Raw genomic sequence first — 56,874 nt, 5'->3', positions numbered from 1 at the left:
GCGGTGGCCCCGGATCGCTCGTGGTGCGGCCGACCACGACACCCGAGGCGATGGCGGCGGCGACCACGAAGGCCGCGGCCGCGCCTACCAGCGCGGTCTGCCGATGCCGCCTCCCGGCGGACTCGTTGCGGATCTGCCGCAGCGTGCGCTGCAACAGCAGGTCACCGCCCTCGGGCGGCCCGTCAAGCAGCATCGCCTCGGGCACGGCCTCGAGTGCCATCGTCCACTCCTGCAGGGATTCCGCCTCGGCTCGGCACTCGGCACACTCGGCCAGATGCTCCTCGAACTGCCGCAGCTGGTCCGCGTCCAGTGACTTCGTCAGGTAACCGGCGAGGTCCTCGTGATTAGTCTTCATGAGGCAGACCGTTCCGTTCCGGCTGCGCTCAGCGACCGGAGCTCGCGTAATGCCCGTAGGGCGTAGAAGGAGCGCGACTTGACCGTCCCGGGCGGGATGCCCAGCGTCTTGGCCGCTTCCGCGACCGTGCTGCCGAGCAGGTAGACCTGCTCGAGGACCTCACGGTGCTCGGCGGAGAGCCGGCTGAGCGCGTCCACCACCACCATGGAGTTGACCACCTGCTCGGCGTGGTCGCCCTCCACCGCGGCCTCGATCGGGCTCTCCCGGACCTCGGTCGCCCTGGCCCTGCGGGCCCGGACCTGGTCGGTGACGATGTTGCGGACCACCGTGAGCAGCCAGCCGCGCACCGAACCCTTGCCGTTCACCAGGCTGTCGGGATGTCGCCAGGCACGCACGAGCGCCTCCTGGACCACGTCCTCGGCGGCTGCCCGATCCCGGGTCAGCTGCGTCGCGTATGCGAGCATCGCCGCCCCGTGTTCGGAGAACAAGGACCTGACCAGTGCTTCATCGGCCACCTCCCGGCGACGTTGGAGTCTTAACCCCGGCATCTCTTCCCCCAGGTGACGGCGGATTTCATGCCGAGGCTGGCCGGACGGAGCGCGTGCCCGGCCACCCTCGACCCCCGTTTCGTCGGTCTGACTCCACCAACACGTGGCTGGGTCGCGAACGGTTCAGACAAATTTACGGGTGAACCGGATCGCGATGGTCCACGTGTGGGTGGCGTACCTGCTCATCTTCAGGGGGAATCATGAAGCGCAGCCGAATCGCCTTCGCCGCAGTGGCGCTGACCAGCGCTCTCGGCCTCAGCGCCTGTTCGGGCACCACCGTGGCGACCGCGGTCGGATACGTGGCCGCCGAGGATGACCCGTCCGCCGAGCCCACGGCCGACCCGACCGCACCGCCGGCGCCGGCGATCGACACCGAGAAGCTCGCGGGCGTGGAGACGCCCGACGCTCCGGCGCGGCCGATCCCCGAGCCGACGGTCGCGAAGACCCAGAAGTGGGTGAAGATCTTCAGCGGCGAATCGGCCAAGAAGATCACGCCGCCCAGGAGCATCCGCAAGGGCAGCAAGACCGTCGAACTGGAGACGGCCGAGAACAACGTGATCGGCACCTACGTCACCGACGGCGCGGGCCGCACGCTCTACCGCTTCGACGAGGACTCCGCCAAGCCGCCGAAGGCGACCTGCAACGGCGACTGCGCCAAGGCCTGGCCACCGCTCCTGATCAAGTCGCCCGGCAAGATCTACCCCAAGGGCATCAACCCCAAGATCATCGGGTACGTCGAGCGCGCCGACGGCCACTGCCAGGTCACGATCAACGGCTGGCCCGTCTACTACTTCGCGAAGGACCAGAAGGCCGGCGACATCCTGGGCCAGGGCGTCGGGGGCACCTGGTTCGCGATCAACCCGAAGGGCGGCAAGACCGGCGCCCTGCCCGAGTCCGCCGGCGGCACCGGCGGCAACGACGCCCCGACCGGCGACGGTTACTGACCGAGCCCTTCGCCATGCCTTTCTGACCCACTCCGTAAACACGCAGGTCACCCGCGCTTCCGGCGGCTGACCTGCGTGTTACGACGCTGCCGGGCAGGTGACATCGTGACCGCGCGACCCAGACCCCCACTCGGCCCAGGTGCCGGCGACGGCGCAACGCCACCCGGTCGTCACGGGCATGACGATGGCGGAGTCCCGGCACCTCGGCCAGTCGAGGCGGGAAGCGTGTCCGAGGCTCAGGAAACCATCGCCCGAGTCGCGCGGGCGGGACGTCGGAGCGCGGCCGCCGGCCCGGCCGGCGACAGCAGGTCGGCCACGCAGGCAGGTCCGCCGCATCCCGATGACGCCGAACTGCGCGTGATCATGGATCGGTACGACCGGCTCGGTGACGAGCCTCCCAGGTTCAACATTGCCGCCAACGACGCTGCGCACCGCGGCCATGGTGCGCATACCGAGGAGCGGCACGGTCCGGGTGTCGTGATGCCGCGGACTCCGAGCGTTCGAACGGTCGAAGGACGAATCTACGGGGATCCTCCGTGGGACCGTCCGGAGAACCGGTCGTACCGGTGGAGCGACCCGTCGACCATGAGCCGCACGATCAACGAGTACGTTCGGCAGAACTGGGAAACCATCCGCCATGACCTGGCATTCGACGGACGGCACCGCGGTGGTTTCGACGCCGGGCATCGGGTCGGTGAGGGCTACGTCAACAGCGGCATGTTCGGTGCCGGGCCGCGCGTCTCGCAGTACGCCGCAACCAGTCTGGTGAAGATCCGCATCCAGCTTGTGCCGGGGTCGGATCCGCCGGTGCCGTTCGTCGTGACGGCCTTCCCAGCGGGACTACTGTAGGGGTGTGGTGGGAATGTCCGATCTTCCTGAGGCTCTGCGAGCACGCATGGACGAACTGGATGCGCGGCCTGCGTTGGAGACCGTTCGCGACTTCCTCGGCGCCAACGTCGCCGACGCGGAGAACTTCGACGAGATCCGCGCGGACCAGCTGCAACTGGCGCAGGTCAGCACCCGGGCGATCCGACGGGACTTGGCTGCCCTCGAAGCACTACTGGCAGACCCGCCTTCTTCGCCGGGGTCATTGGCCCGGCTGGTCGGGTGGGAGGGCAACTGGGTGCTCGACGACCCATCGGACGCCGCGGCGGCCCAGTTCCTCCGCGACCTGGCTACCGTCCTGCGGAATGTCCTCGACGAGGCGAGTCGGACCGGCCACCCCTGATCACCGGCTCTCGGGTCTGGCGGCGCTGTCCGCGGAGGTCGCCCCGGCCCCGTACGCCCTCATGAACCTCGCTGCGATCGGTCAGTGCAGACCAGCCCGGCGTTCAGACAGTGCACAATCTCGCGCATCAGGGCACTCGGCATCAGATTGACGAAAAACGCGTGATCGGTGAGCGGACTGTGCCGCTGCCCCTCGAACGAGTCGATCCGGTACCGGGTGCCCCTCGCGATGGCGTACGCGACCACGATCCGCAGCCGGGGCACCGCGAAGGTCGAGATCGGACAGCCGCCGCCCGGCGCCGGGAAGACCAGGTGCTGGCGGTGGTCGCTGCTGTCGGCCCGGCGGCCGTCCCAGCAGCTCGGCAGGTCGAAGATCCGCAGCACCCGTTCTGCGCCCGGGCAGATCACGTACCGCGTCGTCCGCCGGTCCGGGCTGCCGGAACAGCTCCAGACCGCCGCCGCCCGGGCACCGCCGTTGGTGAGCGCGTACGCGTCGCCGACGGTGCCCCGCAGCAGCCACGGCATCTCGACCACCGGGCTGCGCGCATTGCCGTAGTAGGTGAGAGAGATCGAGACGGGCACCTGCACCGCGCCGCCGTGCGGGCCGTCATCGGCGCCGACGACGCGCAGCACCGGCCAGTAATAGCTGGACTCGTCGCCGTTACCGCAGGTGGTGCCCCCTCCGGCCAGCGACCTCACTGTCGACGGGATGTCGACGGACAGGTTTCCGATGTAGTCGTGCAGGTGATGACCCGCCCCGGGCCGGCCGGGCGTCACGACGACGTTGGCGGAGTTGCGATGCCCGATCTCGTTGCGCCCGCAGTCCCAGGTGTATGAACCGGCGCCCACGTCGAAGGGCTGGGCCGCGACGTCCGCGATGTCGACGTAGTCGGGGCCCAGCGGCTGGTGGCGCACGATCCCGGCACCGACGGCGACGCCGGCGAGCAGGACCTCCAACGCGAGGGCCAGCGTGGCGGCCCTGCGCCGACCCGACCCGACGAACGCCATAAGTCACCATACGCATGCAGAGCATCGCCCTGCGTGTTGCGAACTGGACAGAATGCCGGGTCGAGGATCCAATGTGGGGATTCTCTGATATCAAAAAAGCCAGGCCAATCGGTCTCGCACATTTACTTGCGTAGTGAACGGCTGATACTTGGGTCATGGCGGACTGGATCTCGGCGGACGGCCGGCTACCGGTGCCGGTCACCGCGTACGGCCCGCTGCACCTGCTGGCCCTGCGGGCGCACCGGATGGTGGACACCGGCCAGGCTCAGCAGGCGATCGCGGCTGCCGACGCGTACCTGGTCATCGCCGGGATCGTCGGCGACTCCAGGACCGCGCGGTTTCTCACCCAGACGAAGATGTACGCGCTGCTCGCGATGGGCCGGATCGGCGAGGCCACGATCCTCGGCGAGGACCTGCTGCGCGCCGCGGGAACCCTGCTGAACGAGGCCAAGACCCTCTGCGACCTGGCCCAGTTGCACCTGCTGCGCGGGCACTACATCGACTGCATGCGCAATCTCGCCCGGGCCGGTGTCCTGCTGAGCTCGGGCCCCGCCCGCGGCGACCGGCACCGCTCAGCCATGTGCTCCTACGCCGAGGCGGCAACCGTCGCGGAGATGTACGAGACCGCCGCCGCGGCCTACGACCAGTTGTGCGCCGACGACGCGCCGAACCGCCCGACGTCCTCGTTCGACCTGGTCCACGCGGTGACGCTGCTCTACTGGGGACTTCGCCTGGCGCACGTCGGCCGGACCGAGGAGGCCCGCAGCCGGTTGCGCCGCAGCGCGGAGATCACCGGGCGCCGGCTGGACCATCGGCCGGACGTCAACGTCATGGCGGCGCACGCGCTGGCGCTGGCCAAGCTGGGTGACACCGCGATGGCGGAGAAGCTCGCCCGAGAGGCGGTCATGCCGCTGCGCACCGGCGAGACCTACCAGTACGCCCGGATGGCGCACCTGGCGCTGGGCATCAGCCTGCGCGCGCAGGGGCAGTTGCACGAGTCGCGCCGCGAGTTCATCGCCGCCCGCGATCTGAGCGAGTACGGCTGCCGCCCGGACGAGCGGCCGATCATCCGCTTCGAACTCGCGCTGACGGCGCTCCAACTCGACGACGGACAGCCCAGCCGGGATCTGTTCGAGACGGTCGAGGGGCAGGTGCGCGAGCTGTGGCGGCTGCGGCTGCAGCGGCTGGCGATGCTGCGCCAGGCCGGCCAGCGCGAGGAGATCGAGGCGGCGCACGCCCGGGCCGAGCGCGAGGTCATGCTGGATCCGCTGACCGGCCTGGGCAACCGGCGCAAGTTCGACCTGCTGATCGCCGAGGTGGACCGGCGGGTTGACCGCGGGTCGCTGACCCTGCTCCTCATCGACCTGGACCACTTCAAGGCGGTCAACGACGCGTACTCGCACAGCGCCGGCGACCACGCCCTCCGCGAGGTGGCGACGATTCTGCGGGCGCACTGCCGCGCGGGCGACGAGGCGGTCCGCTACGCGGGCGACGAATTCGTGGTCTTCCTGCGGGGCAACCTCAGCGCGGGGCGAGAGGTGGCCGAGCGCATCCGGACCGCGGTGGCGGCGGCGCAGGTCCTGCCCGAGGCGCGGCTGACGGTGAGCGTCGGCGTGGCCACCTGGTCACCGGGCCTCACCGGCGACGCCCTGTTCCGGACGGCCGACGGCCGCCTGTACGCGGCCAAGTGGAGCGGCCGCAACACCACCGCGGCCTGACCCTTCAACGCCGAAGCCCGGCCCCCCTGGTGGGGAGCCGGGCTTCGGATCAGGCGGTGTTGCTAATTCAGCTGACGTCGCTGAAGGTGTAGGCGGACGTCGGCAGGACGCCGTACGAGATCGTCGGGAGGACGGCCTTCACCGCGACGCCGCCGGCGGCGACCGCCGGGATGGTGCAGGTCCAGTCGGTGTCGGTCTTGAGGGCAACCGGGGCGCAAGCCGTCGCGGCGGTCGCGCCGAAGTTGAAGGCGGTGGCGGTCGAGAGGCCCTTGCCGCTGATGGCGATCGTGCCGCCGCCGGCGGTCGAGCCGCTGGTCTTGCTCAGCTTGGTGATGACCGCCGCGTACTTGGCGTGGGTCGTGTCGGCGGCGCCGGCCACACCGTCGTGGTAGAGCACCACGGACGCGGCAGTCGCGGACGGGTCGCCGGCCGGAGCCGCCACCTTGACGCTGGTGTCGCTGACCCAGGTCACCGGGGAGGACGTGCCGTTGACCGTCGCCGTGACCTTGTTGGCCTTGAAGAGGTCGGCGGACGTACCCGCGCCGGTGGTGGTAACCGTGATGGTGCTCTTGCCGAACGGGTTCAGCAGCGCCGTAGCAGCCACCGAGTCCATCGGCGCCAGGAAGGTGAAGTCGTCGGCGACGGTGTTCACGCTGGCACCGGTCGGGTTGGTGACCTCGACCTGGACCTTGGAGCCGGTACCGGCCGCCACCTTGGCGACGATCATGGTCGGCGTGGCGATCAGGAACGGGGTGGCGGCGGTGCCGCCGACCTTCACCCCGGTGGCGGTGTCGAAGTTCGTGCCGGTGATCGTCACGACCGTGCCGCCGGCGGTGCTGCCCTTGGCAACGTTGAGCTTGGTGACCGTCGGCAGCAGCGACGCCCCCGCGGCGGAAGCCGCACCGGACATACCGAAGATGCTGGCACCCGCGGCGACAGCGGCGGCGGCGATAACGGCCTTGTGAGCGCGAACCTTCATGTAAATCTCCTCCGTGAGTTCGGGGCTTGCTTGGGGCTGGGCCCCGGTCCTGTGTCTGATTCGCTCGGACAAAGGGTTAATCGCCAAACTTGACCCTGACTTGAGAAAAGCCGCCCGACAAACACGAAAACCTGATGCCTCGGGTGCGTGTCGCGAAGCCTCGTTGCCTGGTAACGCCGAGGGCCCGGCCCCTGGTGGGGGCCGGGCCGACTGGTCAGGCGGTGGTGCTGATTCAGCTGACGTCGCTGAGGATGTAGGTCGCCGTCGGCAGGACGCCGTACGAGATCGTCGGGAGGACGGCCTTGACCGAGACGCCGCCGGCGGCGACCGCCGGGATGGTGCAGGTCCAGTCGGTGTCGGTCTTGAGGGCAACCGGGGCGCAAGCCGTCGCGGCGGTCGCGCCGAAGTTGAAGGCGGTGGCGGTCGAGAGGCCCTTGCCGCTGATGGCGATCGTGCCGCCGCCGGCGGTCGAGCCGCTGGTCTTGCTCAGCTTGGTGATGACCGCCGCGTACTTGGCGTGGGTCGTGTCGGCGGCGCCGGCCACACCGTCGTGGTAGAGCACCACGGACGCGGCAGTCGCGGACGGGTCGCCGGCCGGAGCCGCCACCTTGACGCTGGTGTCGCTGACCCAGGTCACCGGGGAGGACGTGCCGTTGACCGTCGCCGTGACCTTGTTGGCCTTGAAGAGGTCGGCGGACGTACCCGCGCCGGTGGTGGTAACCGTGATGGTGCTCTTGCCGAACGGGTTCAGCAGCGCCGCAGCAGCCACCGAGTCCATCGGCGCCAGGAAGGTGAAGTCGTCGGCGACGGTGTCCACGCTGGAACCGGTCGGGTTGGTGACCGTGAACTGGAGCTTGGAGCCGGTACCGGCCGCCACCTTGGCGACGATCTCGGTCGGCGAGGAGATGAGGAACGAGGTGACGGCGGTGCCGCCGGTGCCGCCGACCTTCACCGCGGTGACGGTGTCGAAGTTCGTGCCGGTGATCGACACCACCGTGCCGCCGGCGGTGCTGCCCTTGGCAACGCTGAGCTTGGTGACCGTCGGCAACAGCGACGTCGCCGCGGAAGCGGCGGCGGTGATGCCGAAGATGCCGGCACCAGCGGCGACAGCGGCGGCGGCGATAACGGCCTTGTGAGCGCGAACCTTCATGTAGTTCTCCTCCGTGAGTTCGGGGCCTTGATGCCTGGGGCGGGGCCCCGGTCCTGGTGTCTGATTCGCTCGGACAAGGGGTTTATCGCCAAACCTGACCCCAGCTTGAGCAAAGTCATCCAACGAAATTGAGAAAAGCCGAGGGCCTCCGCCGTTACCCGGTCGGGGTGAACGGCGAAGGCCCTCGCTGTCGGTACGCACGCACCGGTCAACCCGGATAGACCACGCCGGAACGACCGCTGTACGGGTGCCGGGTGGCGTCCCGCTCGTAGCCGGTGTTGGGCGCGTCCAGCCACACGATGTACGGCGCGCCCTTCTTGAGGCCGCTGATCGTGGCGGTGACCGTGCAGCCGGTGCCGGGCGGGACGCTCTGCCAGGTGTAATTCGGCTGATAGCCGGCGATCAGCGGTTGTTTGACCGCGGTGATCCGGTAGTCGGAGGCGTACTGCCGCAGCCAGGTCACGGTCAGTCTGCCGGGTCCGGGCACCACCTTGAGCGGAATCAGCGCCTGGTTCTCCCGGGCCATGGTGTAGTCCTTGGCGCACTGCGGGTCGATCGGCAGGAACGACACGGGCGGCAGCGCGGGCGACCGCGATCCGGAGAAGGACGGCTTAGGGCTCGGGGTGGCGCTGCCGGAGGCCACGACCAGCCAGGTGTCGCCCGGCGCCGGGGTCGCGGACGCGCTCGGCGTCCCGGTCGCCGACATCCCGAGCAGGCCGCACCCGCCGAGCGCAACCGGCATGGCCAGCAACGGGAGCAGAGCCTTCATGAACCGCATGCACCAACCTTCGGCCCCGATCAGGGTGGGCTTAGCGGAGGCGCGAAACTCCACCCGGCGGCCAGCAGGTCGTCGCAGGCGGCGACGGCGGCGCGCAGCCGGGCCGGGTAGGGGCCGGTAAGCACCTGCCATGGTGCCTCCTGGGCGGCCAGAACCTCCCGGAAGCGGCCGGTCATCCAGGCCCGGATGGCCTCGCCGTCCCGCAGCCCGTCGTCGACGAACGGCACGCCTTCATGATCGGTGAGCAGGTAGAGGGCGGGCGGGCGCACCCGGTCCCGGACCGCGGCCGAGCCGCTGCCGAGGTAGCGCTCCTCCCAGATCGTCGTGGCCAGGGCGTCGGTGTCACCGAACAGGATCGGCGAGCCCGCGCGGGCGGCCCGGTCCTCCGCGTCGCCCTGCTCGTCGGCCACCGACACGAAGTCGCCGGCGTCCCAGACCACGTCGCCGACCTCGGCGTCCGGCCGGGAGAGCCGCAGCGCTTCGAGCTTGCGAACCGTCAGCTCCCGCCCGAACTCCGGCACCCATCGGGTCGGCGCCCACGCGCCTCCCCGCGTCCGGTAGTGCCGGGCCAGGGCCCGCGCCATCGTCGTCGTCCCGGTGGACTCGGCGCCGACCACGATCACCCGGCGGGTCAGCCAGCCGCGCACGCCGGGACCGAGCTGATCCCAGTGCCCGGCGGGATCGGCCCGCACCGCCGTACCGGAGACCGGGATCTTGATCCGCTCCGGGTCGACCGTGACCGCCTCGGCCGCGAACCTGCGGGCCAGTTCCGGCCCGTAGGCCTCCGAGGAGAAGACGGCGTCGACCCGGTCGGTGCCGGCCGCGGCCCGGAAGACGGCCATGTGCAGCTCCCAGGCCGCCGGGTCCGCGTAGTCGACCGGATGGTCGTCGTGCACGCCGACGAAGCGGACGTTCGCCGGGTGCGCCTCCCGCAGCCAGGCGACGCGCAGGTCGAGCGGCACCGACTCGCCGGAGGAGGGCGCGACCACCACGGTGACCCGCTCGCAGGCCGCGGCCGCCGCGTCGATCAGCGCGTGGTGCCCGGCGTGCGGCGGATAGAACTTCCCGACGATCAGGCCGTGCTCCCACGTCATGCGACCAGCTCCGCGGTCCGGGGCTGCCGGGCCGAGTGCCAGGCCCGCAGGCCGGCGACGCACAGCAGCAGGAACGCCACGTAGAGGATCGCGGTCAGCCAGAGGTCCTTGTACGCGTACAGCGGGATGTAGATGAGGTCGGCGGCGATCCAGAGCCACCAGCTCTCGACGAGCTTGCGGGTCTGTCCGTAGGTGGCCAGCAGCGACAGCGCGGTGGTGACCGCGTCGGCGAGCGGCACCGTCGAGCCGGTCAGGTGGTCGAGGAAGAGCCACATCCCGGCGGTGAGCAGCACGCCGGCGGCGCCGAGCGCCAGCCACTCGGCGCGTGTCGTGCCGCGCACCGCGAGCGGGGTGCGGTGGGCCCCGCCGTGCAGCCACGCCCACCAGCCGTAGCAGCCGAGGATTACGTAGACGAACTGCAGGCCGGCGTCCGCGTACAGCCCCGCGGACCAGAAGACCAGCATCAGCAGGAGCACGTTGAGGATGCCGACGGGCCAGTTGAGGATGTGCCGGCGCACCAGTAACCACACGTTGACCAGGCCGGTCAGGAAGCCGAGCACCTCGGCCCAGGTGGTGCCCACACCGAAGGCGGTGAACGCGACGCCGGTCAGCCAGTTGATCATGCGGGCCAGCATCGCACGCGGGTCAACGGCCGTCGAAAATCCGCGTAGGCATTGACTGTTAACAATATGTGTACTTTATTAACAGATACCCATGTGCATCCCCGGCACGGAGGTATCCCCATGAAAGCCAAGTGGATCGCGGCCGCCGCGGCCGCCGCCACCGTCCTGCTCCAGCTGTCCGCCGTGTCGCCCGCCCGGGCGGCCACCGTCTGCAACCGGTACTGCGACGGCCGCGACCCCGCGCTCTCCCCCGGCGACCGGGTCGCGACCAGCGCCATCCTGTACGGCCGCACGTTCAAGGCGCACGTCGACGACGCCGACGCGATGATCTGGGCGACCGTCGAGGGCGGGCAGCCCGGCGACGAGGTGTGGCTGGACCGCTCCTTCGACGGCGGCCGCACCTGGCAGGGCGGCAGCAGGCTCGGCGACACGACCGTTCCCGCCGGCGCGACCGGCCGGCGCACCACCATGTTCAACGTCGACGACTGGGGCACTCGCGGCGTCGGCGTGCTGCGCGCCTGCGGCAAGGCCGGCGACCGCCCCGAGCTCACCTGCGCCGGCTGGACCCGGAGCAACTGGAACGCCTGGGACCGGCGCACGGCCGCGGCCACCGCGCTGATGATGCGCTTCGACCAGGGCACCGGACTGTTCGACACCAACGGCTGGTGGACCGGGGCCAACGCGCTCACCGCGCTGATCGACAACAGCCGGATCAGCGGCATGCACAGCTACGACTACGCGATCGCCGCGACGTACGACAAGCAGATCAACTCCAGGCAGGGGCAGTTCCGCAACGAGTACCTCGACGACACCGGCTGGTGGGGGCTGGCCTGGGTGGCCGCGTACGACCGGACCGGCGACAGCCGCTACCTGAACACCGCCCGGGCCGACGCGGATCACATGTTCGGCTACTGGGACACCCGCTGCGGCGGTGGCATCTACTGGCGCACCGACCGGACCGTGAAGAACGCCATCTCCAACAGCCTCTACATCCAGTTGAACGCGGCACTGTCGCTGCGCATCGGCGGCGACAGCGTCTACCGCGGGCGGGCACAGGCCGGCTGGTCCTGGTTCCAGAGCACCGGGATGATCAACAGCTCGAACCTGGTCAACGACGGCGTCAACCTCGGCACCTGCCGCAACAACGGCGACGTCACCTGGACCTACAACCAGGGTGTGCTGATCAACGCGCTGGTCCAGCTCAACCGGCTGACCGGGGACACGAACGCGCTGACCGTCGCCCGCCGGGTCGGTGACGCGGCCACCACGAGCACCTATCTCAACAGCGGCGGCATCCTGCGCGAGCCCAACGAACCCGACCAGTGCTCCGGCGACGGGGTCTCGTTCAAGGGCGCGTTCGTCCGCGGGCTCGGCGTGCTGAACGCCGCGGTCGGCCGCCCGTACGACGCCTACCTGCGGCGTCAGGCGGATTCCGCGTACGCCAAGGACCGGACCGGCTTCGACGCCTACGGCAGCCACTGGGCCGGCCCGTACGCCGGCACGAACCACTCCTGCCAGCACAGCGCGCTCGACCTGATGAACGCGGCTCCGTGACTCAGGGAGCCGCGGTGCCCGCCTTCAGCGCGGCGATGATCGCCGCGCTGAGCTTCTCGAGGTAGTCGTCGTCGATCGGGGTGCGGGCGACCGCCAGCCGCCAGTACAGCGGCCCGATCATCAGGTCGACCGCGAGGTCGGGGTCGGTGCCCGCGGGCAGTTCCCCGCGGGCGACGGCCTGGCCGACTATCTGCCCGCCGACGGCCTGCTGGTGGGTGCGCAGCGCACCCTGCAGCGTCTCGGCGATCTTCGGGTTGCGCGCCGCCTCGGCCATCAGGTCGGGGATGATCTGCGACGCGATGCGGTGCCCCAGCGCCTTGCTGAGGATGAACATCAGCAGTTGCAGATCCCCCGCAAAGCTTCCCGTATCGGGCATTGGCACGCTGCGCTCCGCTACCGCGGAGACGATCTCGAGTACCATTTCGAGCTTGTTGCTCCACCGGCGGTAGATCGCCGTCTTGCCGACACCGGCCCTGCGGGCCACCGCCTCGATGGAGAGTCGTCCGTAACCGACCTCGGCCAACTCGTTCATGACCGCATTCCGGATGGCCGCGGTGATGTCCCCGCGGAGCACCGCCGCTCCGGCAGGTGCACGTTTCGCTGTTGCCACGGTCTCACTATACGCCAGGACGCAACGGTTGCGTTCCGGCGCTCGTTCGGCTAGTTTCGGGTCAGCGTCGATACGACGCCGTTTCATCCCGCACACTTGTACCTGTGTCCCCGGACGAATCAACCAGGTCCCCGGCCCCCAGCGGACCGACCAGATCGGAGCGCTACCCCATGCCCCCTACGGCGGTCGCCGATTCCGACACCGGCATCTCGCTCGCGGAGCTGGCCCGCAGGCACGGCCTGAGCGCCGCCGGTAAGCCGCCCAGCCTGCCGAACTACACGCGGCAGCTCTGGGCCTACCGGCACTTCATCGCGTCCTACGCGAACGCCAAGGTCGCCTCGACGCTGGGTCGCACCAAGCTCGGCGTGTTCTGGCAGGTGCTGACCCCGCTGATCAACGCCACGGTCTACTACGTGATCTTCGGCGTGGTGCTGAACACCAAGCACGGCGTCGACAACTTCGTCCCGTACCTGTGCACCGGCGTCTTCATCTTCGGTTTCACCGCGACCACGGTGCAGGCCGGCATCGGGGCGATCAGCTCCAACATGGGACTGATCCGGGCCCTGCACTTCCCGCGGGCCAGCCTGCCGCTCGCCATCACCATGGTCGAGATTCGCAACATGATCGCCTCGATGACCGTGCTCATGATCATCGTGCTGGGCTTCGGCGAGCCGATCACCTGGGAATGGCTGCTGATCGTCCCGATCTTCCTGCTTCAGTCGATCTTCAACGCCGGCCTCGCCATGGGGGTGGCCCGGCTCGGCTCCAAGGTCGCCGACTTCAAGCAGCTTGTGCCGTTCGTCATGCGGATCTGGATGTACGGCTCCGCCGTGCTCTACCCGGTCACCCGCTTCTCCGATCACCTGACCGGCTGGAAGCTGGCCGTGATCGAGGCCAACCCGATGCTGATCTTCATCGACCTCATGCGGCACGCGCTGATGGAGAACGTGCCGCTGGCGGCCCCGGCCCCGGTGTTGTGGCTCCAGGCGATCGGCTGGGCCGCCGTGGTCGGCTTCGGCGGGTATTTCTACTTCTGGCGCGGAGAGAAGGGGTACGGCCGTGGCTGACTCCAGCAGCGACCGGCGCGAGCCGACGGTCATCGTCGACGACGCGCACGTGGTCTACCGAGTGCACCAGTCGGCCGCGCCCGGCACGGGCAGCCCGCTGGCGAGCTTCAAACGGATCATCACCGGCGACAAGCCGAGCACGCTGCGCGAGGTGCACGCGATCAAGGGCGTCAGCTTCGTGGCCTACAAGGGCGAGGCCGTCGGCCTGATCGGCACCAACGGCTCCGGCAAGTCGACCCTGCTGCGGGCGATCGCCGGGCTGCTCCCGGTCGAGCGGGGCGCGATCTACGCGGCCGGGCAGCCGTCGCTGCTCGGCGTCAACGCGGCCCTGATGAACGACCTGCCGGGCGAGCGCAACGTCGTGCTCGGCTGCCTGGCGATGGGCATGTCTCCGGCGCAGGTGAAGTCCAAGGTGCAGGAGATCGTCGACTTCTCCGGGATCAACGAGCGCGGCGACTTCAGCTCGCTGCCGATGCGCACCTACTCGTCCGGCATGTCGGCGCGGCTGCGGTTCTCGATCGCGGCGGCCAAGAAGCACGACGTGCTGCTGATCGACGAGGCGCTGGCCACCGGCGACGCGAAGTTCCGCCGGCGCAGCGAGCAGCGGGTCCGCGACCTGCGCGCCGAGGCCGGCACGGTCTTCCTGGTCAGCCACAGCGAGCAGTCGATCCGGGACACCTGCGAGCGCAGCATCTGGCTCGAGTCGGGGCTGATCCGGGCGGACGGCCCGACCGAGGACGTGCTGAAGGAGTACGAGGCCTACACCAAGCGGTAGGCCCCGCACCCCCTTCGCGTGGGGCTAGCGCATCGAGAGATGCACGTGGTTCGTGTGATCACTTGAGGGGTCGCCGTTACCCCTCGTGTAGGCCTTCCAGCCGCTGCTGGGCAACCAGATCCGCCGGAACCAGATCACGTAGAGCACGCCCAGCCGGCTGGAATTGCCGATGAAGTAGTTCGCCAGATTATTGCCGTAGGTCTTGCTGCTGCCGGTCGCGACGCCGCCGAAGCCCTTCTTGTCGGCGGCGAAGTCGCAGGCCCGGCCCTTGGGGTGCTCGCCGCTGTTCTGATGGCGGAAGCACGCGACGAAGTGGGTGAAGCCGTCCTTCTTCGCCTCCTTCATCGCGTGCAGGGTGCGCGGCGTGATGCAGCCGGACGTCGTCGGGTCGTTGACGGAGCAGGACTCGTCCGGCAGCGACCCGTCGGAGTTGCGCGGCGCGGCCGCGGCCCGCAGGTCGCTCCCGCCGCCGCTGGAGCCACCGCCGCTGGACTCGGTGCCGCCCGAGGACTCCTCGGCGCCGTTCGACGCGCCGGCCGCGTTGGCCGCATCGAGCGCCCGCTCCGCCTGCGCCTTGCGCTTGGCCATGATGTCGACCTGACGCTGCTGGTCGCGGATCTCGGCGTCGATCGCGGCCTTCGCCCGCTGCTGCCGGTCCCTCGAGTCCTTGAGGTCACGCACCGCGCGGTTCTGCTTGGCGGCGACCGTCTCGAGCATCTCCGCGCGGTCCAGCATGCTGCCGGTGGAGTCGGCGGTGAGCAGGGCGGTCATCGGCCCGAGCCGCCCGACGCGGTAGGACTGCTGGACGATGTCGTCCAGCGCCGCCTGCCGCGGGCCGAGCTCGGTGTCGATCTCCTTGAGCTTGTCGATCAGCTGCTGCTGGCGCGCCTTGGAGCGGGCCAGCGCCTCCTTGGCCTCGACGAAGCCCTTGGACGCCGCTTCGAGCTGCTCGATCAGGGACTTGGAGCCGCCCTCGCCGTCGTCGCCGGAGTCACCCGGCGCGGCGAGCGGCCGAGGTGCGGCGGAGGCCGGGGACGGGGCGACGAGCGCCAGCCCCGAGGTGGCGACGAGCGCCGCGAGCACGGTCGCTAATCGTCGGCGGGCAGGTTTAAGCCTCACGTGCTTTCCTTCCGTCGGCCGCCGACCGGGTTAGCTGACGGGTTCGGGACGGAAGCGATCCCTACCGGTCCGCGCCTGCGGCGTGGACCCGATTCACCCCATTACTCGGTTGGTTCCCCGGCTCGCCTTGCGGCGATTAAGCGGCGGTCTGCGCTGAGACCGTGACGAACACTACCCATCGATGCTAAGAATCGACAGGTGTCGCACTCTGGGCAACAATGCGGCCACTCGGCGTGATTTCGGCGCGGAAAGAATGCAACGACTCACACCTATGACTCGCCGCGGCTCGACTACCTGCGCATTCCATCGAAAGGTAACGGAAAGTCGTTGGTAGGTAACGCTTATATCGGCCTTGCGAAGACTGGCAGACGGCCCGTTGTCGGGTAAGCTGGCCGCCGGTTGCTGCCAAGAAGGCACCGCCCCCAAGGTGCCGGCAGCCCACCGCCTAATCGCCGCAAGGCGAGCCGGGGAACCACGCGTAGTAGTGGGGTGAATCCACTTAACAGTGGTAGGGATCGCTTCCGTCCCGAACCCGTCAGCTAACCCGGTCGGCGGCCACGCGGAAGGATTTTGAATGACGGCAAGACCCCGCCGGTGGCTGGTCCTCGCCCTGGCACCGCTAGTCGCGGTCTCGATGCTGATCGCGCCCGCCGCACCGGCAAGCGCCGACCCCGACGACTCGAAGTCGGCGACCGCCGACGACGGCGAAGAGGATCAGCTTCTCAACGACGTGCTCGACTCCACGGGCCGGCGTTTCGTCGCGGCGAAGTCGGCGGTCGCGAAGTCGACCAAGACGCAGCTCGCCCTCGCCCTCAGGGTCAAGAACGCCGAGTCCCGGCGAGACGCCCTGCTTCCCGAGGTCAGCGCGGTGGCGGCTCAGCAGTACCGCACCGGTGGCATCTCCACCATGGGCTTCCTGCTCAACACCAAGGGCCCGGAGAGCTTCCTCAAGATGGCGGTCTCCCTCGAGGAGATCAACGCCCTCAACGACAACAAGCTGCACGCGCTCTACCAGGCCATCGACGAGGTCAACACGGAGAAGCTGCACCTCGACCAGGAGGTCAAGGCCCAGCAGCAGAACCTCGCCTCGATGAGGAAGCAGAAGGAGTCGGCGGAGAACGCCCTGGCGAAGGTCGGCGGTGACACGGTGACCGGCGGTTTCGTGCTGGCCAATTCGCCGAAGGCCGCACCGGCGCCGCGCGACTCCAACGGCGATTTCGGCCCCGAGTCGTGCAGCGTGAACGACCCGACGACCAGCGGCTGCATCACCCCGCGCACGTTCCATATGTACAAGGAAGTAAAGAAGGCGAACTTCAAGCGGTTCGTCGGCTGCCACCGCAACGGCGGCCCATTCGAGCATCCCAAGGGTCGAGCCTGCGACTGGTCGCTGCAGAACAGCGGCTTCGCGCCCTGGCACAACCAGGACACCCGGGAGTACGGCAACAACCTGATGGCGTTCCTGGTCCGCAACGCCGACCAGCTGGGCATCCTTTACGTCATCTGGAACAGGATGATCTGGTTCCCGGCGACAGGTTGGAAGACCTACCACGGCCCGAGCAACCACACCGACCACGTACACGTGTCGATGCTCTGACCGCCGGCCACGGCCTACGACTGAGGCCCCCGTCCACCTGGACGGGGGCCTCAGTTGTCGGTGGGGCTCAGGAACCCGTGGCCCGGCGGACCGGGGCGCGACCGGCCGGCTGGGTCGGTGACGGTCCCGTCGGCGGCGCCGGCGGGATGGCCAGCACGACCGGCTTCACCTGGGTGATCGTGACCTCCTTGCCGTGGTGCAGGAGGTCGAGCCGGGCCGATCCGCCGCCGTTGCGCAGCGAATAGGTGACGTCGTCCGCCGTCACCTGCACCCGCAGCCGCAGGCCGCGCCAGAGCAGCGAGAACTCCAGCGCGTTGATCCGGCTCGGCAGGCGCGGCGCGAACGACAGCTGTCCGTTCGAGTCCCGCATGCCGCCCAGGCCCGCCACCAGGGCGATCCAGGAGCCGGCCAGCGACGCCACGTGCACGCCGTCGCGGGCGTTCTGGTGCAGGTCGTGCAGGTCCATCAGGGCGGCCTCACCCAGATAGTCGTGTGCCAGCTCGACGTAGCCCACCTCGGCGGCCATGACCGCCTGGATGCACGCCGACAGCGACGAGTCCCGCACGGTACGCGAGTCGTAGTAGGCGAAGTTGCGGGACTTCTCCTCCGGCGTGAAGGCGTCGCCGCGCACGTACATCGCCATGACCAGGTCGGCCTGCTTGACCACCTGCTTGCGGTACAGGTCGAAGTAGGGGTAATTCAGCAGCAGCGGGTACGCCTCCGGCGGCGTGTTCTCGAAGTCCCACTCCTGCAGCCGGGTGAAGCCCTCCGACTGCTGATGCACCCCGAGCTCACGGTCGTACGGGATGTGCACGGAGGCCGCCGCGTCCCGCCACGACGCCGACTCCTCGCCGTCCACGCCCAGCTTGCGGGCGAGGTCGGGGTGCCGCTTCGCCGCGTCCGCCGCGGCGAACAGGTTCTGCTGCGCCATCAGGTTGGTGTAGATGTTGTCGTCGACCACGGCCGTGTACTCGTCGGGGCCGGTGACGCCGTCGATGTGGAAACGGCCGTGCCGGTCGTGGTGGCCCAGCGAGCGCCACAGCCGGGCGGTCTCCACCAGCAGCTCGAGGCCGAACTCGCGCTCGAAGTCGTAGTCGCCGGTGGCCGAGACGTAGCGGCGCACGGCGTCGGCGATGTCGGCGCCGATGTGGAAGCCGGCCGTGCCCGCCGGCCAGTACGCCGAGCACTCCTGACCGCGGATGGTGCGCCACGGGAAGGCGGCGCCCTGCAGGCCGAGGGTCTGCGCGCGCTCCCGGGCCAGATCGAGCGTGGAGTGCCGCCAGCGCAGCACGTCGGCGGCCGCGGACGGCTGGGTGTAGGTCAGGGCCGGCAGCACGAACGTCTCGGCGTCCCAGAACGTGTGCCCGTCGTAGCCCGGGCCCGTGAGGCCCTTGGAGCCGATCGGCCGCTGCTCGGCGCGGGCACCGGCCTGCAGCATGTGGAAGAGGCCGAACCGCACCGCCTGCTGCACCTCGGGGTCGCCCTCGACCTTGACGTCGGAGTGGTCCCAGAAGGCGTCGAGGTAGTCGCGCTGCGCCTCGACGAGGCCCTCCCAGCCGTCCAGCCGGGCGCTGGCCAGGGCGGCGCCGACCTGGTCGCGCACCGCCGGCAGCGAGCGGTTGCTGGACCAGCCGTACGCGGCCAGCTTGACGACCCGCAGCTTCTGCCCCGGCTCGAGCTTGCAGGCCACCGTGGTGCGCAGCCAGTCCGGGTGCCCCTCGGTGGTGACGGCGTGCTTGCCCGGCGCCTCGACGAGGTGCTCCATCGCCGCGGCCATCCGCAGGTCGCTGGCCTTGGTCCGGTGCACGAGGAAGCCGCCGGTGCGCTGCTCCAGCATCTCCTCGGCCTGCAGCGGGTGGTCCAGCACCGCGGCGACCCGGGGGTCCTTGCTGGTCGGCGGGAGCTGCTCGTTGGCCACCAGCTCGGATTGCAGGATCAGCCGGGCGCTGGCGTCCAGCGGCTCGACCTCGTAGAGGAACGCGACGACCGAGCGCTGGGTGAACGACACCAGCCGGACGGTGCGGACCCGGATCGCCTGGCCGGAGGGGGAGACCCACTCCACGATCCGCTCGAGCGTGCCCGCACGCAGATCGAGGGTGCGCTCGTGGGAGCGCAGCTCGCCGTATCGCACGTCGAACGGCTCGTCGTCAACGAGGAGCCGCATGAGCTTCGCGTTGGTGACGTTGATCATCGTCTGGCCCGACTCGGGGAACCCGTAGCCCGCCTCGGCGTACGGCAGCGGCCGCAGCTCGTAGAACGAGTTCAGATAGGTGCCGGGCAGGCCGTGCGGCTCGCCCTCGTCCAAATTCCCGCGGATGCCGATATGGCCGTTGGACAGGGCGAAGACCGACTCGGACTGAGCCAGCAGGTCCAGGTCCAGCCGGGTCTCCCTGATGTGCCAGGGATCGACGGGGTAGGCCCGTTCACGGATCACGGTGGTGCCTCTCGCACTGAAAAGGGGAAAGTATGTGGGGGTTTGCTGTGCGACTTACTGAATGAGCTCTGCGAGGTCCTGCACGACGATGTCCGCGCCGTGGGCGCGCAACGCGTCGGCCTGGCCGACCCGGTCCACGCCGATCACGATGCCGAAGCCGCCGGCCTTGCCGGCGGCCACGCCGGCCAGGGCGTCCTCGAACACGGCGCAGTTGACCGGGTCCACCCCGAGCAGCTTGGCGCCGTAGAGGAAGGTGTCCGGGGCCGGCTTGCCGGGCAGGTTTTCGCTGCGGGCGGTGATGCCGTCCACGCGCACCTCGAGCAGGTCCGCGATGCCGGCCGCGTCCAGCACGTCCGCGCAGTTGGCGCTGGCCGAGACGACGGCACGACGCAGGCCCGCGTCCCGGACGGCGTGCAGGTAGTCGACCGATCCGGTGTAAACCTGCACCGCGCCTTCCTGGATCTTCTGCAGGACGAGTTCGTTCTTGCGGTTGCCGGTGCCGTTGACGGTCTCCTCGTCGGGACCGTCATCGGGCGCGCCTTCGGGCAGGGTGATGCCCCGCGAGGCGAGGAAGGTACGGACGCCGTCGGCGCGCGGCCGACCGTCGACGTACTGGTGGTAGTCGGCGCCTGAGTCGAACGGCGTGAACGGTTGTCCGTGTTGCGATGACCACGTCCGGAGAAACGCGTCGAAGGTCTGTTTCCACGCCGCGTTATGCACCAGGGCGGTCTGCGTCAGCACACCGTCGAGGTCGAAAAGGCAGGCCGTCACATGAGGAGGTAGTCCGAGCACTGGACCAATGTAGTCGCCCCAGATGGCCAACACGCCTCTATGCGCAGGACGACATTTCCACGGCGTTTCATGCCGTGTTCAGCCGCCTGTCGAGGCGCCGTTGACCAGGTCAGACATGGTAATACGGTGGGGCACGACTATTCGCAGTCCGATAGTAGTCCCAATCGGACCGGTGGCCATCGTCACTTCGTCGCACAGTTGGTGCGCCAACCAGATGCCCCGGCCGCCCACCTCGAATGCCTCCGGCGCCTGCGGCGGATGCCGGAACCGCTCGGGAATCCCCGGCCCGGAGTCGGTCACCGTGCACCACAGCGACCCGGCGGTGCCCCACAGCACGATCCGGCCGTGACCGCCGGCGTGCAGGACGGCATTGGTGATCACCTCGTTGATCGCCAGCACGAAGCCGGGCAGGCGATCGCCGAGCACGCCGAGATTGAGCCGCGCGGTGACCTCGTGGCGGACCACGGTGATCTCGTCGCGGCCGAAGGTGCGGTCCAGCAACGTGAATCGGGCGCGGTCCGACCGTGCCGGAATCGATCGATCGGGATCTTTGCGCGCCGGTGCACTGTCCGGCGACTCCCTGCCCGGAGCCGGACCCAGCACTTCGTGGTCGACTGTTTCCTCCACCGCCGAGCAGCCTACGCCGTCAACCGCCTCCGCGGCACTCGGCGGCTCCCCCAAAACGGGTCAGAAGAGATGCGACACGGCGCCGCGGCCGGGCATCAGCGCCAGCCGATGTCGATGCGGTCCCCGCGCTCGTCGAAGAAGTGCAGGGCGTCCATCCGCACGCTGATCGCCAGCGGATGTCCCGGAGACACGGCGGGATACGGCGCCAGCCGCACGGCCAGTTCGGCCGGGCGCCGGTGGTGCCGGCCGGGGTCGCTGAGCACCGAGGCCTTCTCCGGATCCTCGCGCTCGAGCACGGCGGCCTTCTCGCCGCGGCCGGTGAGCCGCTGCAGCGCTCCCCCGATCCGCTTGAGCGCGCCCGTCTCGGTGACGGACTCGGCGGTCACCCCGGCGAGTTCGTCGACGACGATGGCGGTCGCGCCGATGTCCAGGAAGGCCAGCGACTCGTGGCCGTGGTGCTCGAGGTAGCGGATGCGCCCCTGCAGCACGTCGCCCGGCGAGTCGGGGGCGACGGGGGTGAGCGCCTCGGCCCGCATGCCGACCACGATGCGCTCGCCGTGGTAGTGCGAGATCGCCCGCGACCGGATGTCGCTCCAGGGCAGGTAGAGCGCCTGCTCGCCGAGGTTGAGTGCGATGTAGCGATCGAGGTGCACGTAGACCGAGGCCTCGAGCAGGTTCATCCGGGGTGCGCCGAGGAACGCCGCGACGTAGAGGGTGGCCGGACGGCCGTAGACCTCGGTCGGGGTGCCGATGTCCTGCAGCACGCCCTTGCGCATGATCGCCACCCGGTCGGCCATGGTCAGCGCCTCGGCCTGGTCGTGGGTGACGTACATGGTGGTGACGCCGAGCTCGCGGGTGAGCCCGGTGATCTCCGCGCGCAACTCGGCGCGGAGGCCGCTGTCCAGGTTGGAGAGGGGCTCGTCCATCAGGAAGAGTCCCGGGCGGCGCACGATGGCCCGGCCCATCGCGACCCGCTGGCGCTGGCCGCCGGAGAGCTGCCCGGGCTTGCGGGTGAGCACGTCGCCGATGCCGAGCGCGCTGGCCACGTCGCCGATCCGCTCGCCGCGCGGCATGGGCTCGACGCCGGAGAGCTTCAGCGGAAAGCCGATGTTCTCGCCGACGGTCATGTGCGGGTAGAGGGCGAAGTCCTGGAAGACCATGGCGATCTGCCGATCCCTCGGCGCCAGGTCCATGACCGGTTCGCCGTTGAGCAGGATGGCGCCGGCGGTGGGGTCCTCGAGCCCGGCGATCATGCGCAGAATGGTCGACTTACCGCACCCGGACGGCCCGAGCAGAACCAGGAACTCACCGTCTTCGACGTCCAGACTGACCCGGTCGACCGCGACGCTGCCGTGCGGCCAGACCTTGGTGACGTCCTTGAGCGCGACGGTGGACACCGTCAACCTCCTGCGTTTGAGCTGCGACGATGGCTTAGCGTGACTACAGCCATCGATGTCTGCCATCGGGTGAACGTGCCATTTGCCCACAGTCACCGGATGGTTACCCATTCACAGGTGTCACAAGATCAACTAACTGCACTGTCTGTGCAGGTGGCGACGCGAACGGCCCCTCGCAGGAGGTTTTCGGCCCGCTCGCGACGCCCCGAAGATTTACTGAGCCGGTTCTCCCAGCAACACCCGGCGCACCACCCGCTCGGCGGCCCGGCCGTCGTCGAGGTAGCAGAACCGCTCCCGGAACCGGGCCCGGCGATCGTCCGCCTCGGCCGTCGCGTACCCGCCGTCGGCGAAGAGGCCGACCAGTCCCGCGAACGTCGTCGCGACCGCTCCCGGCGGCTGCTCCATCAGGTCGAAGTAGGTGCCGCGCAGCTCCCGGTAGGCCGCCCAGTCCGGCGCGAAGATCACCAGCGGCCGGTCCAGCACGGCGAAGTCGAACATCGCCGACGAGTAGTCGGTGATCATCACGTCGGCGGCCAGATAGAGGTCCTCGACCTCCGGGTACGCCGACACGTCCACGATCCGCCCGCGCCGCGACTGGGTCTCCGCGCCCGGCGCGACGTAGAAGTAGTGCGCGCGGACCAGCAGCACGCTGTCCGGCCCCAGCTCCTCGGCGAACGCCTCCACGTCCAGCACCTGCTGCCCCGGCGGCAGCCACTCGCGGTGCGTCGGCGTGTAGAGGATGACCCTCTCGGACGGCGCGATGCCGAGCTTCTCCCGCACGGCCGCCGCCTCGGCCGGCGCGGCGGTCGCGAGCCGGTCGTTGCGGGGGTAACCGACCTCGAGGGTCTCGTAGCCGCACGGGTACGCCCGATCCCAGGCGACGGTGGTGTGCGCGTTCGCCGAGACGCTGAAGTCCCAGCGGTCCGCGCGGCGCATCTGCGCGTGGAAGTCCTGATCCTTGGCGGCGGCCGGGTGATCGACCTGGTCCAGCCCCATCATCTTCAGCGGCGTGCCGTGGTGGGTCATCAGATGCGTGGAGCCCGCCCGCTTGAGCACCCAGTTCGGCCAGTTCACGTTGTTGATCAGCCAGCGGGCCCGGGCCAGCGCCCGGAAGTACGCCAGCGAACCGGCGATCACGTAGTCGGTGCCCGGCGGCACGGAACCGACGCGTGCCCGGCCGACCACCCAGACGTTGCGCACGTCCGGGGCCAGCTCGGCGGCCTTGCGCGAGATCGCCGCCGGGTTGCAGGTCACCCCCCGGTACCAGTACGCGGCGTACAGCGCGAGCCGGTCGTCCAGCGGCAGCCGAAGCTGAAGCCGGTAGTAGCGGCGGTACGCGGCCTGCCGCACCCGCTTGGCGAGCGCCACCGCCTTGCGCACCGGAACCCGCCGCACCCGCTTCAGGGACCTGGCCGCGTCGATGGCCCAGTTCAGCGCCCGGAACCTGTGGAAGTAACCCCGCTCGATGAGCCGGAGCCGCATGCCGTCCGCCCCCGACGGCAGGACGTAGCCCTCGGCCGGCCGGTACTTGCGGAAATCCTCGCCGATCCGGTCGAAGAAGCCCCGGTACGAGGCCGGCGGTATTCGCTCCGGATTGCGCAGCACGACCACGTAGTGCCACATCATCCGCTGGAAGAGCAGCGGCCGCAGCGCCTCGGGCCGTTCGGCGTACTTCTCCACGAGCTCGAGCGCGTGCGCCCAGTGGGTGAAGATGTCGAAGTGCCGGTCGCCGACCGTACGCGTGATCGCCCCGGTCCTGCGCTGCCGGTAGTGCACGCACGTGCGGCCGAGCGCGGTGATCCGGCCGGCCGCCGCGAGCACCGGGAAGGTGTATGAGACGTCCTCGTACCAGCCCGACTCGAAGCGGAAGCGGAGGTTGATCAGCAGCTCCCGCCGCACGATCTTGTTCCAGGCCACGTGCAGCACCTTGAGGATCCGCGGCCACTGCGTGACCGTGAACGTCCGCGGCGCGGTGGCGAGCCGCGCGCCGGCGTTGGGAACCGTCACCCGGCCGTCCCAGAACACCCGGTCGAAGCCCATGACCAGCACGTCCGCGTCCGTCTCGAGGAGCCGGGCGGCGACCGCGCCGATCGCGCCCTGCGCCAGCCAGTCGTCGCCGTCGACGAACCAGACGTAGTCGCCGACCGCCCGATCGAGCCCGGCGTTGCGCGCCCCGCCCAGCCCCGCGTTCGTTTCCAGCGAGACGACCCGGACCCGCGGGTCACGCGCCGCGTACTCGGCGAGGATGGCTCCGCTGTTGTCCGGTGAGCAGTCGTCGACGGCGACGATCTCGAAGTCCGTGAATGCCTGCTCGAGCATAGAGTCCAGGCACTGGCGCAGGTAACCCTGCACCTTGTACACCGGTAAAACCACGCTGAGCAGGGGCATTACGAACCTCCGGATCTCCAGTCGCGGACCGCCGCGGCCAGGAAGCAGCCGCACACGACGACGGCGAGCAGGAACTCACCGATGGTGGCGACCCCGCACAGTGAACACACCACGAGCAACACGACCCGGCCGTCCCAGCCGAACCAAGCCCTCGCCGCGGATGCGCCGGGCGCACCCTTCTCCATCCGGGCGGTCAGGTCGTAGTGGCGCAGTGCCAGCATGAACAACAGCAGGTAAACAATCGGCGGTGGCACCGAGCAGATCAGCCCGACGGCGACCACCATCAGGTACTCGGCCGCCCGCAGTCCGGCGGGGATCAGCCAGTCGAGCGGTCCGTCGTGCCGGGACCGGGCCGGCAGCCCCGCACCGAGCACCAGCGCCGTGACCACCACCAGCCAGGCCGCGGCGGCCCCGGTGGCCCGGATGAGCTCCACCTCAAGCCCGCCGCTCACCCACCGGCCCACCTCGGTGCCGGCCGGCACCCAGCCCGCCAGCAGGCCCACCACCAGCCCCAGCGCGGCGAGCGCCGCGACGACGGCCGCGACGAGGGGCGCACCGGCCTTCGCCCCGCTCAGGACGGCGCGGACCAGCAGCCCGTCGTCGCGGTGCCGCGACGTGTCGACCGTGTCGAGCACGCCGACGCGCATCGAGATCGAGCGCAGCGAGCGCAGCCCCAGCGTGTACGCGGCGGCGAGCAGCCCCCAGATCACCACGGCCGCCAGGGCGACCCGCCCGTTGGCGAACGCCGCCAGCACGGCGATGAGCGCCCACCGCTCGCCGATCGGGAAGACCACGATCCGCTTCAGCCAGTACGCGGCCGAGCCGGTGTCCGCCTGCACCCGGTTGGACGCCCGGCTGAGCCGCGCGCCCACCCCGCCGCCGGCGGGAGTGTTGCCCGCGGTGCCGACGGCCTGCCGGGCGGCCGCCTCGTCGTGCAGCGCCCCGTACCAGGTGTCGGTCATGTGCCGGACCGTCTGCAGCAGGATCGCGGTGATCGCCAGCGGCCAGGCGTAGGGCAGCCCGGCCCGCTCGGCGCCTGCGGCCAGGCCGGCGTAGGCCGCGTACTCCTTGGCCCGGTCGGCCATCGTGTCGAGCCAGCCGCCGAACGCCCCGAAGCGGCGGGTGTAACGGGCCAGCTGACCGTCCACGCAGTCGAGCACGAAGCCCAGGTAGAGCAGGACGGCGCCGGCGATCATCGCGGGCCGCGAGGCCTGCCAGAAGGCGAGCGCGGCGGCCACCGCGAACAGCACGGACAGCGCGGTGACGCCGCTCGGGCTGAGGCCGAGCCGGGCACACCACTTGGTGACCAGCGGCGACCAGGTGCTGACGGCGTAGGTCGTGAAGAAGTCGTCCTTCTCCTTGACCGCGAGCCGCAGCAGCGCGGAGTCCTCGTCGACGGCGGCGACCGCGGCGCGGGCCGCGGTCAGCCCGGCCGGGGTGTGCACCCGCTCGGCGTGCAGCAGCCGCACCCGGGTGGCGATGGGCACGAGCCCGCCCTCGATCAGCTCCGGCAGCAGCACGTCGACCGCGTTTCCGGGCGCGCCCAGGACGGCCCGGGCACCGGCGGCACCGGCCGGCCCGGGCGCGGCCGGCGCGTGATCGGCCGCGCGCGCGGCGGCCGCGGCCAGGATCGGCAGGTCGCCCGGGGCGATGCTGATCGCGCCCAGGAAACGCGTCGTGCCGTCCACCGCCGCGACCAGGCGCCCGCGCTCCTCGCGCAGGTCGCCGCCGTCCTCGGCGATCACCAGGGCGGTGCTGCGGCCGGCCGGCTCGGTGGCCAGGGTCCAGAGCAGACTCGGGTGTGCCACCAGATCGTCGGCGCACAACAGCAGCGGCTCCGCCGCTCCCGCCGCGATCCTGGCGATCTCGCGCAACTGCCCCGCGACGTCGAGTCCTTCCACCGGCACGACCGCGGTGGCCCCGGCCGCGGCCAGCGCCGCGGTGAGCTCGTCGGCGAGCCGACGGGCCACACCCGGGTCGAGGTCGTTGCCGGCGCTCCCGCACAGCACGGCGAGCGTCACCGAGACATACCTCCCACGTGAGCCGCCCATGGCGACGAGGCGTCTAGGGGCGGAATTGCCCCGATGTTAACAGTGGTTTCACACCGGCTCCGGGTAGCCCTTACGGGAACGCGAAAGCGCTTCTCCACCTCGGGATCGAGGGCGGCGCCGCGCCCGGCTCATACCGTTGGAAATGGCTGGGACGCACGGTCACAGCCGCCACCGAATGGAAGTGAGTGACGTGACCCGCCGATTGTCACGGCCCCGCGACGACCGATGGATCGCCGGCGTCTGTTCCGGCCTGGCGCGCCGGTTCGGCCTGTCCTCCGGGGTAATGCGACTGATCTTCGTCCTGTCCTGCCTGCTGCCCGGCCCGCAGTTCCTGATCTATCTGATCCTCTGGATCATGATGCCCAGCGAGTGACCCGCCGCGCGGCGCCCCGACCTGTCGGACGGGACGCCGCGCCGTGCGGCGAATGGCCCCCTCAGGGGCTGACGAACGTGACGGTCACCGAGGTGTAACCCAGGCTGGCGAACAGGCCCTCCAGCATCTTCTGGGTGTTGTCCCGGGCGCGCTGATCCAGGCCGCTGGCCCGGGCCGCCTCCGTGATGCGCTGCTGCGCCATCTGATAGACCCGCTGCTGCTGATCGGGATCGCTGCGGAACGCGTCGCCGATGCGATTGAGCAGGCCGCGCTCCTCGGCGACGACGTAGCTGCGCTGCATGTCGAGGGCGGCCTGGCCCTGCTGCGGCGGGGGAAGCACGATCTTGACCGACTTGTCGTCGTTGTCGACCTTGATCGCGCCCTCGGTGAGGGTGCCGAAGTCGATGTATTCCTCGACCGTGCCGGAGCCGACGAACAGCGTGCGCTTGTTGAGCAGGAAGTCGGGGATGTTCTCCCGGTCTTCCTGCAGGTCGACGATGACCTGGAAGGTGCCGTCGGCCGCAACGTAGCGGCTCAGGTCGCGCATCGACTGCAGCAGCACCGGCTGACTGCGGTCGGTGGTCTTGTCGGAGAACGGGTTGTTGAAGCCCGGCAGGACGTCGACCGCGCGCAGGCCGAGGCACATCGCCACGATCAGCGCGAAGACGACACCGGTGAACACGAGAACGCGGGCGAATCCGCCCATGCCGCTCCTGGGCTCCGCGGCGGGCGCCGGAGTTGCCGGCTCAGGCACGGGCTGATCGTCGACCTCTGGATACTCCCGGGTGGGTTCGTCGATCTCGCTCGGGTTGGCCATCGGTGCTCACCCCCTCCTTCTGATACCCACGGTACGGAAGGGGTGCGACACTCGCAGCGCAGTCAGCCCCCGAAGGCGTTCAATCCGGTCAATGCCTGACCAATCACCAGCTGATGTATCTCCGAAGTTCCCTCGTAAGTGAGCACACTTTCGAGGTTGTTGGCGTGCCGGAGCACCGGGTACTCGCCGCTGATGCCGTTCGCGCCGAGGATCGTGCGGCACTCCCGGGCGATTTTGATGGCCTCGCGGACGCTGTTGAGCTTGCCGGCGCTGACCTGCTCCGGGCGTAGCCCCACCGAGTCGCACCGGCGCCCCAGGTGCACCGCCAGCAGGTAGCCCTTCTGCAGCTCCAGCGCCATGTCCGCGAGCTTCGCCTGGGTCAGCTGGAAGCCCGCGATCGGGCGGCCGAACTGCTCGCGGCTGGTCGCGTACGAGATGGCGGTCTCCAGGCAGTCGCGGGCCGCGCCGAGCGCGCCCCAGATGATGCCGAAACGGGCCTGGTTGAGGCACGAGAGCGGGGCCTTCAGGCCGCGCGCCTCGGGCAGCCGGGCCGACTCGGGCAGCCGGACGTCGTCGAGGGTGATCTCGCCGGTGGCCGAGGCGCGCAGCGAGAGCTTGAGCCTGACCTCGCGGGCGCTGAAGCCCGCGGTGCTGGTCGGCACGGCGAAGCCGACCATGCCCTCCTCGGCGCGGGCCCAGATCACGGCCACGTCGGCGACCGGGGCGTTGGTGATCCACATCTTGCCGCCGGTGAGGATCCAGTCGTCGCCGTCGCGGCGGGCCCGGGTCGCCATGTTCCCCGGGTCGGAGCCGTGGTCGGGCTCGGTCAGCCCGAAGCAGCCGATCAGCTCGCCCGCGGCCATGCCGGGCAGCCAGCGCTGCTTCTGCTCCTCGCTGCCGAACTTCCAGATGGCGTACATCGCCAGGGAGCCCTGAACGGAGACCAGCGAGCGCACGCCGGAGTCGGCGGCCTCGAGCTCGAGGCAGGCCAGCCCGTAGGCGACCGCGGACGCGCCGGCGCAGCCGTAGCCGGTCAGGTGCATGCCGAGCAGCCCGAGCTTGCCGAACTCGAGGGCCAGCTCGCGGACGGGCACCTCGCCGCGCTCATACCAGTCGGCGATGTAGGGGCGGACCCGGTCGTCGCCGACGCGGCGGGCCAGCGCGCGGACGTCGCGCTCCTCGTCGGTCAGCAGCGCGTCCAGGTCGAGAAGATCAAGGGGAGAGACGACGGCCATGGGATCGACACTAGGCCCTGCCCGTGGCGCGAGCCCAGGACGCCCGGCGGATCAGTTGTCGATGACCAGCACGCGGGCGTGGATCTGGTTGCGCTGCTGCAGCGCGGCGCGCAGCGCGCGGTGCAGGCCGTCCTCCAGGTAGAGGCCGCCGTGCCACTCCACCACGTGCGGGAAGAGGTCGCCGTAGAAGGTCGAGTCCTCGGCGAGCAGCTTGTCGAGCGCGAGCTCGCGCTTGGTGGTGATCAGGTCCGCCAGCCGGATGGGGCGCGGAGGGATCTCGGCCCACCTCTTGAGCGTCGTGTGATGGTCGGGGTACGGCGCTCCGTCCCGTACCGCTTTGAAGATCACTACGGCACGCTCCCCTCGGTCCTCACCTATGTCACGCCCACCGGGCGGGCCGACCTGTCTGCAAGCCTAGCGAGCCGCCAGCCTAGCGACCGGATCTGCGCCCCGACGATGTCACCCGTTGTCAGATGTCACTCGCGGAGGGCCGGTCCGTCGCGGCCCATCGGCCATGATGCACCACCTCGTCCACCGGACGATGCCCGCGCCGCAGTGATGGTGACCTCTTATCCGCGGCGGGGTAGCCGATCGTGAGGGCCCCGACCGGAGTGAATTCCTCCGGAACGCCGAAAGCGTCCCGGAATGCACCCACCCGCTCGGCGGGCACACCGAAGAACAGCGAGGCGAGCTCCTCGTTCACCGCGGTCAGGTGGATGAGCAGGGCGGCGAACCCGGTGTCGATGTCCCAGTACGGCACCGGCCAGCGCTTCTCGTCCCGGTCGGTCCAGCCCTTGTCGGACTGTGCGTACCGGTCCAGGTAGGCCGACTTGTTGGACAGCGCCACGATGATCAGCGGCGCGGTGCGCATCCGGTCCAGCCACGAACCCGCCGCGGGGTCGTCGCCCTCGGCCGTCGCCGACCAGTAGAGATCACGATCGGCCTGCTCCCGCAGCACCAGGAAGCCCCAGCCCTGCGAGAAGCCCGCCGACGGCGCGCGCAGGGCGTGCCTGATCAGCTTGTCGACGATCTCCGGCGGCACCGGCCGATCCGGGTCGTACGTGCGGACCATCCGGCGGCGCCGGAGAACCTCGTCGAACTCCACGTCAGCCGGCCGAGGGCCGCACGCCCCAGCGGGCGCGCCAGGTCTGCCCCGGCTCGAGGACGATCAGGTCCCGGCCCGAGCGGTAGGCGTCCGGCGGGCACGTCATCGGCTCGATCGCCACCGAGCGCCGGAAGCGCTCGCCGTGCAGGGTGTCGCCGGTGAAGATCTGCCACCAGCGGAAGTTCTCGTCGCCCCAGACCGTCACGGACTGCTCGCCCGACGGCGCGGCGATCCGCACCGAGGAGCCGCCGTCGGCCGCGTAGGTCAGGTCGCCGAACGTCGTGTCCAGCACGGCCTCGCCGATGCGGCGCGGCTCCGTGTAGTCGAAGTCGCTGCCGGCGACCTTGACCGCGCCGATCGGCAGCAGCCGGGCGTCGGTGAGCACCCGGCTGCGGCCGGGCACCTGCAGCAGGATGTCCTCGACCGCGACACCCGGCAGCCGCAGGTAAGGATGCACGGAGAAGCCCCACGGCGCGTTGCGGTCGCTGGTGTTGACGACCTCCTGATCGGAGCGCAGCCCGTCGGCGGAGACACTCCACCGCGTGCGCAGCGTCAGCGACCAGGGGTATCCCATCTGGGGCGGGAGATCGAGCTCGACCGTCACGGCGTCGGCGGTCTGCTCGACGAGGCTCCAGCGGGCCCAGTTGGCCAGCCCGTGGATCGCGTTGTGCCGGGCCGGCTCGGTCAGCGGCAACTGGTAGGCCGTGCCCTCGAACGAGTAGTGCCCGTCGCGGATCCGGTTGGGCCACGGCGCCAGGATCTGACCGGCCGAGGCGGGCGAGATCTCGTCCGGCCCGAAGCCGTCGAGAACCTCCCGCTCACCGGCGCAGTAGCCGCGCAGCACGCCGCCGACCTCCGCGATCACGGCCCGGTGCCCATCGGCCTCGATGGTCCACTGCAAACCGGACTTCGCCGCCACGACGTCTCTCACGCCACCGCCTCGCTTCGCCGTTCCGGCGCCGCGAATCCCTCGCTGCGCTCGGTCATGCCCCTGACATTATCGGGTGACCTCGTCGTCAGCGGGAGGACGGTAGCGAAGCAGGGCCGGGAAGGCGAGCGCGAGCCCCACGGCCACGCCGGCGGCCGCGAAGCCGCCGCCCGCCCACGAGGCGGTCGGCCCGGCGACATCGGCCATCGCACCCGCGCGCAGGTCGCCGAGCCGCGGCCCGCCGGCCACCACGACGGTGAAGACGCCCTGCAGCCGGCCGCGCAGCCGGTCGGGCGCGAAGGTCTGCAGAATCGACTGCCGGTAGACCGCGCTGACCAGGTCCGCGGCGCCGCCGACCGCGAGCAGCAGCACCATCAGCCACAGCGAGTGCGCGAAGCCGGCCAGGCCCACCGCGATGCCCCAGCCGACGACGGCGACGACCAGGGCGGCGCCCTGGCGCCTGACCCGGCCGATCCAGCCCGACGTCAGGCCGCCGGCCAGCGAGCCGATCGCGATCGCGGCGAAGAGCCAGCCCACCGCCGAGCCGCCGCCGAAGCGGTCCTCGGCGATCTCCGGGAACAGCGCCCGCGGCATGGCCAGCACCATCGCGACGATGTCCACCGCGAACGACAGCAGCAGGACCGGCTGGGTGACCAGGAACCGCAGCCCGTCGGCGATGCCGCGCAGGCCCGCCGTCGGCCGCTCGGCCACGGCGGCGTCGTGGATGGGCGGGATCGCCGGGAGCCGGTGCACGGCCCAGAACGAGACGGTGAACAGCGCGACGTCCACCGCGTACGCGATGGTGACGCCGGTGTCCGTCGCCCAGGCGCCGAAGATCAGGCCCGCGGCCAGCGGCCCGAGGACACCGCCCGCCGTCGTGGTCGTGTACGCGAGCGTGTTCGCCGCCGGCACCAGGTCGCCGGGCACGATCCGCGGGATGATCGCCTGCCGGGCCGGCGAACTCATCGCGAAGCCCGCCGACTGCACGGCGGTCAGCGCGAGCAGCACACCCGGGCTGTGCAGCCCGAGCAGAGCCTGCGCGAGCAGCCCGATGGTGGACAGCCAGGCCAGCATCGAGCTGGCCATCAGCAGCTTGCGCCGGTCGACCACGTCGGCCGCGGCGCCGCCCCACAGGCCGAAGATCAACAGGGGCACCAGGCTCGCGACGCCGAGCAGGCCGACCCAGGCCGACGAGCCGGTGATCGCGAACATCTCCACCGGCACGGCGACGGCGGTGAACTGGAACCCGAAGAACGCGACGCCGTTGCCGATCCACATCCGCCGGTAGGCGGCGCCGCGCAGCGGCCGGATGTCGATGACCCAGCTCTTGCGCCCGCTGCCGGCCGCGTCCTCGGCGACCTTCGCCGCCGCCTCGACCGGCTCCTGACTCAAGGCGCGAGCCGTTCCACGACGAAGCCCTCTTCCGTACGCCGGTAGCGCAGCCGGTCGTGCAGCCGGCTGGCGCGGCCCTGCCAGAACTCGACCGTCTCCGGAATCACCCGCAGACCACCCCAGTGCGGCGGCGCGGGGACCTCGCCCTCGGCGCCGAAGCGCTCGATCGCCGCGTCCATCCCGGCCTCGACGGCGGCCCGGTCCGGCAGCACCCGGCTCTGCGGGCTGGCCCACGCGCCGAGCTGCGAGCCGCGCGGCCGGGTGGCGAAGTAGGCCTCGGTCTCGGCCCGGTCCACCGGCGCGACGGCGCCGGTGACCAGCACCTGCCGCTGCATGGCGAACCAGGGGAAGACCAGGCTGGCGACGGGGTTCGACAGCGCCTCGACGCCCTTGCGCGAGCGGTAGTTGGTGAAGAACACGAAACCGCGTTCGTCGTAGCCCTTGAGCAGCACCGTCCGCGCGCTCGGCCGGGCCTCGGCGTCGGCGGTCGCGACGATCATCGCGTTGGGCTCGGGCAGGCCCGCGGCCTGCGCCTCGGCGAACCAGCGCGCGAACTGGCCGACCCAGTCCGCGGCGAGATCGGTCTCGAGCAACCCGCTCCGCTCGGTGTAGTCGCGCCGCATGCCGGCGGGCGAGGGCGATTCCGGGTTCACACCATCTCCTCCGCAAAGATTTACTTAACGAACCTAAGTGCCGGACGGCGGCCCGTCAGGTCCGCGAGGATGGATGTCGCAGACAGCACATTTCCCCGGCTCGACCAGCCGGTCACCGAACGGGCAAGATGAAACACCCACGGCTTTCGTCCGGCCGGGTCCTCTGGAGGCGTGACGTGTCCGATTTCAAGCCGGGCCTCGAGGGCGTTATCGCCTTCGAGACCGAGATCGCCGAGCCCGACAAGGCCGGCGGTTCGCTGCGTTACCGAGGCGTCGACATCGAGGATCTGATCGGCCAGGTGTCGTTCGGCAACGTCTGGGCGCTGCTCGTCGACGGCCGGTTCGGGCCCGGTCTGCCGCCGGCCGAGCCGTTCCCGGTGCCGGTGCACTCCGGCGACATCCGCGTCGACGTGCAGTCCGCCGTGGCCATGCTGGCGCCCTACTGGGGGCTGGGCCAGCTGCTCGACATCAACGAGGAGCAGACCCGCGCCGACCTGGCCCGGGTCTCGGTGACCGCGCTGTCGTTCGTGGCGCAGGCCGCCCGCGGGCTGGGCCTGCCCGCCGTGCCGCAGAAGGACATCGACAAGGCGCAGACGATCGTCGAGCGGTTCATGAAGCGCTGGCGCGGCGAGCCCGATCCCCGGCATGTCAAGGCGGTCGACGCCTACTTCATCTCCGCGGCCGAGCACGGGCTGAACGCGTCCACGTTCACCGCCCGCATCGTCGCCTCCACCGGCGCGGACGCCGCGGCCTGCATCTCCTCCGGCATCGGCGCGCTGTCCGGACCGCTGCACGGCGGCGCACCCTCCCGGGTGCTGCACATGATCGAGGCCGTCGAGCGCAGCGGCGACGCGGAGGGCTACGTCAAGGGCGTGCTCGACCGCGGCGAGCGGCTGATGGGCTTCGGCCACCGCGTCTACCGGGCGGAGGACCCGCGCGCCCGCGTGCTCCGGCGCACGGCGAAGGAGCTGGGCGCGCCGCGCTTCGAGGTGGCCGAGGCGCTGGAGCGGGCCGCGCTCGCCGAGCTGCAGGCGCGCAAGCCCGACCGGGTGCTGATGACCAATGTCGAGTTCTGGTCCGCCGTCGTGCTCGACTTCGCCGATGTGCCCTCGCACATGTTCACCTCGATGTTCACCTGCGCCAGGGTGGCGGGCTGGAGCGCGCACATCCTCGAGCAGAAGCGGCTCGCCCGCATCGTGCGCCCGAGCGCCCACTACCTGGGACCCGAGCCGCGTAAGCCCCAAGAGGTGGAGGGCTGGGACGCCGTCCCGCATAATCTGTAACCGCTGATTCCCGCTGGAAGGACCCCCGTGGCTGACTCGATCCGGATTCCCGACGACCTCAAGCCCGTCGACGGGCGGTTCGGCTCCGGCCCGAGCAAGGTCCGCCCGGAGGGCGTCGAGGCGCTGTCCCGGGTGTCCCGGACCCTCCTGGGCACCTCGCACCGGCAGAAGACGGTGCGCGATCAGGTGGCCCGGCTGCGCGGCGGGATCGCCGAGTTCTTCTCCGCGCCGGACGGCTACGAGGTGATCATCTCGAACGGTGGCACCAGCGCGTTCTGGGAGACGGCGACGTTCGGGCTGATCCGCGACAAGGCCCAGTTCGCGGAGTTCGGCGAGTTCGGCGCCAAGTTCGTCAAGGCGGTGCGTGACGCGCCGTTCCTCGCCGAGCCGACCGTGCACAAGGCGCCCGGCGGCAGCGCGGCCTACCTGAGCGCCGAGGCCGGCGTCGACGCTTACGCGAGCGTGCACAACGAGACCTCGACCGGCGTCGCCGTGCCGGTGCGCCGGGTCGCGGGCGCCGACCCGGGCGCGCTGCTGCTGACCGACGCGACCTCCGGCGGCGGCAGCCTCGAGGTCGACCTGACCGAGACCGACGTCTACTACCTCGCGCCGCAGAAGGCGTTCGGCTCGGACGGCGGCCTGTGGATCGCGCTGATGTCGCCGGCCGCCATCGAGCGCGCCCACGAGATCAAGGCCTCGGGCCGCTACATCCCGCAGTTCCTGGATCTCGTCACGGCGATCGAGCAGTCCCGCCTGGAGCAGACCTACAACACCCCGGCCCTGGCCACGGTGTTCCTCGCCGCCGAGCAGGTCGACTGGATGAACGCGCAGGGCGGCCTGGCCTGGGCGGCGAAGCGCAGCCGGGCGAGCGCCGAGGCGATCTACGGCTGGGCGGACCGGTCGGCGGTCGCGGCACCGTTCGTGACCGACCCGGCGCTGCGGTCCAACGCGGTGGCGACGATCGACTTCGCCGACGGCATCGACGCGGCGCGGCTTGCCAAGGTGCTCCGGGCCAACGGCATCGTGGACACCGAGCCCTACCGCAAGCTGGGCCGCAACCAGCTACGGATCGCGCTCTACCCCACCGTCGACCCGGCCGACGTCGAGGCGCTGACTCGCTGCATTGATTACGTCATCCATAAGTTCTGAACGATCCCGCAATGCCGTCCGTACTGACGGGCGGCATTGACACAGGGCTCGGGAGGCGCGATGGCACGGACGGGAATCGATACCTCGATCCTGCACAAGGGGGCGCACAGCGCGTCTTACTTCGATCTCTCTCGAAGCATGAGCGAGGGCGCGGAGATCGTTGACTTCTGCATCCCGTGCAACCCGTACTTCCCCACGCCGGAGATGTTCGACGAGCTTTCCCGGGACCTGAAGAACATCCTGAAGTACTACCCGAGCGACTCGGCCAGCATCACCAACAAGCTGGCCAGCGTGCTGGGCCTGCACCCGCAGACCGTGGCGATGGCGAACGGCTCCACCGAACTGATCACCTGGATCGACCACCTCCTGATCAAGGAGAGCATCGCGATCCCGATCCCGACGTTCGGCCGGTGGACCGACCAGCCGCTGGAGACCGGCAAGCGGGTCGACATGTTCCCGCTGCAGGAGCGCGACGGCTTCCGGCTCAACCTGGACGACTATGTCCGGTTCATCCGCGACCGCGGCTCCCGGGTCGCCGTCGTCTGCAACGTCAACAACCCGGACGGCGGCTACCTGGCCCGCCGGGACGTCATCCGCTTCATGGACGCGCTGGGCGACCTCGACCTGGTCGTCGTCGACGAGTCGTTCATCGACTTCTCCGACGCGGAGCAGTACCCGTCGGTCGGGCCCGACGCGGTGATCCGGCCGAACGTGATCGTGCTCAAGAGCCTGGGCAAGAACTTCGGCCTGCACGGGATCCGCTTCGGTTACCTGATGGCCAACCCGGCGATCGCCGGCAAGATCGGCAAGGCGCTGCCGAAGTGGAACCTCAACTCGCTCGCCGAGAAGGTCGTCTACATGATCCAGGAGCACGACGAGGAGTACGAGGACAGCCTGCGCCTGCTCAGCCGGGACCGCCGCACGATGGCCGGCGAGCTGGCCCGCATCCCCGGCCTGACCATCTTCCCGTCGCAGGGCAACTTCATCCTGGTCAAGCTGCCGACCGAGTGGTCCGGCGTGGCGCTGCGCGACTACCTGGTCGCCAACCACGGCGTGTACACCCGTGAGTGCGGCAACAAGCTCGGCATGACCAGCCAGTTCATGCGCCTCGTCGTAAGGCCCGCGCGCGACGTGGACCGGCTCATCGACGGCATGCTCGACTACGGCCGGCAGTTCCGCATCCGGCCCGCGTACGAGGACGAGCCGCTGGAGACCGGCCGGCGCTGGAGCAGCACGGTGGACGAGGAGCCGGACAACCTGATCCAGTACCCGACGCACCGCACCACGGAATACACCGCACGCCGGGCGGTCAACGGCTAGTTCTGCCACCCGCATCTGGTTGAGCGGCGGGATCAGCTGCCGGGTGTCGGCGGCTTGTCCCGCGGTGATCAGCGAGATCAAGGACCGGCCCCGAAGCCGCCCGGAGGATCTCTCAACCGGGCGGCCTGGTCATTCTCAGGCGGCGCCGAGGAACGGGGCGTCGCCGTAGGCGTAGACACCGCCGGATGCCGCCGGAATCCAATACCCGCTGCCCCCGGCCGATCGGATCAGTCCGGTCGCGGTCTGATTGTTGAAGTACGACTGGCCGGCCGCCGACCCGAAGAACCCGGCGTCGCCGTAGGAGTAGACGCCGCCCGAGGCCGAGGCGACCCAGTACCCGTGACCCGACGCGGTCGTGGTCAAGGCGACTGCCCGCTGCCCAGCGAAGTAGGGCTGGCCGCCCGCGGACCCGAAGAACGGTGCGTCACCGTACGAGTAGATTCCGCCCGATGCGGCCAAGATCCAGTATCCCTTGCCGCCCGGAGAGCGCGTCAGGCCGACCGCCGACTGTCCGTTGAAGTACGACTGGCCGGCCGCCGCGCCGAAGAACGCAGCACCGCCGTACGAGTAGACGCCGCCGGCCGCGGCCACAATCCAGTAGCCGTTGCCCGCGGCGTTCGGCACCAGCGCCACGGCGCGCTGCCCGGTGAAGTACGACTGCCCGGCCGCGGCACCGTACGACTGGGCGTCCCCATATCCGTAGACTCCGCCCGCTTCCGAGAGAATCCAGTACCCGTTTCCGGAGGTCGTCACGACCAGGGCGACCGCGGTCTGCCCGGTGAAGTAGGACTGACCTCTCGCGTCCCCGAAGGTCGGCGCCGTACCGTGCGGCCGGACGCCACCGTCGCGGGTCAGCAGGTAGTAGCCGTTGCCGGAAGGGGTTCGGGCCATCGCGGCGAACGCCGTGCTGTAGGTGGCTATCAAGGCGTTCGCCTTACCGGCGCTCTGGTCGTAGGCGGAAGGATTGGCGGAGGCCTGCACCTTCTGCGCGATCTGGCCGGCGGTCACGGTGGCTCCCGCGGTGGCGTCCGCGTTCTTGGCCCGGATCAGAAACGCGTGCGCCGCCGTGGCGACCGTCTCGCGGGCGTCGACGCTGCCCCAGCTGGCGCGTTGCTGGAACACCCCGACCGAGTCCAGGTCACCATTGCTGCAGTTGTTGAAATGCGATTCGACCCAGGCGGTTTCGAAGGTGGCGAGCATGACCCGGGCGTCGGCCCCGTCGTTGATGGCTTGCGTGTACACCTGCCGCACAACGGCCGGGTTCTCGGCGGACGGCACGGGGCGGCAGTTCACGGTGGGGTCCGCGGCCATCGCCGCCGTACTCATGGGTAGGCCCGCCAGGAGGGCGAGGGTGACGGTGGCGCCGAGGGTCAGCGAGGTCCGGCTCCGCGAAGTTCTCATGCGACACATCCCGAGGTGGGCAGGCTCGTCAGGGCCGGCGGAGTGGTGTTGTTGTAGAGCGCGAGCAGCAGGTTCTGCGGGCAACGCAGCTTGTCGCCCGGGTATTTGAGCTGCAGGTGCAGATGAGGACCGGACGAGTCACCCGCCCCGGCCGCCCTCTTGGCGCCGCCACTTTTGCCCAGGACAGCGCCTGAGGCGACGCGAGCCCCCGACGCGACGGATCGCTGCGAGGCGTGGCAGTACACGTAGAGACCACCGTCGTCGCCGGCGAGCTGGACCCCCCAGCCGCAGGCGGACGGCTGATCGAAGGTGGTGACCGAACCCGAGACGATGGCGTAGAACGTGGTTCCGACCGGTACGGCGATGTCGACCGCGGGGTAGCTGTGGTGCTTCCCGGTCAACGTCGCTGCGGTGACCGAGCCGCGCGGAAGCACGAGGGTGTAGCCGTGGGAGGGAGGCACTGAGCCGGTGTTCGCGACAACCCGTCCGAAGTAGCGCGCGTTGCCGAATGCGAAGACTCCACCGTCGCCTCCGAGGAGCCAGTAGCCACCACCGGGATGCGTGCCGGCGGCCACGATCGGCGCAGCCAGCGGCTGACCGCCCATGCCGCCGTCGAAGGTGGCGTCGCCGTAGGCGAAGACTCCGCCGTCGGCACCGAACTCGCGGTAGCCGCCGCCGCTGTCGGTGCGGCCGATGCCGACGATGGGGGCGCTGAGCGGCTGTCCACCCATCCCGCCGCGGAACTGGGCATCGCCGAAGGCGAAGATGCCGCCGTCCGCGGCAACCAGCCAGTATCCGGCCCCCGACGAGGTGGCCGTGATGCCGACGATCGGTTGGTTGAGCGGCTGACCGCCCATACTGCCGAAGAAGCCCGCGTCGCCGAAGGCGAAGATGCCGCCGTCCGCGGCCACCAGCCAGTATCCGGCGCCGCTCGGCGTGCCGGCGATGCCGACGATCGGCGCGTTCAGATGTTGGCCGCCCATCGAACCCTTCGACTGCGCGTCGCCGAAGGCGAATACACCTCCGTCGCCGCCGGCCAGCCAGTAGCCGTGACCCGACCGGGTTGCGGCAAGGGCCACCACGGGTGCGTTGAGCGGCTTGCCGCCCATCGAGCCGTAGAAGGCGGCGTCGCCGAAGCTGAAGACGCCGCCGTCCTTCGCCGCTATCCAGTAGCCGTTGCCGGTGGCGCTCGAGGCGATACCGACTGGCGTCGTGGAGGCAGGCGAAGATGCGGAAGCGGCGGATGGCGTCGCGGCGAGACCGAGCGTCAGGAGGAGGAGGGTGATGAGGATTCCGGGGAGCCTCCGGAGTCGGGCGATCGATGGCATCAAGGCAGGTCCTATTCGTGAGGTCGTGGTCTGAACAGAATTCAAGCCATCGGTGAGCCTCAGGAATAGTGCAGGGGTGAACTGGTCGATTCGCGCTACGTACGGAGCGTCGGGCCGGCGCTCAGTGCGGACCTTCGCAAGGGAATGCAGGGTTCTTTTCCCGCGAATGTGTCACGACGACGGCTGCGACGACCTCTCCTTCGGTGGTGGCAATTCGGCTGATCTTGAGATAATCCGACGACGCGTTCAGCTCCTTCGCCGCCGGCAGCGGCATCTCGACCAACTCCACCACTGTTTCCTGGCCGATGGCCTGGTCATTGAAGTACTGCGCGCCTCGCCACGTCGCCAGGGTCTCGGGTTTGTCGAAGCCGAATACGACCTGGACATAGCGTGTGGAGTCGGTCTCGCTGAGGTTGTGCATCGCCAGCATCACGGTGTCTCCCGGTTTTGGCGACGCCGTGCCGGTGAAGTATTCGCAGTTCCTGGTGGTCGCTCCGGGAGCGGGAGAAATGATCCTGCCCCGTGCGGTCGAGAACGATTTGCGGGTGATTCCCTTCGACGCACTGACCGGACTCGGTTGCGCAGGCGGGGTCGCCTCGACGCTTCGGTGCGGATCGTCCTGAGCGGCCCAGAGTCCCGCGCCGAAGGCGCCGGATGCGATGAGCAGCGCCAGCGGAACGGCGACGACGGGACGGCGGAGCGAGCGCCGGACGAGAATGGACCTGCGAGGGCGGGCGAGTTCTCGGAACTGCCGGCTCCAGGTCAGCAGATCGTGGGGTCGGTCGTGGGGGTTGGCGGCGAGCATCGACATCACATGGGCTGTGGTCTCGGGTGCGAGCGCGAGTTGCTGGACGATCTCGCGCAGCCGTCGTTCCCGGGTGTCAGGCCTGTTGCCCGATGTCGGTGAGGGATCCTGGCCGGTCAGGCAGAAGTAGGTGAGGGCGCCGATGGCGTAGACGTCGGCGCTCGGTAGCCGTGGGCTGTGCGGCATGGCGAGCACTTCGGGGGCGCTGTAGGCCGGGGTGTGCCGACCGTCGAGGTCGACGCCGTCGCCGGGCAGTTGCATGGTGGAGACATCGATCAATACGAGGCCGCGGCGTGGTGTGACGATGCAGTTGGCCGGAGAGATGTCGCGGTGCACGGTCGGGTTGCCCGCGGTCTGGGTGTAGGAGTGCAAGCGCGCAAGGGTCGTGCAGGCTTCCTCAATCCATTGGGCGCGCGTGGCGACATTCACGGTCGTGGTGGGTTCGGCGCGGATCAGGCTGCCCAGGTCCTGTCCCTCCACCCATTCCATCTCGATGATGATCAGCTCGGATGTGGACGGGTCCACCTGTCCGAGGCGATGGGGTGGTGGTCCGGAGGTGAATTCGTTGACACCGACCAGGTGGTCGAGACGCATGTGCCGCAGAAGGGTCGTCTGATCGCGCCAGCGGGACCGGTCCTGCGCAGACGGCCAGCCCGGCGGCGGATCGAACGGAGGGTGCTGCACCTTGACCGCGAGGGGAAGCGGTGAGTCCAGGCTGCCGTGATAGCGGGCACGCCAGGTGATCCCCTCGCCACCGACCATGCCTTCCCCTAGGAGCTCATATCGGTCGGGATCGTCGGCGGGGCCGACGTACCAGCCGTTCGGTTCCTGTGGTCCCTGCCGGCTCGCGCCGGTCGTGGGCAGATGTCCGCGACCGACGGTGCGCGAGGAGTCCTGGTCGGGATCGTGCACGTCGGTCTTTCCGGGGCGTTCGGGTGTCATGACGTTTCCTCAGGCACGTCCGGCGGCGCCGTCGAGATCCAACGGTTCCGGATCGCGTACCGGGCCAGCGACCAGCGGAAGTCTGCTCCCGGCCGCGTCGGGTCGTCGGTGATCAGATCGGGTACGCCATGACCGGTCAGGGTTTCCCGTACGTGCTGTATGACGTTGCGGACGTATTGCGGCGAGAGGTTGAGCGCGACTCCTATCTGTTGATAGGTCGCGGGTGCGGCGTCGGCGCCGCTGTGCGTCAGCATCGGCGCGCAGAGTGCCTCCACCACCTTGCGCTGAGCCGGCGTGAGCGGGAACGGTGCTGTCGTCGTGACGGCCTCGGATGTCGAGGGTCCGAGGTCCGAGGGGCCGGAGGCGGTGGTGACGCCGCTGACGTCCAGATCGAGGTGGACGGTGGTCCCGGCCATGCCGGCGATGACGATCTGGAGCCGGCGGTGGGGCAGCGACGTCACCGCCCCACCGGGCTCGACGACATGATCTTCACCGACGACCGGCCGGATGATGAACGGTTTCGTGGCCGAACGGTTCCTGATCAGGGCACAGTCCTCGAGGACGGTGATGGAGCCCGCCATCCGGGAGATCTGGCTGTCGTTCGGCAGCCTGACCGTGCAGTCGCGGCCCCTGCCGAAGGTCAGCGCATCGCCGCGGGTGAGCTGTCGTGCGGTTCCGTGATGGGTCACCCGAACCGTTCCGTCCGGCAGCGATGAGTCCGGCAACGAATTCCACATCCCTGTACGCGCGCGAATCCAGCTGAGCCAATTCTGGCAGCGGCACCACGGAGATGTCATCTATGACTCCGGACAGTGAAGTGAAGCCGGACGGCTGAACCCTTTGGCGAGGTTCGGCCGTCCGACGCCACCAGCCGGGAGGTACAATTGTGCCTTTTCAAGAGGTATCGGTCCGGATCTGACAAGGTCAGGCGCGCGTGTAGATCGTCAACCAGTCGATCTTGATGTGACCGGATCCGGTCGGCCTCGACGAGGAGCCGGACTCGGACTGCAGCACCCAATGCATCGGCAGGTTGGGGGTCTTGGTCGTGAAGCTGCCGATGAGAGTGCCGTCGAGGTAGTACTTCACGGAGCCGGGGAGCCATTCCGTCGTGGCGGTGTGCCAGCCGGAGGCGAAGGCGACGCCAGAGGGAGCCCAATCCTGGCCGCCGTTGGGGTCGGCGTAGTGCATGAAGCCGTCCATGGTCCCGGTGAGAGAGCCTTCCGGCCAGTCGAGTTCGCCATGGGCCGGCCACTGGTCGTCGTCGGGCCACAGGAGCCACGCGGAGTGCCAGCCGGTCATGCCCGGATCCGTCTTGAACCGGACCTGGTAGCGGCCGTAGGTCTGCGTGGAGGTTCGGGGCAGAATCGCGGCGGAGTAGGCGACCCCGTTCTCGCTGTGCAGGAAGTAGTCCGCCGTGCCCCCGGACACCGAGACGTCCTTGCCCGTCCTCCACACCCCGCCGCCGTTGGTGTCCGGCGGATTCTCGGGGTAGTCGTACTGGTCGAACTTGGACGCGTAGGCGCCCGGCCAGCTGCCCAGGGCGACATCATTGGTGAAGTCCTCGGTGAAGACCTGTCGCCAGCCGGCCAGGTCACCGACGGGCATGGGCTGCCCCGAAGGGCTGCCGCCGGTGGCCGGGATCGTCACCGTGACCGAGGCTGCCGCCCCGGTGCCGGCGGCGTTGCTGGCCGCGACCGACAACCGGTACGTCGATCCCGGCTTGAGCAGGTTGAACGTCGCGCTGAGCGTGCTTGCTCCGGCGGTACCGCTCCACGGCCCGGTGCCCTGGGAGTCGGTTCCGTCGCGTCCGTAGGTGTATCCCGTGACGGCCGAGCCGCCGGTGGCCGACGGCGGTGACCAGGTCAGGGTGGCCGAGGTTCCCGACGTCGTGGCGCTGACCGCCGTCGGCGTCGAAGGAACTGAGACGGCCTGCCCGTAGCTGCACAGAGTCGACTTGAGGCCGTTCGTCGTCGACGACCCCTCCTGCAGGACGTGAGCCGACGCGGCCCCGGCCGGGACGGTGACGTCAGCGGTGACCGGCTTCCAGGCCGTGGTGGACAAGGTTGCCGCGGCGCCTGCCGACTCGCTCAGGTAGGTGCCGGCCGAGTTGTACCACTCGACCACCAGCTTTGCCGTGCCGGTGCCGCCGACGAGGCGGTCCAGGGCCGATACCGCCCAACTCTGTCCGGCCGACACCTGCAGTTGCGGCATCCAGAGAACGCGGCCGGTGGTGGCGAAGGCCCAATTCGCGCCGGAGACGTCGTTGACCGCCACCCGGCTCACGGTCCCGGAATCGAGGGCGCCCCACCCGTTCAAATTGGTCGCGAGCACCGGGTTGGAGCAACTGTTCGCCGTTGCTGCGTCGCTCCGGGCTATCGTGCCGAACAGAGCGGTCGCCGTTAAAGCCGACACGGTGAGAATTGACTTCCAGCGCATTACTGGCTCCCTGCGTGATAGGTGGCTGGCGCTGTCGCGGCGGAGGAATGACCAGCCACAGATCCCTCTGACCGGGCAGCCAATCAGCGAATGGCCTGGCGCGACAGTGCACCCCTGCACCCGTCTGCGCGAAGCGCACCACGGGTCCCGGATGGCCGGAAGCCATCCCGGGTGCACGCCGGCCCGGGCATGCACCCCTGAACTGTTGCGGCACCCGCGGAAAGCCAACTCTGGGCGCATGAACATCAAACGGAAGACGATCGTCACGGCCACGGTCGCGGCGACGGTTCTTATCGGCGGCGGCGCGGCCTGGGCCTATTACTCCTGGACGAACCATTCCCCGGTCAAGGTGACCACGGCAGACGCGGTCGAGCCCACCGTCGCGGTGCTCGATGACGTGCGCGGTCTGCTTCCGGGCCAGACCAGGCCCGTACGCATCGTCATCGACAACCGCAACGACTTCCCGGTCCGGGTGACCAAGGTCGCCGGCGGCAACCCTGCCACCGGGACCTGCCCGGCCTGGGCCGTCAGGGTGACACCGGCGACGGGCGCGGCTTACAGCACGACCCTCCCGCGCCGGTCCAAGACCCTCTTGACCGTACGGATCGAAATGGAGAAATGGGCGGACCAGAAGTGCGCCGGAAAGCAGCTCTCCGTCGACTTGGTGACCACCACGACGCCGGCCTGAGGAGGCTGAGTGATGAGCATTCTCCTGTTCGGCGCGGCCGGAGTGGTCGTGGCGATGGCGATCGGGTACCTGATCAACCAACTGCCTTCGATCAATAACCGCGGCCCGAAGGTCCACTGGATGATCATCATCTTGGTCGTCCTGGGCATCGGCTCAGGCTCACTGACCTACTGGCAGTTCACGGCACAGGAATTGGTCGACCCGATGGCGGCGATACAGACGCCCCGGGGCGGAGAGAAGATTCCGCGAGTCGTTGCGGTCGACATCGGGGTCACCCGGCGGCCGGCCGGCGGCCACTCTCTCTGGCTCGGCTATCAGAATGAGTCCGGGGGTCCCTTGATTGTCCAGACCCAGGATTGCGTCGTCTTCCAGAAAAGCGCCGACTGCGGTCCGCTGACCGTCGGCCATGACGAGAGGGACCCGTCTTCCTTCAAGATCTTTCTGTTCGACGCCGACAAGAGGGCGACCGGATATCTGCAGAGCGTCGGCGGATTGATACCGGGTGGTCCGGGCACCAACATGCAGGTATCCAAGTGGCCGGACGGCACACAGATCATCAGCATGATCCGCAATATCACCCTGCGCCGACAGTGATCGGCGCCGCGCCCCAGGAGAGGTCCCGGCAGCGTCTCGGTGGCGCAACGAGCCACCGTGATCCGAGAGACGCTGCCTAGACCTCGCGGACCATGACCAACTCATCGTGATCCAGTTCGCCCGTCTCGACGAAGCCCGCGGACCGGTACAGGCCGCGGGCGCGCGAGTTCGCCGGGACCACGCTGAGCCGGACCCGGCCGACCTTGCGCTCCCGGACGATCCACTCGACGGCGGCCTCGAGCGCGCGGCGGCCGAGACCGCGCCCCTGGAACTGGTGGCCGATCATCAGCCGCACGATGCAGTGCCCCTCGGCGGGCCGGTCCTTGTCGATCGGGTGGAAGAGCACGAAGCCGACCGGCTCGTCATCGGCGTAGACCGCCCGCGGCTCGGCGTCGGGATAGATGTAGGTCTCGGCGATGCCGCGTACGTTGGGCGCGACGAAGCCGCTCTGCTCGGGCAGGACCTCCAGCTTGATGACGGCGTGGAAGTTCTCCCCGGTGATCGGGCGCAGCTCGACGGTCATGCCGTCTTTCTAGAACCGCGGCACACGGCGTGCAACGCCTTATCGATGCCGGTCCGCTTCTCGATACCCCGCGAAGATCATCTTCCCAGGTCAATGACTTCGACGGCGTGGCTTACCACCATCGGGTGACCGAGGCGCGTACCGTGTTCCGAAACGCGCCCGGGTGGCTGACTCTCGGGAGCACAGGCCAGCGACGGGACGGAGGCAACGCATGCGGCCGGTACGCTTCGTGGCCCTCTCCGAGGACGGTCAGGCCCTGGTGCTCGCCGACGAGGTCGGCAGGCTCCTGGCGCTCCCGATCGACGACCGGATCAGCGGCGCGCTGCACACCGACGGCACGCCCCACCCGATCGGCACGGCCGTCGCGGTGGCCAATGCCGAGGTGATGGCGTCGCTGTCCCCCCGCGACATCCAGGCGAGGATCCGCTCCGGCGAGTCCGCCGAGGACGTCGCCCGCGTGGCCGGCGTGCCGGTCGACCGGGTGCTGCGCTATGCGGGTCCGGTGTTGCAGGAGCGGGCCATGCTGGCCCAGCACGCGCGCCGCACCCGCCTCAAGACCTCCGACTCGGGCGCACCGCTGGCCGAGGTCGTCGACAGCCGGCTCGCCCAGCACGGAATAGACACGGAGAAGATCTCGTGGGACGCGTTCCGCCGCGAGGACGGCACCTGGCGCATCGTCGCCACGTGGCCGTCCGGCAAGGCGACCGCCCAGGCGATGTGGGACCTCGACAAGGGCCGCCAGGTCGTGTCGCCGCACGACGACATGGCGCAGTACCTGTGCGCCGAGCGCCCCACCCAGATCCTCGGCCAGGAGCCGGTCCCGGAACGCACCCCGCACGAGCGCGGCGGCCACGGCCTGCCGGGCCCGTCGCGCATCACCGAGTCCGGCCGGGGCGGCCGAGGCCTGCCGGCGGCAGACTCGCCGCGGCCGACCCGCGACCCGATCCGGGCCGGCCGGGACGCGCTGCTGGCGTCGCTTGACCGCCCGCTCGGCCAGAGCTCCGGCCGCGGCCTGGAGCCGGCCGCCGCCCACGAGCCCCGGCGACCGGTGGCCGGCGGCGCGGCCGCGCTGCTCAGCGGCGGGCCGGGCTCCGCCTTCGACGACGACGCCGACCTGCCGAAAGAGGTTCCGGCGGTGCCGAGCCTCGCGGTGCTGCGGCCCCGCCGCACGGTGGGCCAGGCGACCGGCGGCGACTCGGCGGAGTCCGAGGAGACGGCGAAGCCCCGCAAGCGCCTCCCGAGCTGGGACGACGTCCTGTTCGGCGGCGGACCGGCGGCTCGCGAAAGCTCGTAACTACCAGGTTCTCAGCTGCGTGTAGCCCTCGTTCGGATCACTGCGGACGAGGGCTATCTCGTGCAGCGTCCAGGACGGGCCGACATAGCCGCCGAGCGCCCGGCTGACCGCGGCGTCCTCCGCGTAGGCGACCGTGAGATGCGGGGTGAAGGCCCGGTCCTCGTGCGGCAGCCCCGCGGCGTCGAGCCGCTCGTGCACCTCGGCGTGCAGCGGGCCCAGGTCCCCCTCGACATTGGCCCACAACACCGTCGACCTGCCCCGGCCGAACTGACCGCCGCCGCGCAGGCGAAGCTCGACGTCCTTCGGCACGGTGACGGCGTCGAGGGCGCGTTCGACGTCGGTGAGCCGCTCGGCGGGCACCTCGCCGAGGAATGCCAGGGTCACATGCCACTTGTCGATCGCGGTCAGCCGCACGCCGCCCCGGCGTCGGCGCGGCAGCGCGGACGGCAGCGGCCGGTCGCCGCCCGGAGCCGCGAACGGCCGGCTGTCGCCGTCCAGCACAGTGGAGGGACGGCCGCCGCCGTCCGACGCGGCGATCAGCCGCCGATGTAGATCCCGGCGCACATCGTCCGGCGGGAAGACCGCCACAAAGAGTCGCACGCCGCGAACTGTAGAGGTGACCGCGCCATTACGCACCCACTACTCACGGGTTCGATTGGCCCGCGGTCCCTCAGCCCGCCCGTAGCCGCAGGCCGGCCGCGTGCAGCATCCCCTCGACGCGGACCCGCTCGATCTCACGGTCCATCCCCTCGAGCTGGTCCAGGTATTCGTCGAGGCCCAGGCACCGGCTGGCCAGCGCGAGCCGCTCGTCGTAGGCGTGCATGACGGCGGCCAGCCAGGCCGACGAGTCGGTGGTGGGCGCGCTGCACCGCTGCCGGTCGAGCCGCCGCAGCTCGGCGGCGAGCTCGTCGATGCCGGGCTCGCGGTCGGGCGGCCGGAACTCCGGGTCGCCGGCGGCCAGCTCACGCTCGAGGCTGCGCAGGGCACGGACCTCCTGCCGGCCGTGCCGGGTCCACGTGCGACGGGCGACCAATTCGTCGGCACAGACGACGATCGCCACGGCACACGGCAGGCACAGCAGTGCCAGCAGCGCCGCCACCAGCCCGACTATGTGCGTAATTGCCACAGCTCGACGCTAAGGCCTCACCCCGGCGTTCGGAGAGGGCCGTTCGGACGATCCGGTCTGCCAGAGATTTCCGCGGCCGGTCGGCCCGAATCGCCCATCGCAAGCGGGGAAGGTTCGTCGCGGCCCCTCCGCGGCAATCGGCGACCACGCCGGACACTCAACCCGCATGGGTGGCGCCGGGCGCCGGTCAGCCGATCTGGCGATCCCGGCCGGCGAGGAATCCGGCGATCATCTGCGGCACCATCATGAACGCCATGACGCCGAGCGGCACCTCCCAGCTGCCGCTGTGCTCGTAGAGCGCGCCGACGACGATCGGCCCGGGTATGGCGAGCAGGTAGCCGGTGCTCTGCGCGAAGGCGGAGAGCCGGACCACCGTGGCGGCGTTACGGCCGCGCAGCCCGATCATGGTCAGGACCAGGGGGAAGGAGCAGTTGGCGACCCCGAGCAGGACGGCCCACAGCCAGGGTGCGGCGGCCGGATCGGCCCAGAGCCCGACGTAGCCGGCGAATCCGAAGAGTCCGATCACGACGGCGAGAACGCTCTGGCTGCGCAGGCGCCCGGCGACCACGGAGAGCACGAAGGAGAACGGAACGCCCAGCAGCGCGGTCACCGAGAAGAGCAGGCCGGCGGTGCTCGCCGGGAGCCCGGCGTCACGGAAGACCTGTGGCAGCCAACCCATGATCACGTACGCGGCGGTCGACTGCAGCCCGAAGTAGACGGCCAGCGCCCAGGCGATCGGGCTGCGCGTCAGCCGCGGATCCACGGCGGCGACCCCGGCAATCCCGGACGAACTCAGCGCCGGCTCGCTACCCGCCGGCGAAAGACCGCGGGCTCCATCACGGCCGGGGTCGCCGTCACGGTCAGCGCGACGGCCGGCTGCACGCCCGGCGTCACGGCCGGGGTCGCCGTCGCGGTCGCGATCGCGGGCAAGCAGCACCCAGGCAGGCAGGGCGGCGGCCGCGACCAGTGCCCACACGCCGATCCCGAGCCGCCAGTCGCCGCCGAGGGCCCCGGTCAACGGCACAGTCACCGCCGCCGCCGCGGAGGCGCCGAGATTGAGCGCCACCGAGTACAGGCCGGTCATGGCGCCCACCCGGTCCGGGAAGCGCTCCTTCACCACGACCGGAAGCAGGACGTTCGCGCAGGCGATCCCCGCGAGCGCCAGCGCGGTCAGCGCGATGAACGAGGCCGTGCCCCCGCTGAACGGCCGCACGGCGAGGCCCAGGACCAGCGCCCCGATCCCGAGTGCGATCGCACCGCCGGTCCCCCAGCGCCGGGCGAGCCGCGGCGCCGCGAAGCCGACCAGCGCGAAGCACAGGGCCGGCACCGAGGTGAGCAGCCCGGCCACGGCGGCGCTCATGCCCAGGCCGGCACGGATCTCCTCGAGCACCGGGCCGAGGCTGGTGACGGCGGGCCGCAGGTTGAACGCGGCCAGCACCAGCCCGGCGACCGCGAGGACCCGGATCCGTCCCCGCGTGCGCGATTCCTTGCTGGCGGTCTCCATGGCCCCATCATAGAATCATGGGATGAATCTGGGTCGAGTCCCCCGTGGCGCATCTCTCTCCGATCAGGTGATCGCGCGCCTGCGTCAGCAGATCACCTCGGGCGCGTGGCCGGTCGGCTCCCGGATCCCCACCGAGCCCGAGCTGGTGACCCAGCTGGGCGTCGCCCGCAACACGGTCCGGGAGGCGGTCCGGGCGCTCGCGCACAACGGCCTGCTGGACATCCGCCAGGGCTCGGGCACCTGGGTGGTCGCCACCAGCGAGCTGGCCGGGGTGATGCAGCGCCGCTTCGCCACGGCCGACCCCGGGCACGTCACCGAGCTGCGCGGCACGCTGGAGGCCGCGGCGGCCGGCTTCGCGGCCCGCCGCCGCACCGACGAGGATCTGCGCCTGCTCGACCGGCTGCTGGCCCGGCGGGAGCAGGCCTGGGCGTCCGGCGATCGCGACGCCTTCGTCGACGCCGACTCGGCCTTCCACCTGGCGGTCGTCTCGGCCTCGCACAACGAGGTCCTGGTCGAGCTCTACGCGGACCTGGGCCAGGTCATCCGCGACTCGCTGCGCGAGCACGTCGGCGCCGAGCTACGCCCCGCCGACTATCAGGACCACGCCCGGCTCCTGGAGGCCGTTCGCGCCGGCGACCCCACCTCGGCGACGGCCGAGGCGACGGCACACACCGGGACCTGCGAAACCACCCGCTGACAGCGACGTCAGGCGGCGATGGTGCGCACCGGCTCGATCGGGGCCGGCACGGCCGGCTCGACGACCGGCTCGTCCTGCGCGGTGCGGACCAGCGTCAGGCCCGGCCGCGACCCGCCCCGCAGCGACAGCCGGTCACCACTGGTGTGCAACTGCCACACCACCGCCGCCACCGCGGCCGCGATGCTGAACACGCCGGCCGTCCAGATGCTCGACGGCACCCCGAAGTGCTGACCCCACCAGCCCGCCAGCGACGCCCCGATCGGCGTCGTGCCGAGGAAGACCAGGACGTACAGCGCCATCACCCGCCCCCGGTACGCGGAGTGCACGCCCATCTGGACCCGGTGGTTCGTCGCCTGCGCGAGGTAGATCGAGAAGAACCCGGTCGGCACCAGCAGGATCATCGCCACGACGAAGTTCGGCGCGAAGCCGACCGCCACCTCGAAGGCGCCGAAGGCCAGCGCCGCGCCCAGGACCACGTACACGCTGGGGCGGCTCCTGCGGCCGCTGCCCGCCAGCGCGCCGCCGAGCGCGCCCACCGCCAGGGCCGTGGTCAGCAGTCCGAACGTCGACGGCCCAGCATGAAAGTTGATCTTTGCGAGCGCGGCCAGGGTGACCGGGAAGTTGAAGCCGATCATGCCGATCGCGGCCATCAGCACGATGGGCAGCAGCAGGTCGTGCCGCTTCCACACGTACTTCAGGCCGTCGGTGATCCGGGTGTCCCCGGCGGACGGTCGCGTCGTGGAGCGGTGCAGGTCGAGCGGCCGCATGCTGAGGTAGCTGAAGATCGGCGCGATCGAGAGTGCGGTGGCGATCAGGAACACCGGGCCGGTGTGGAACAGCGCGAGTGCCACGCCCGCCAGCGCGGGCCCGCCGATCCGCGCCGTGTTGAACGTCGCCGCGGACAGGGCGAGCGCGTTCGGCAGCAGCGGCAGCTCGACCAGCTCCGAGACGAACGCCTGCCGCACCGGCGTCTCGAACGAGTTCGCCACGCCGAGCAGCAGGGCGAAGAGGAACACGTGCCAGAGCACGACGATGCCGCTGGCCACCAGGATCGCGAAGAGGATCGCGGTGACCGCGAAGGTGGTGTTCGCCATCACCAGCAGCTTGCGCTTGTCGAAGCGGTCGGCCAGCTTGCCGCTCCACAGCGTCAGCACCAGGACGGGGAGGAACTGCATCGCGGTGACGATGCCCAGCGCGGCCGGGGAGTTGCCGGAGAGGTCGAGCACGAGCCAGTCCTGCGCGGTGAACATCATCCACACGCCGACGAGCTTCACCAGCTGGCCGGTGGCGAACAGCCGGTAGTTTCGAACCTGCAGGGACCGGAATGTCGTACTCAGCACTGCCCGCACTCGGGTTGCGCCTCCTCCTCGGTCGTACGCGTCATCGACGTGTGACGGAACGACCGTGGGCGGGACCGCTCAGTTGCGGGCGACCTGCCGCAGGATCTGCGCGGCCCGCTCGAGCGTGTCGCGTTCGTCCGGGGTGAGCTCGGCCAGCTGCAGCGCGAGCCACTCGTTGCGCGCCCTCTCGAACTGGGCGTAGACGACCCGGCCCTGCTCGGTCGCGGCCAGGATGACCTGACGACGATCGGTCGGGTGGGGCGTACGCGCGACCAGTCCGAGATCCTCCAGCTTCCCGACGATCTTGGTCATCGTCGGGGGCTGGACCCGCTCGACGTCGGCCAGCTCCCGCGGTGTCAGCGCGCCGGCCAGTTGCAGGCTGGTCAGCGCCGAGAGCTGGCTGAACGTGAGATCGCCGACCGCGCGGGCCTGCCGCAGCCGCCGGTTGAGCCGGGTAATCGATTCGCGCAGCGAAATGGCCAGTTGCTCGGCTGTTACCCGCTCCGCCACCGACCGCTCCATCACGTTTCTTAGCCTAGCTAATGAGCTTGGCTAACGACATCGGATTCGTCTATGACCGTGGTCACCGGGCACGTCAGCGCGCCCGGCGACCACGGTCTCACGCCGTCAGATGAGGGACTCCAGCGGACCACGCAGGAAGTACAGAACGAAGAGCGCGGCGATGCCGTACAGCAGCGGGTGCAACTCGCGCGCCTTGCCGAGGGCAATCTTGATCAACACGTACGAGATGACGCCCGCGCCGATGCCGTTGGAGATCGAGTAGGTGAACGGCATGAACGTGATCGTCAGGAACGCCGGGATCGCGATCTCGTAGTCGGTCCAGTCGATCTGCCGGACCGACGTCATCATCAGGAAGCCGACCACCACCAGCGCCGTCGACGCCGCCTCGAACGGCACGATCACGACCAGCGGCGCCAGGAACATCGCGAACAGGAAGAGCACGCCGGTGACCAGGTTGGCCACCCCGGTACGCGCACCCTCGGCCACACCCGAGGCGCTCTCGATGTAGGACGTGTTGCTCGAGACGCTGGCCGCGCCGCCGGCCGCCGCGGCGATCGAGTCGACCAGCAGGATCTCCCGGGCCCTCGGGGGCATGCCCTCGGCGTCCAGCAGCCCGCCCTCCTGACCGACGGCGACCATCGTGCCCATCGTGTCGAAGAAGTCGGTGATCAGCAGGGTGAAGATGAACATGACGACGACCAGCACGCCGGCCCGGCCCCAGGAGTCGAACACGTTGAAGCTGCCCAGCAGCGACAGGTCCGGCGTGTCCACGATCTTGTCCGGCAGCGCGGGCACGTTCAGCGACCAGCCGCTCGGGTTCGGCTTGCCGTCGACGAACGACGGGCCCACCTTCGCGATCGCCTCCACGATGATCGCCAGCACCGTGGTGGCCAGGATGCCGATCAGGATCGCGCCCTTGACCTTGCGCACGAAGAGCACCAGCGTCAGCAGCAGGCCGAGGACGAAGACCAGCGCCGGCCAGCCGGTCAGCTTGCCGCCGATGCCGAGCTCGACCGGCACGGTGGTGCCGGCGGCGTCGGGGATGCGCCGCACGAAGCCCGCATCGACCAGGCCGATGATCATCAGGAACAGGCCGATGCCGACGCCGATCGCCGTCTTCAGCTGCGTCGGCACCGCCCGGAAGACCGCGGTACGCAGCCCGGTCAGCACCAGGATGGCGATGATGACGCCCTCGATGAACACCAGGCCCATCGCATCGGCCCAGGTCATCTCGGGCGCGATCTCGTACGCCACCAGCGCGTTGACGCCCAGCCCCGCCGCCAGCGCCAGCGGGAACCGGGCGACGACACCCATCAGGATCGTCATCACGCCGGCCACCAGCGCCGTGCCGGCGGCCAGCGCCGCGACCGGCAGCTTGCCGCCGACCGCGTCCACGCCCGCCGCCAGGATCAGCGGGTTGAGCACCACGATGTAGGCCATCGTGAAGAAGGTGGCGAAACCACCGCGCACCTCCCGGCCGACGGTCGAGCCGCGGGCCGAGATCTCGAAATATCTGTCAAAAGCATTCTTGGGGGTACGCCCGGACGAATCAGTGCTCGTTCCGGCAGCAGCAGTCGACATACGTGCCCTTCCGCGGGACCAACAAGGGTCGATGGGCGCATCCAAGCAGAACCCTGACCTCGGCAAAAGATCAAAACTGTTACAACCGTCACGAGGTCACACGGACGATCTCCACAGACGTAGTCTGATGCTCGTGGCCGACCTGTCCCCCGCTCAGCAGGAGCGACACCCGCACGGTCTCGACGCGGTGACGGGCACGAAGCCGCGGCCCGAGCCGCTCGATCCGCCGATGGTGCCGTTCGCCCTCGCCGGCCTGGCCGCCTTCGCCGTCGCCGGGGTGGTCCTGCTGCTCCTGGACGCGCCGGACAGCTGGCTCTGGACCTGCCTGGCCGGCGTGCTGTGCGGGATACCGGGCCTGCTCACGATGCTGCGGCACGACGCCAACCGGCGCCGCCGCCGGGCGCTGACCCACCCCGAATTCACGGTGACCGAGAGCGCCCAGGGCATGCCCTAGGAGTGGCCGTAGGGCTCCGCGGGCTCGCCGGCCTCGACCGAGCCGTGCGCGCGGCTGACCGCCACCGCCTCGACCTCGCTGTCGTCGTAGATCGTCGGAAGCTCCTCGACCGGCTGCTCCACCGTGCCGACCAGCGCCTCGGAGTGCGCACCGCAGCCGTGGTCGGCGCTGACGGCCTTGGCGTCGTCGGGGGCGTAGAGGTTGCCGCAGACGCCGAACATGGTGCGCATCGAGCCGGCCAGCGGCAGGTAGAAGCCGCAGGTGCCGCAGCGGGCGTTGCGCGGCGCGGCCGTCGAGATCGGCGCCTCGGGGCCCGCCTCGCCGTCGTACCAACGCTGGGCGGTCTCGGACCGGCCCTCGCGGGACAGCACCCGGGGCCGGCCGAGGCCGAGCTCCCAGGAGACCTCCTCCACGGCGGGGTCGTCGCTGAGCACGTAGCCGGGCGCGAGCCGGTCGTCGTCCGCGGCGGTCGCCATGAGGTCGCCGACGCCCAGGTCGCCGGGCTGCACCCGCTCGTTCCAGGGCAGCCAGCCGGGCGCGAGCATCGCGTCTGAGCCGGGCAGCAGCACGGTCTCGCAGATGGTGACGTGCCGGGAGCGCGGCACCCGGGTCACGGTCACCGCCCAGCGCCAGCCCTTGTAGCCGGCCAGGTGGCTCTCGAAGAAGTGGGTCACGACCCGGTCGCCCTCGGCCACCGCCTCGAGGTGCTCGCCGATGTCGCCCGGCTCCACCTCGGTGATGGCCCCCCGCGCGATTCCGACGGCATCGGCACAGACCTGGTCGAGTCGGGCGGCGCGCACTGCGGTCCTGGTCGTCACGCCGCCATTGTCCCCCACGCGCGCACGGGCGGCGCAGCGACTCCCCCAGATCTCCGCCCGGTGAGGAAGACGGAAGTCGCCTCGATGAGACAGGATGGGGCGATGCCGCTGCTTCCCACCGTCGGACGCACCGTCGGCACCGGCGTCAAGGCGCTCCGGATGCTGGTGCGAGGTTCCGTGCGCGGCAGCGCCTGGGCGACCCGCCGGGTCGGCGACGCCCGGGCCCGCGGCGCGGCCAACGAGGCCGGCATGGTCCGGCTCTTCGACCTGCACGCGCTCTCCTGCGCCGGCGACACGCTCATCGCGATCGGCCTGGCCGGCACGATCTTCTTCAACGTGCCGCTGGGCGAGGCCCGCAGCAAAGTTGCGCTTTACCTATTGATCACCATGGTGCCGTTTGCCCTGCTTGCCCCCGTTGCGGGGCCGCTGCTCGACCACTTCCGGCACGGCCGCCGGTTCGCCCTGGCGGCGACCATGCTGGGCCGGGCGTTCCTGGCATGGGTGATCGCGGACAACCTGCTGGGCTGGGGCCTCTACCCGGCGGCGTTCGGCGTCCTGGCGCTCTCCCGGGCCTACGGCGTGGCCCGCTCGGCGGCGGTGCCCCGGCTGCTGCCCGAGGGCATCGGCCTGTCCCAGGTCGGCGCCCGGGCCAGCGTCTACGGCACGTTCGCGGGAGCGGTCGTCGCGCCGATCGGGCTGGCCGCGTTCTGGTTCGGTTCGCAGTGGCCGCTGCGGGTCGCGTCGCTGATCTTCCTGGTCGGCATGGTGATCTCACTGCGGCTGCCGCCACGGGCCGACTCCGACCCGCCGGAGGCGGTGCCCCGGCCGTTCCGCACCATGCTGCGCCTGCGCCGCGGCAACGACCGCCCGATCTCCGGCCGGCTGGTGATCGCCACGCTGATCGGCAGCGCCAGCTTCCGCTGCCTGTACGGGTTCCTGCTGCTCTACTTCGCGTTCGCGGTCAAGGCGGGCGCGCTCGACACCTCCTTCTTCGGCCGCGACGTCGGCGGCCAGGGCGCGGTGGCGCTGATCGGCGGCGCGCTGGCGGTCGGCACGTTCCTGGCGACCGCGGTCGGCACCCGGCTGCACATCCGCCGCCCGCTGGCGCTGCAGTCCAGCGGCCTGACCATCACCGCGGGCGTCGCCGTGCTGGCGGCGATCTTCTTCACCCTGCCGATGGTGGCGCTGCTGTCGCTGGTGACCGCGATCTTCAGCGGCATCTCGAAGCTGGCGGTCGACGCCAGCATCCAGGAGCGGGTGCCGGAGCGCCTGCGGGCCAGCGCGTTCGCGCACTCCGAGACCGTGCTGATGATCGCCTGGGTGATCGGCGGCGCGGTCGGCATCATCCCGCTGGACGGCCGCCTGGGCGTCTCGATCGCCGCGGCCTTCGCGGTTGCCGCGGCGGTGCGCGGCACGATCGTGGCGGGCCGGCTGCACTCCGAACGCCTGCACGGCCGCCCGGACGCGACGGTCGAGGAATTCCCGCCGGGCGACGCCGCGGCGACCACGGAGGCCGCGGAGGCCCCGGCCGAGCCGGTGCCGACGTCCCCGGCGCCTGCGGGCGCCGCCCGGACGCCGCGGCCGAGGTCGGATCCGAGCCGGGCCGGGTCCGGGTCGCAGCCGCCGTCCGGGGCGGACCGGTCCGCCGAGGCGAGCACGGCGCCGACGCCCCGGCGCCGCCGCTTCTCCCGTTCCGGTGCGGGCCGGCGGGGGGCGGCACCGCCCCCGGAGCCC

Annotated in this window: 54 protein-coding genes and 2 riboswitches (1 of these 56 only partly in view); of the genes, 18 read left to right on the top strand and 36 right to left on the bottom strand. The window is 70.3% G+C overall.

Annotated features, from left to right (window positions below):
- A protein-coding gene (locus tag AB0F10_RS10180) for a zf-HC2 domain-containing protein (protein WP_360622108.1) crosses the window boundary here: on the bottom strand, window positions 1-355 show its 5' portion. The gene continues 347 nt to the left of window position 1, outside the view; only the first 355 of its 702 coding nucleotides appear in the window; it begins with the start codon at window positions 353-355; its stop codon lies off the left edge, out of view.
- Window positions 352-903: a sigma-70 family RNA polymerase sigma factor gene (locus AB0F10_RS10175; protein WP_360622106.1), complete on the bottom strand. Its 552-nt coding sequence runs from the start codon at window positions 901-903 to the stop codon at window positions 352-354. Before AB0F10_RS10175 ends, AB0F10_RS10180 begins: the two co-directional genes overlap by 4 nt.
- Window positions 904-1,103: 200 nt before the next feature.
- On the opposite strand from AB0F10_RS10175, the gene AB0F10_RS10170 reads away from it, so the two are divergent.
- From AB0F10_RS10170 to AB0F10_RS10160, 3 genes are all read left to right on the top strand, one after another.
- Window positions 1,104-1,847 carry a hypothetical protein gene (locus AB0F10_RS10170; protein ID WP_360622104.1) on the top strand — a complete coding sequence of 248 codons (744 nt, stop codon included), beginning with the start codon at window positions 1,104-1,106 and terminating at the stop codon, window positions 1,845-1,847.
- Window positions 1,848-2,072: 225 nt separating this feature from the next.
- Window positions 2,073-2,696, top strand: coding sequence for a hypothetical protein (locus AB0F10_RS10165; protein ID WP_360622102.1), 624 nt, complete (start codon window positions 2,073-2,075; stop codon window positions 2,694-2,696).
- A gap of 46 nt (window positions 2,697-2,742) precedes the next feature.
- Complete coding sequence (locus AB0F10_RS10160; protein WP_360622100.1) at window positions 2,743-3,075, top strand: hypothetical protein; 333 nt, start codon at window positions 2,743-2,745, stop codon at window positions 3,073-3,075.
- Between the two features lie 59 nt (window positions 3,076-3,134).
- On the opposite strand, the gene AB0F10_RS10155 is transcribed toward AB0F10_RS10160, so the two are convergent.
- Window positions 3,135-4,082, bottom strand: a complete 948-nt coding sequence (locus tag AB0F10_RS10155; protein ID WP_360622098.1) for a DUF1996 domain-containing protein — start codon at window positions 4,080-4,082, stop codon at window positions 3,135-3,137.
- A 155-nt stretch (window positions 4,083-4,237) separates the two neighbouring features.
- Between AB0F10_RS10155 and AB0F10_RS10150 the strand changes: the two genes are divergently transcribed.
- The gene (locus AB0F10_RS10150) at window positions 4,238-5,800 is read left to right on the top strand and encodes a GGDEF domain-containing protein (RefSeq protein ID WP_360622096.1); all 1,563 of its coding nucleotides are present in this window, start codon (window positions 4,238-4,240) and stop codon (window positions 5,798-5,800) included.
- Between the two features lie 67 nt (window positions 5,801-5,867).
- Here the strand turns inward: AB0F10_RS10150 and AB0F10_RS10145 are convergent, their stop codons facing one another.
- From AB0F10_RS10145 to pnuC, 5 genes are all read right to left on the bottom strand, one after another.
- On the bottom strand, window positions 5,868-6,779 hold the full coding sequence (locus tag AB0F10_RS10145) for an IPT/TIG domain-containing protein (protein WP_360622094.1): 912 nt from the start codon (window positions 6,777-6,779) through the stop codon (window positions 5,868-5,870).
- Window positions 6,780-7,011: 232 nt separating this feature from the next.
- The gene (locus tag AB0F10_RS10140) at window positions 7,012-7,929 is read right to left on the bottom strand and encodes an IPT/TIG domain-containing protein (protein ID WP_360622092.1); all 918 of its coding nucleotides are present in this window, start codon (window positions 7,927-7,929) and stop codon (window positions 7,012-7,014) included.
- Between the two features lie 208 nt (window positions 7,930-8,137).
- Window positions 8,138-8,707 carry a hypothetical protein gene (locus AB0F10_RS10135; RefSeq protein WP_360622090.1) on the bottom strand — a complete coding sequence of 190 codons (570 nt, stop codon included), beginning with the start codon at window positions 8,705-8,707 and terminating at the stop codon, window positions 8,138-8,140.
- A gap of 20 nt (window positions 8,708-8,727) precedes the next feature.
- Window positions 8,728-9,801: an AAA family ATPase gene (locus tag AB0F10_RS10130; protein WP_360622088.1), complete on the bottom strand. Its 1,074-nt coding sequence runs from the start codon at window positions 9,799-9,801 to the stop codon at window positions 8,728-8,730.
- A complete protein-coding gene (gene pnuC, locus AB0F10_RS10125) occupies window positions 9,798-10,424 on the bottom strand; it encodes a nicotinamide riboside transporter PnuC (protein ID WP_360622086.1) in 627 nt (208 codons plus the stop codon). The genes AB0F10_RS10130 and pnuC overlap by 4 nt, the downstream gene beginning before the upstream one ends.
- A gap of 120 nt (window positions 10,425-10,544) precedes the next feature.
- Between pnuC and AB0F10_RS10120 the strand changes: the two genes are divergently transcribed.
- Entirely contained in the window at window positions 10,545-11,978 is a 1,434-nt protein-coding gene (locus AB0F10_RS10120; protein WP_360622084.1) for a glycoside hydrolase family 76 protein, read from the top strand.
- A 1-nt stretch (window position 11,979) separates the two neighbouring features.
- Here AB0F10_RS10120 and AB0F10_RS10115 read toward each other — a convergent pair whose 3' ends face one another.
- Window positions 11,980-12,588 (bottom strand): TetR/AcrR family transcriptional regulator, encoded by a 609-nt coding sequence (locus tag AB0F10_RS10115; RefSeq protein WP_360622143.1) that lies wholly within the window; start codon window positions 12,586-12,588, stop codon window positions 11,980-11,982.
- Window positions 12,589-12,758: 170 nt separating this feature from the next.
- On the opposite strand from AB0F10_RS10115, the gene AB0F10_RS10110 reads away from it, so the two are divergent.
- The gene (locus AB0F10_RS10110; RefSeq protein ID WP_360622082.1) at window positions 12,759-13,655 is read left to right on the top strand and encodes an ABC transporter permease; all 897 of its coding nucleotides are present in this window, start codon (window positions 12,759-12,761) and stop codon (window positions 13,653-13,655) included.
- Window positions 13,648-14,430 carry an ABC transporter ATP-binding protein gene (locus AB0F10_RS10105; RefSeq protein WP_360622080.1) on the top strand — a complete coding sequence of 261 codons (783 nt, stop codon included), beginning with the start codon at window positions 13,648-13,650 and terminating at the stop codon, window positions 14,428-14,430. The genes AB0F10_RS10110 and AB0F10_RS10105 overlap by 8 nt, the downstream gene beginning before the upstream one ends.
- Before the next feature lie 24 nt (window positions 14,431-14,454).
- Here AB0F10_RS10105 and AB0F10_RS10100 read toward each other — a convergent pair whose 3' ends face one another.
- Window positions 14,455-15,549 carry a hypothetical protein gene (locus AB0F10_RS10100; protein WP_360622078.1) on the bottom strand — a complete coding sequence of 365 codons (1,095 nt, stop codon included), beginning with the start codon at window positions 15,547-15,549 and terminating at the stop codon, window positions 14,455-14,457.
- A gap of 3 nt (window positions 15,550-15,552) precedes the next feature.
- Window positions 15,553-15,702, bottom strand: a riboswitch (cyclic di-AMP (ydaO/yuaA leader).
- Window positions 15,703-15,981: 279 nt separating this feature from the next.
- Window positions 15,982-16,120: riboswitch (cyclic di-AMP (ydaO/yuaA leader) on the top strand.
- A gap of 3 nt (window positions 16,121-16,123) precedes the next feature.
- Between AB0F10_RS10100 and AB0F10_RS10095 the strand changes: the two genes are divergently transcribed.
- Window positions 16,124-17,143 (top strand): hypothetical protein, encoded by a 1,020-nt coding sequence (locus AB0F10_RS10095; protein ID WP_360622076.1) that lies wholly within the window; start codon window positions 16,124-16,126, stop codon window positions 17,141-17,143.
- Window positions 17,144-17,210: 67 nt separating this feature from the next.
- Here AB0F10_RS10095 and AB0F10_RS10090 read toward each other — a convergent pair whose 3' ends face one another.
- From AB0F10_RS10090 to AB0F10_RS10065, 6 genes are all read right to left on the bottom strand, one after another.
- Window positions 17,211-19,577, bottom strand: coding sequence for a glycoside hydrolase family 65 protein (locus tag AB0F10_RS10090; RefSeq protein WP_360622074.1), 2,367 nt, complete (start codon window positions 19,575-19,577; stop codon window positions 17,211-17,213).
- 54 nt (window positions 19,578-19,631) lie between these two features.
- Window positions 19,632-20,369: a beta-phosphoglucomutase family hydrolase gene (locus tag AB0F10_RS10085; RefSeq protein ID WP_360622072.1), complete on the bottom strand. Its 738-nt coding sequence runs from the start codon at window positions 20,367-20,369 to the stop codon at window positions 19,632-19,634.
- A gap of 78 nt (window positions 20,370-20,447) precedes the next feature.
- Complete coding sequence (locus tag AB0F10_RS10080; RefSeq protein WP_360622070.1) at window positions 20,448-20,996, bottom strand: ATP-binding protein; 549 nt, start codon at window positions 20,994-20,996, stop codon at window positions 20,448-20,450.
- Between the two features lie 95 nt (window positions 20,997-21,091).
- Complete coding sequence (locus tag AB0F10_RS10075; protein WP_360622068.1) at window positions 21,092-22,393, bottom strand: ATP-binding cassette domain-containing protein; 1,302 nt, start codon at window positions 22,391-22,393, stop codon at window positions 21,092-21,094.
- Window positions 22,394-22,606: 213 nt separating this feature from the next.
- Complete coding sequence (locus AB0F10_RS10070) at window positions 22,607-24,781, bottom strand: bifunctional glycosyltransferase family 2 protein/CDP-glycerol:glycerophosphate glycerophosphotransferase (RefSeq protein WP_360622066.1); 2,175 nt, start codon at window positions 24,779-24,781, stop codon at window positions 22,607-22,609.
- On the bottom strand, window positions 24,781-26,802 hold the full coding sequence (locus AB0F10_RS10065; protein WP_360622064.1) for a DUF5941 domain-containing protein: 2,022 nt from the start codon (window positions 26,800-26,802) through the stop codon (window positions 24,781-24,783). Before AB0F10_RS10065 ends, AB0F10_RS10070 begins: the two co-directional genes overlap by 1 nt.
- Window positions 26,803-27,022: 220 nt before the next feature.
- Between AB0F10_RS10065 and AB0F10_RS10060 the strand changes: the two genes are divergently transcribed.
- Window positions 27,023-27,205: a PspC domain-containing protein gene (locus AB0F10_RS10060; protein WP_360622141.1), complete on the top strand. Its 183-nt coding sequence runs from the start codon at window positions 27,023-27,025 to the stop codon at window positions 27,203-27,205.
- Between the two features lie 61 nt (window positions 27,206-27,266).
- Here AB0F10_RS10060 and AB0F10_RS10055 read toward each other — a convergent pair whose 3' ends face one another.
- From AB0F10_RS10055 to pdxH, 7 genes are all read right to left on the bottom strand, one after another.
- Window positions 27,267-28,022 (bottom strand): DUF4230 domain-containing protein, encoded by a 756-nt coding sequence (locus AB0F10_RS10055; protein ID WP_360622062.1) that lies wholly within the window; start codon window positions 28,020-28,022, stop codon window positions 27,267-27,269.
- 62 nt (window positions 28,023-28,084) lie between these two features.
- Window positions 28,085-29,257 carry an acyl-CoA dehydrogenase family protein gene (locus tag AB0F10_RS10050; protein ID WP_360622060.1) on the bottom strand — a complete coding sequence of 391 codons (1,173 nt, stop codon included), beginning with the start codon at window positions 29,255-29,257 and terminating at the stop codon, window positions 28,085-28,087.
- A gap of 51 nt (window positions 29,258-29,308) precedes the next feature.
- A complete protein-coding gene (locus tag AB0F10_RS10045; RefSeq protein WP_125807223.1) occupies window positions 29,309-29,605 on the bottom strand; it encodes a type II toxin-antitoxin system VapB family antitoxin in 297 nt (98 codons plus the stop codon).
- A gap of 121 nt (window positions 29,606-29,726) precedes the next feature.
- Window positions 29,727-30,362 carry a nitroreductase family protein gene (locus AB0F10_RS10040; protein WP_360622058.1) on the bottom strand — a complete coding sequence of 212 codons (636 nt, stop codon included), beginning with the start codon at window positions 30,360-30,362 and terminating at the stop codon, window positions 29,727-29,729.
- Between the two features lies 1 nt (window position 30,363).
- Complete coding sequence (locus AB0F10_RS10035; protein ID WP_360622056.1) at window positions 30,364-31,293, bottom strand: aldose 1-epimerase family protein; 930 nt, start codon at window positions 31,291-31,293, stop codon at window positions 30,364-30,366.
- Window positions 31,294-31,359: 66 nt separating this feature from the next.
- Window positions 31,360-32,607, bottom strand: coding sequence for an MFS transporter (locus AB0F10_RS10030; protein WP_360622139.1), 1,248 nt, complete (start codon window positions 32,605-32,607; stop codon window positions 31,360-31,362).
- A gap of 71 nt (window positions 32,608-32,678) precedes the next feature.
- A complete protein-coding gene (gene pdxH, locus AB0F10_RS10025) occupies window positions 32,679-33,335 on the bottom strand; it encodes a pyridoxamine 5'-phosphate oxidase (RefSeq protein WP_360622054.1) in 657 nt (218 codons plus the stop codon).
- Window positions 33,336-33,511: 176 nt separating this feature from the next.
- Between pdxH and AB0F10_RS10020 the strand changes: the two genes are divergently transcribed.
- The 3 genes from AB0F10_RS10020 (at window position 33,512) to AB0F10_RS10010 (ending at window position 37,087) form a co-directional block, all read left to right on the top strand.
- Window positions 33,512-34,618: a citrate synthase 2 gene (locus tag AB0F10_RS10020; protein ID WP_360622052.1), complete on the top strand. Its 1,107-nt coding sequence runs from the start codon at window positions 33,512-33,514 to the stop codon at window positions 34,616-34,618.
- Between the two features lie 27 nt (window positions 34,619-34,645).
- Window positions 34,646-35,767 carry a phosphoserine transaminase gene (serC, locus tag AB0F10_RS10015; RefSeq protein WP_360622050.1) on the top strand — a complete coding sequence of 374 codons (1,122 nt, stop codon included), beginning with the start codon at window positions 34,646-34,648 and terminating at the stop codon, window positions 35,765-35,767.
- 138 nt (window positions 35,768-35,905) lie between these two features.
- Window positions 35,906-37,087 carry a histidinol-phosphate transaminase gene (locus AB0F10_RS10010; RefSeq protein ID WP_360622048.1) on the top strand — a complete coding sequence of 394 codons (1,182 nt, stop codon included), beginning with the start codon at window positions 35,906-35,908 and terminating at the stop codon, window positions 37,085-37,087.
- Window positions 37,088-37,222: 135 nt separating this feature from the next.
- Here AB0F10_RS10010 and AB0F10_RS10005 read toward each other — a convergent pair whose 3' ends face one another.
- The 5 genes from AB0F10_RS10005 to AB0F10_RS09985 form a co-directional block, all read right to left on the bottom strand.
- Window positions 37,223-38,488: a hypothetical protein gene (locus AB0F10_RS10005; protein WP_360622046.1), complete on the bottom strand. Its 1,266-nt coding sequence runs from the start codon at window positions 38,486-38,488 to the stop codon at window positions 37,223-37,225.
- Window positions 38,485-39,816, bottom strand: a complete 1,332-nt coding sequence (locus AB0F10_RS10000) for a M23 family metallopeptidase (protein ID WP_360622043.1) — start codon at window positions 39,814-39,816, stop codon at window positions 38,485-38,487. The genes AB0F10_RS10005 and AB0F10_RS10000 overlap by 4 nt, the downstream gene beginning before the upstream one ends.
- 121 nt (window positions 39,817-39,937) lie before the next feature.
- The gene (locus tag AB0F10_RS09995) at window positions 39,938-41,563 is read right to left on the bottom strand and encodes a protein kinase domain-containing protein (protein ID WP_360622041.1); all 1,626 of its coding nucleotides are present in this window, start codon (window positions 41,561-41,563) and stop codon (window positions 39,938-39,940) included.
- A complete protein-coding gene (locus AB0F10_RS09990; RefSeq protein ID WP_360622039.1) occupies window positions 41,560-42,252 on the bottom strand; it encodes a hypothetical protein in 693 nt (230 codons plus the stop codon). Before AB0F10_RS09990 ends, AB0F10_RS09995 begins: the two co-directional genes overlap by 4 nt.
- A 235-nt stretch (window positions 42,253-42,487) precedes the next feature.
- A complete protein-coding gene (locus AB0F10_RS09985) occupies window positions 42,488-43,999 on the bottom strand; it encodes a fibronectin type III domain-containing protein (RefSeq protein WP_360622037.1) in 1,512 nt (503 codons plus the stop codon).
- A 238-nt stretch (window positions 44,000-44,237) separates the two neighbouring features.
- Here AB0F10_RS09985 and AB0F10_RS09980 point away from each other — a divergent pair, with 238 nt between their 5' ends.
- A complete protein-coding gene (locus AB0F10_RS09980) occupies window positions 44,238-44,687 on the top strand; it encodes a hypothetical protein (protein ID WP_360622035.1) in 450 nt (149 codons plus the stop codon).
- A gap of 12 nt (window positions 44,688-44,699) precedes the next feature.
- Complete coding sequence (locus AB0F10_RS09975) at window positions 44,700-45,281, top strand: hypothetical protein (protein ID WP_360622033.1); 582 nt, start codon at window positions 44,700-44,702, stop codon at window positions 45,279-45,281.
- A gap of 76 nt (window positions 45,282-45,357) precedes the next feature.
- Here the strand turns inward: AB0F10_RS09975 and AB0F10_RS09970 are convergent, their stop codons facing one another.
- The gene (locus AB0F10_RS09970; RefSeq protein ID WP_360622031.1) at window positions 45,358-45,804 is read right to left on the bottom strand and encodes a GNAT family N-acetyltransferase; all 447 of its coding nucleotides are present in this window, start codon (window positions 45,802-45,804) and stop codon (window positions 45,358-45,360) included.
- A 211-nt stretch (window positions 45,805-46,015) separates the two neighbouring features.
- On the opposite strand from AB0F10_RS09970, the gene sepH reads away from it, so the two are divergent.
- Window positions 46,016-47,098, top strand: a complete 1,083-nt coding sequence (gene sepH / locus AB0F10_RS09965; protein ID WP_360622029.1) for a septation protein SepH — start codon at window positions 46,016-46,018, stop codon at window positions 47,096-47,098.
- Here the strand turns inward: sepH and thpR are convergent, their stop codons facing one another.
- From thpR to AB0F10_RS09950, 3 genes are all read right to left on the bottom strand, one after another.
- Complete coding sequence (thpR, locus tag AB0F10_RS09960) at window positions 47,099-47,698, bottom strand: RNA 2',3'-cyclic phosphodiesterase (RefSeq protein WP_360622027.1); 600 nt, start codon at window positions 47,696-47,698, stop codon at window positions 47,099-47,101.
- A 70-nt stretch (window positions 47,699-47,768) separates the two neighbouring features.
- Complete coding sequence (locus AB0F10_RS09955) at window positions 47,769-48,224, bottom strand: hypothetical protein (protein ID WP_360622025.1); 456 nt, start codon at window positions 48,222-48,224, stop codon at window positions 47,769-47,771.
- A gap of 187 nt (window positions 48,225-48,411) precedes the next feature.
- Window positions 48,412-49,728, bottom strand: a complete 1,317-nt coding sequence (locus AB0F10_RS09950) for an MFS transporter (protein WP_360622023.1) — start codon at window positions 49,726-49,728, stop codon at window positions 48,412-48,414.
- 22 nt (window positions 49,729-49,750) lie between these two features.
- Here AB0F10_RS09950 and AB0F10_RS09945 point away from each other — a divergent pair, with 22 nt between their 5' ends.
- Entirely contained in the window at window positions 49,751-50,425 is a 675-nt protein-coding gene (locus AB0F10_RS09945) for an FCD domain-containing protein (RefSeq protein WP_360622021.1), read from the top strand.
- 8 nt (window positions 50,426-50,433) lie between these two features.
- Here the strand turns inward: AB0F10_RS09945 and AB0F10_RS09940 are convergent, their stop codons facing one another.
- From AB0F10_RS09940 to AB0F10_RS09930, 3 genes are all read right to left on the bottom strand, one after another.
- Window positions 50,434-51,774, bottom strand: coding sequence for an MFS transporter (locus tag AB0F10_RS09940; protein ID WP_360622019.1), 1,341 nt, complete (start codon window positions 51,772-51,774; stop codon window positions 50,434-50,436).
- Between the two features lie 69 nt (window positions 51,775-51,843).
- The gene (locus tag AB0F10_RS09935) at window positions 51,844-52,290 is read right to left on the bottom strand and encodes a MarR family transcriptional regulator (protein ID WP_360622017.1); all 447 of its coding nucleotides are present in this window, start codon (window positions 52,288-52,290) and stop codon (window positions 51,844-51,846) included.
- Between the two features lie 102 nt (window positions 52,291-52,392).
- Window positions 52,393-53,868 carry an NCS2 family permease gene (locus AB0F10_RS09930; protein WP_360622015.1) on the bottom strand — a complete coding sequence of 492 codons (1,476 nt, stop codon included), beginning with the start codon at window positions 53,866-53,868 and terminating at the stop codon, window positions 52,393-52,395.
- 229 nt (window positions 53,869-54,097) lie between these two features.
- Here AB0F10_RS09930 and AB0F10_RS09925 point away from each other — a divergent pair, with 229 nt between their 5' ends.
- Window positions 54,098-54,322: a DUF2530 domain-containing protein gene (locus tag AB0F10_RS09925; RefSeq protein WP_360622137.1), complete on the top strand. Its 225-nt coding sequence runs from the start codon at window positions 54,098-54,100 to the stop codon at window positions 54,320-54,322.
- Here AB0F10_RS09925 and AB0F10_RS09920 read toward each other — a convergent pair.
- A complete protein-coding gene (locus AB0F10_RS09920; protein WP_360622013.1) occupies window positions 54,319-55,140 on the bottom strand; it encodes a DUF3027 domain-containing protein in 822 nt (273 codons plus the stop codon). The two genes, AB0F10_RS09925 and AB0F10_RS09920, sit on opposite strands and share 4 nt — an antisense overlap.
- Before the next feature lie 102 nt (window positions 55,141-55,242).
- Here AB0F10_RS09920 and AB0F10_RS09915 point away from each other — a divergent pair.
- Window positions 55,243-56,874, top strand: a 1,632-nt coding sequence (locus AB0F10_RS09915) for an MFS transporter (protein WP_360622011.1), incomplete at its 3' end; no start/stop codon positions are given.

It is taken from the genome of Actinoplanes sp. NPDC026623 (assembly GCF_040638275.1).
In the GTDB taxonomy this organism is placed as follows: Bacteria; Actinomycetota; Actinomycetes; order Mycobacteriales; family Micromonosporaceae; genus Actinoplanes.
Note: the sequence above shows the minus strand (reverse complement) of the source record. Positions and strands in the feature narration are given on the sequence as shown.

Coding starts and splice junctions, on each gene's coding strand:
- AB0F10_RS10120 (WP_360622084.1), top strand. CDS start 10,545: ATGAAAGCCAAGTGGATCGCGGCCGCCGCGGCCGCCGCCACCGTCCTG.
- AB0F10_RS10135 (WP_360622090.1), bottom strand. CDS start 8,707: ATGCGGTTCATGAAGGCTCTGCTCCCGTTGCTGGCCATGCCGGTTGCG.
- AB0F10_RS10175 (WP_360622106.1), bottom strand. CDS start 903: ATGCCGGGGTTAAGACTCCAACGTCGCCGGGAGGTGGCCGATGAAGCA.
- sepH (WP_360622029.1), top strand. CDS start 46,016: ATGCGGCCGGTACGCTTCGTGGCCCTCTCCGAGGACGGTCAGGCCCTG.
- AB0F10_RS10110 (WP_360622082.1), top strand. CDS start 12,759: ATGCCCCCTACGGCGGTCGCCGATTCCGACACCGGCATCTCGCTCGCG.
- AB0F10_RS09995 (WP_360622041.1), bottom strand. CDS start 41,563: ATGACACCCGAACGCCCCGGAAAGACCGACGTGCACGATCCCGACCAG.
- AB0F10_RS10010 (WP_360622048.1), top strand. CDS start 35,906: ATGAGCGAGGGCGCGGAGATCGTTGACTTCTGCATCCCGTGCAACCCG.
- AB0F10_RS10070 (WP_360622066.1), bottom strand. CDS start 24,781: ATGCCCCTGCTCAGCGTGGTTTTACCGGTGTACAAGGTGCAGGGTTAC.
- AB0F10_RS10095 (WP_360622076.1), top strand. CDS start 16,124: ATGACGGCAAGACCCCGCCGGTGGCTGGTCCTCGCCCTGGCACCGCTA.
- AB0F10_RS10050 (WP_360622060.1), bottom strand. CDS start 29,257: ATGGCCGTCGTCTCTCCCCTTGATCTTCTCGACCTGGACGCGCTGCTG.
- AB0F10_RS10155 (WP_360622098.1), bottom strand. CDS start 4,082: ATGGCGTTCGTCGGGTCGGGTCGGCGCAGGGCCGCCACGCTGGCCCTC.
- AB0F10_RS10005 (WP_360622046.1), bottom strand. CDS start 38,488: ATGAGAACTTCGCGGAGCCGGACCTCGCTGACCCTCGGCGCCACCGTC.
- AB0F10_RS10150 (WP_360622096.1), top strand. CDS start 4,238: ATGGCGGACTGGATCTCGGCGGACGGCCGGCTACCGGTGCCGGTCACC.
- pnuC (WP_360622086.1), bottom strand. CDS start 10,424: ATGATCAACTGGCTGACCGGCGTCGCGTTCACCGCCTTCGGTGTGGGC.
- AB0F10_RS09930 (WP_360622015.1), bottom strand. CDS start 53,868: ATGTCGACTGCTGCTGCCGGAACGAGCACTGATTCGTCCGGGCGTACC.
- AB0F10_RS09985 (WP_360622037.1), bottom strand. CDS start 43,999: ATGCGCTGGAAGTCAATTCTCACCGTGTCGGCTTTAACGGCGACCGCT.
- AB0F10_RS10145 (WP_360622094.1), bottom strand. CDS start 6,779: ATGAAGGTTCGCGCTCACAAGGCCGTTATCGCCGCCGCCGCTGTCGCC.
- AB0F10_RS09980 (WP_360622035.1), top strand. CDS start 44,238: ATGAACATCAAACGGAAGACGATCGTCACGGCCACGGTCGCGGCGACG.
- AB0F10_RS10055 (WP_360622062.1), bottom strand. CDS start 28,022: ATGGCCAACCCGAGCGAGATCGACGAACCCACCCGGGAGTATCCAGAG.
- AB0F10_RS09945 (WP_360622021.1), top strand. CDS start 49,751: ATGAATCTGGGTCGAGTCCCCCGTGGCGCATCTCTCTCCGATCAGGTG.
- AB0F10_RS10140 (WP_360622092.1), bottom strand. CDS start 7,929: ATGAAGGTTCGCGCTCACAAGGCCGTTATCGCCGCCGCCGCTGTCGCC.
- AB0F10_RS10160 (WP_360622100.1), top strand. CDS start 2,743: ATGGACGAACTGGATGCGCGGCCTGCGTTGGAGACCGTTCGCGACTTC.
- AB0F10_RS09925 (WP_360622137.1), top strand. CDS start 54,098: ATGGTGCCGTTCGCCCTCGCCGGCCTGGCCGCCTTCGCCGTCGCCGGG.
- AB0F10_RS10170 (WP_360622104.1), top strand. CDS start 1,104: ATGAAGCGCAGCCGAATCGCCTTCGCCGCAGTGGCGCTGACCAGCGCT.
- AB0F10_RS09975 (WP_360622033.1), top strand. CDS start 44,700: ATGAGCATTCTCCTGTTCGGCGCGGCCGGAGTGGTCGTGGCGATGGCG.
- AB0F10_RS09950 (WP_360622023.1), bottom strand. CDS start 49,728: ATGGAGACCGCCAGCAAGGAATCGCGCACGCGGGGACGGATCCGGGTC.
- AB0F10_RS09970 (WP_360622031.1), bottom strand. CDS start 45,804: ATGACCGTCGAGCTGCGCCCGATCACCGGGGAGAACTTCCACGCCGTC.
- AB0F10_RS10000 (WP_360622043.1), bottom strand. CDS start 39,816: ATGCCATCGATCGCCCGACTCCGGAGGCTCCCCGGAATCCTCATCACC.
- AB0F10_RS10130 (WP_360622088.1), bottom strand. CDS start 9,801: ATGACGTGGGAGCACGGCCTGATCGTCGGGAAGTTCTATCCGCCGCAC.